This is a genomic window from Pseudonocardia benzenivorans CB1190 (genome assembly GCF_000196675.2).
GTDB classification, from domain to species: Bacteria; Actinomycetota; Actinomycetes; order Mycobacteriales; family Pseudonocardiaceae; genus Pseudonocardia; species Pseudonocardia benzenivorans.
Genome location: NC_015312.1, coordinates 4,572,204 through 4,628,788, shown reverse-complemented (window position 1 = coordinate 4,628,788; position 56,585 = coordinate 4,572,204). Strand labels below are relative to the sequence as shown.

53 protein-coding genes (2 of these 53 cut by a window edge) are annotated in these 56,585 nt (G+C 73.7%); 33 read left to right on the top strand and 20 right to left on the bottom strand.

The window, feature by feature from the left end:
• Positions 1-664: the 3' portion of an MFS transporter gene (locus PSED_RS21615; protein ID WP_013676375.1), read on the top strand. 563 nt of this gene lie to the left of the window's left edge; only the last 664 of its 1,227 coding nucleotides appear in the window; its start codon lies beyond the left edge, outside the window; its stop codon occupies positions 662-664.
• A gap of 19 nt (positions 665-683) precedes the next feature.
• On the opposite strand, the gene PSED_RS21610 is transcribed toward PSED_RS21615, so the two are convergent.
• The 3 genes from PSED_RS21610 to PSED_RS21600 all read right to left on the bottom strand — a co-directional run bounded on the left by PSED_RS21610 (position 684) and on the right by PSED_RS21600 (position 7,170).
• Positions 684-1,172, bottom strand: coding sequence for an HAD family hydrolase (locus tag PSED_RS21610; protein ID WP_013676374.1), 489 nt, complete (start codon positions 1,170-1,172; stop codon positions 684-686).
• 173 nt (positions 1,173-1,345) lie between these two features.
• Positions 1,346-6,457, bottom strand: a complete 5,112-nt coding sequence (locus tag PSED_RS21605; RefSeq protein WP_013676373.1) for a helix-hairpin-helix domain-containing protein — start codon at positions 6,455-6,457, stop codon at positions 1,346-1,348.
• Between the two features lie 110 nt (positions 6,458-6,567).
• On the bottom strand, positions 6,568-7,170 hold the full coding sequence (locus PSED_RS21600) for a TetR/AcrR family transcriptional regulator (protein ID WP_013676372.1): 603 nt from the start codon (positions 7,168-7,170) through the stop codon (positions 6,568-6,570).
• A 171-nt stretch (positions 7,171-7,341) separates the two neighbouring features.
• Here PSED_RS21600 and PSED_RS21595 point away from each other — a divergent pair, with 171 nt between their 5' ends.
• The 10 genes from PSED_RS21595 (at position 7,342) to PSED_RS21550 (ending at position 15,009) form a co-directional block, all read left to right on the top strand.
• On the top strand, positions 7,342-8,142 hold the full coding sequence (locus PSED_RS21595; RefSeq protein WP_013676371.1) for an alpha/beta hydrolase: 801 nt from the start codon (positions 7,342-7,344) through the stop codon (positions 8,140-8,142).
• Positions 8,143-8,286: 144 nt separating this feature from the next.
• The gene (locus PSED_RS21590; protein WP_013676370.1) at positions 8,287-8,820 is read left to right on the top strand and encodes a DUF421 domain-containing protein; all 534 of its coding nucleotides are present in this window, start codon (positions 8,287-8,289) and stop codon (positions 8,818-8,820) included.
• A gap of 75 nt (positions 8,821-8,895) precedes the next feature.
• On the top strand, positions 8,896-9,705 hold the full coding sequence (locus PSED_RS21585) for a 2-keto-4-pentenoate hydratase (protein WP_013676369.1): 810 nt from the start codon (positions 8,896-8,898) through the stop codon (positions 9,703-9,705).
• Complete coding sequence (locus PSED_RS21580) at positions 9,702-10,472, top strand: 2-keto-4-pentenoate hydratase (protein WP_013676368.1); 771 nt, start codon at positions 9,702-9,704, stop codon at positions 10,470-10,472. The genes PSED_RS21585 and PSED_RS21580 overlap by 4 nt, the downstream gene beginning before the upstream one ends.
• Before the next feature lie 12 nt (positions 10,473-10,484).
• Positions 10,485-10,700 carry a tautomerase family protein gene (locus PSED_RS21575; RefSeq protein ID WP_013676367.1) on the top strand — a complete coding sequence of 72 codons (216 nt, stop codon included), beginning with the start codon at positions 10,485-10,487 and terminating at the stop codon, positions 10,698-10,700.
• Positions 10,697-11,401, top strand: coding sequence for an alpha/beta fold hydrolase (locus tag PSED_RS21570; protein WP_013676366.1), 705 nt, complete (start codon positions 10,697-10,699; stop codon positions 11,399-11,401). Before PSED_RS21575 ends, PSED_RS21570 begins: the two co-directional genes overlap by 4 nt.
• A complete protein-coding gene (locus PSED_RS21565) occupies positions 11,398-11,910 on the top strand; it encodes an aromatic-ring-hydroxylating dioxygenase subunit beta (protein ID WP_013676365.1) in 513 nt (170 codons plus the stop codon). The genes PSED_RS21570 and PSED_RS21565 overlap by 4 nt, the downstream gene beginning before the upstream one ends.
• A gap of 10 nt (positions 11,911-11,920) precedes the next feature.
• Positions 11,921-12,904: an amidohydrolase family protein gene (locus PSED_RS21560; protein ID WP_013676364.1), complete on the top strand. Its 984-nt coding sequence runs from the start codon at positions 11,921-11,923 to the stop codon at positions 12,902-12,904.
• A 16-nt stretch (positions 12,905-12,920) separates the two neighbouring features.
• Complete coding sequence (locus PSED_RS21555; protein WP_013676363.1) at positions 12,921-14,210, top strand: aromatic ring-hydroxylating oxygenase subunit alpha; 1,290 nt, start codon at positions 12,921-12,923, stop codon at positions 14,208-14,210.
• A gap of 10 nt (positions 14,211-14,220) precedes the next feature.
• Positions 14,221-15,009, top strand: a complete 789-nt coding sequence (locus PSED_RS21550) for an IclR family transcriptional regulator (RefSeq protein WP_013676362.1) — start codon at positions 14,221-14,223, stop codon at positions 15,007-15,009.
• 15 nt (positions 15,010-15,024) lie between these two features.
• Here PSED_RS21550 and PSED_RS21545 read toward each other — a convergent pair whose 3' ends face one another.
• Positions 15,025-15,858 carry a 2-keto-4-pentenoate hydratase gene (locus tag PSED_RS21545; protein WP_013676361.1) on the bottom strand — a complete coding sequence of 278 codons (834 nt, stop codon included), beginning with the start codon at positions 15,856-15,858 and terminating at the stop codon, positions 15,025-15,027.
• A 133-nt stretch (positions 15,859-15,991) separates the two neighbouring features.
• Between PSED_RS21545 and PSED_RS21540 the strand changes: the two genes are divergently transcribed.
• The 5 genes from PSED_RS21540 (at position 15,992) to PSED_RS21520 (ending at position 21,472) form a co-directional block, all read left to right on the top strand.
• Positions 15,992-17,065, top strand: a complete 1,074-nt coding sequence (locus PSED_RS21540; protein ID WP_013676360.1) for a DODA-type extradiol aromatic ring-opening family dioxygenase — start codon at positions 15,992-15,994, stop codon at positions 17,063-17,065.
• Complete coding sequence (locus PSED_RS21535) at positions 17,062-18,066, top strand: NAD(P)/FAD-dependent oxidoreductase (RefSeq protein ID WP_013676359.1); 1,005 nt, start codon at positions 17,062-17,064, stop codon at positions 18,064-18,066. The genes PSED_RS21540 and PSED_RS21535 overlap by 4 nt, the downstream gene beginning before the upstream one ends.
• Positions 18,067-18,083: 17 nt before the next feature.
• Positions 18,084-18,425, top strand: a complete 342-nt coding sequence (fdxA, locus tag PSED_RS21530; protein WP_013676358.1) for a ferredoxin — start codon at positions 18,084-18,086, stop codon at positions 18,423-18,425.
• A gap of 59 nt (positions 18,426-18,484) precedes the next feature.
• Entirely contained in the window at positions 18,485-20,008 is a 1,524-nt protein-coding gene (locus PSED_RS21525; RefSeq protein WP_013676357.1) for an aldehyde dehydrogenase (NADP(+)), read from the top strand.
• Between the two features lie 147 nt (positions 20,009-20,155).
• Positions 20,156-21,472 carry an MFS transporter gene (locus PSED_RS21520; RefSeq protein WP_233899098.1) on the top strand — a complete coding sequence of 439 codons (1,317 nt, stop codon included), beginning with the start codon at positions 20,156-20,158 and terminating at the stop codon, positions 21,470-21,472.
• A 339-nt stretch (positions 21,473-21,811) separates the two neighbouring features.
• Here PSED_RS21520 and PSED_RS21515 read toward each other — a convergent pair whose 3' ends face one another.
• Genes PSED_RS21515 through PSED_RS21505 form a run of 3 tightly spaced genes read right to left on the bottom strand, consistent with a single transcriptional unit; the run spans position 21,812 to position 25,279 of the window.
• The gene (locus PSED_RS21515; RefSeq protein WP_013676355.1) at positions 21,812-23,299 is read right to left on the bottom strand and encodes a DUF2252 domain-containing protein; all 1,488 of its coding nucleotides are present in this window, start codon (positions 23,297-23,299) and stop codon (positions 21,812-21,814) included.
• Positions 23,300-23,333: 34 nt separating this feature from the next.
• On the bottom strand, positions 23,334-23,897 hold the full coding sequence (locus tag PSED_RS21510; RefSeq protein WP_013676354.1) for an HD domain-containing protein: 564 nt from the start codon (positions 23,895-23,897) through the stop codon (positions 23,334-23,336).
• Positions 23,897-25,279, bottom strand: a complete 1,383-nt coding sequence (locus PSED_RS21505) for a hypothetical protein (RefSeq protein ID WP_013676353.1) — start codon at positions 25,277-25,279, stop codon at positions 23,897-23,899. Before PSED_RS21505 ends, PSED_RS21510 begins: the two co-directional genes overlap by 1 nt.
• Before the next feature lie 152 nt (positions 25,280-25,431).
• On the opposite strand from PSED_RS21505, the gene PSED_RS21500 reads away from it, so the two are divergent.
• The 4 genes from PSED_RS21500 to PSED_RS21485 all read left to right on the top strand — a co-directional run bounded on the left by PSED_RS21500 (position 25,432) and on the right by PSED_RS21485 (position 28,313).
• Positions 25,432-25,962, top strand: coding sequence for a hypothetical protein (locus PSED_RS21500; protein ID WP_013676352.1), 531 nt, complete (start codon positions 25,432-25,434; stop codon positions 25,960-25,962).
• Between the two features lie 613 nt (positions 25,963-26,575).
• On the top strand, positions 26,576-27,250 hold the full coding sequence (locus PSED_RS21495) for an RNA polymerase sigma factor (protein WP_013676351.1): 675 nt from the start codon (positions 26,576-26,578) through the stop codon (positions 27,248-27,250).
• Positions 27,241-27,804, top strand: coding sequence for a hypothetical protein (locus PSED_RS21490; protein ID WP_013676350.1), 564 nt, complete (start codon positions 27,241-27,243; stop codon positions 27,802-27,804). The genes PSED_RS21495 and PSED_RS21490 overlap by 10 nt, the downstream gene beginning before the upstream one ends.
• Complete coding sequence (locus tag PSED_RS21485) at positions 27,801-28,313, top strand: hypothetical protein (protein WP_013676349.1); 513 nt, start codon at positions 27,801-27,803, stop codon at positions 28,311-28,313. Before PSED_RS21490 ends, PSED_RS21485 begins: the two co-directional genes overlap by 4 nt.
• A 2-nt stretch (positions 28,314-28,315) precedes the next feature.
• Here PSED_RS21485 and PSED_RS21480 read toward each other — a convergent pair whose 3' ends face one another.
• The 4 genes from PSED_RS21480 to PSED_RS21465 all read right to left on the bottom strand — a co-directional run bounded on the left by PSED_RS21480 (position 28,316) and on the right by PSED_RS21465 (position 30,277).
• Complete coding sequence (locus tag PSED_RS21480; RefSeq protein ID WP_013676348.1) at positions 28,316-28,480, bottom strand: hypothetical protein; 165 nt, start codon at positions 28,478-28,480, stop codon at positions 28,316-28,318.
• Complete coding sequence (locus PSED_RS21475) at positions 28,477-28,851, bottom strand: hypothetical protein (RefSeq protein ID WP_013676347.1); 375 nt, start codon at positions 28,849-28,851, stop codon at positions 28,477-28,479. Before PSED_RS21475 ends, PSED_RS21480 begins: the two co-directional genes overlap by 4 nt.
• 180 nt (positions 28,852-29,031) lie before the next feature.
• A complete protein-coding gene (locus PSED_RS21470; protein ID WP_143770564.1) occupies positions 29,032-29,547 on the bottom strand; it encodes a hypothetical protein in 516 nt (171 codons plus the stop codon).
• A 238-nt stretch (positions 29,548-29,785) separates the two neighbouring features.
• Positions 29,786-30,277: a potassium channel family protein gene (locus PSED_RS21465; RefSeq protein WP_013676345.1), complete on the bottom strand. Its 492-nt coding sequence runs from the start codon at positions 30,275-30,277 to the stop codon at positions 29,786-29,788.
• 224 nt (positions 30,278-30,501) lie between these two features.
• On the opposite strand from PSED_RS21465, the gene PSED_RS21460 reads away from it, so the two are divergent.
• A complete protein-coding gene (locus PSED_RS21460; protein WP_013676344.1) occupies positions 30,502-31,026 on the top strand; it encodes a DUF1269 domain-containing protein in 525 nt (174 codons plus the stop codon).
• 154 nt (positions 31,027-31,180) lie between these two features.
• Here PSED_RS21460 and PSED_RS21455 read toward each other — a convergent pair whose 3' ends face one another.
• The 4 genes from PSED_RS21455 to PSED_RS21440 all read right to left on the bottom strand — a co-directional run bounded on the left by PSED_RS21455 (position 31,181) and on the right by PSED_RS21440 (position 37,602).
• On the bottom strand, positions 31,181-32,065 hold the full coding sequence (locus PSED_RS21455; RefSeq protein ID WP_013673184.1) for an IS5 family transposase: 885 nt from the start codon (positions 32,063-32,065) through the stop codon (positions 31,181-31,183).
• A 77-nt stretch (positions 32,066-32,142) separates the two neighbouring features.
• Entirely contained in the window at positions 32,143-33,903 is a 1,761-nt protein-coding gene (locus PSED_RS21450) for a SulP family inorganic anion transporter (protein WP_013676343.1), read from the bottom strand.
• Positions 33,900-36,620 (bottom strand): cation-translocating P-type ATPase, encoded by a 2,721-nt coding sequence (locus tag PSED_RS21445; RefSeq protein ID WP_013676342.1) that lies wholly within the window; start codon positions 36,618-36,620, stop codon positions 33,900-33,902. Before PSED_RS21445 ends, PSED_RS21450 begins: the two co-directional genes overlap by 4 nt.
• Positions 36,621-36,633: 13 nt before the next feature.
• Positions 36,634-37,602, bottom strand: a complete 969-nt coding sequence (locus PSED_RS21440) for a polyphosphate kinase 2 family protein (RefSeq protein ID WP_013676341.1) — start codon at positions 37,600-37,602, stop codon at positions 36,634-36,636.
• A 153-nt stretch (positions 37,603-37,755) separates the two neighbouring features.
• Here PSED_RS21440 and PSED_RS21435 point away from each other — a divergent pair, with 153 nt between their 5' ends.
• From PSED_RS21435 to PSED_RS21415, 5 genes are read left to right on the top strand one after another with little or no spacing between them, the layout of a single operon-like run.
• A complete protein-coding gene (locus tag PSED_RS21435) occupies positions 37,756-38,595 on the top strand; it encodes a hypothetical protein (protein ID WP_013676340.1) in 840 nt (279 codons plus the stop codon).
• Positions 38,592-39,137 carry an RDD family protein gene (locus PSED_RS21430; protein WP_202946302.1) on the top strand — a complete coding sequence of 182 codons (546 nt, stop codon included), beginning with the start codon at positions 38,592-38,594 and terminating at the stop codon, positions 39,135-39,137. The genes PSED_RS21435 and PSED_RS21430 overlap by 4 nt, the downstream gene beginning before the upstream one ends.
• Positions 39,134-39,553: a DUF7144 family membrane protein gene (locus tag PSED_RS21425; RefSeq protein ID WP_013676338.1), complete on the top strand. Its 420-nt coding sequence runs from the start codon at positions 39,134-39,136 to the stop codon at positions 39,551-39,553. The genes PSED_RS21430 and PSED_RS21425 overlap by 4 nt, the downstream gene beginning before the upstream one ends.
• Before the next feature lie 5 nt (positions 39,554-39,558).
• Positions 39,559-40,938 carry a diacylglycerol/lipid kinase family protein gene (locus PSED_RS21420; protein WP_233899096.1) on the top strand — a complete coding sequence of 460 codons (1,380 nt, stop codon included), beginning with the start codon at positions 39,559-39,561 and terminating at the stop codon, positions 40,936-40,938.
• 57 nt (positions 40,939-40,995) lie between these two features.
• On the top strand, positions 40,996-42,213 hold the full coding sequence (locus PSED_RS21415; protein WP_013676336.1) for an AI-2E family transporter: 1,218 nt from the start codon (positions 40,996-40,998) through the stop codon (positions 42,211-42,213).
• Between the two features lie 83 nt (positions 42,214-42,296).
• On the opposite strand, the gene PSED_RS21410 is transcribed toward PSED_RS21415, so the two are convergent.
• Complete coding sequence (locus PSED_RS21410) at positions 42,297-42,566, bottom strand: DUF8691 family protein (RefSeq protein WP_013676335.1); 270 nt, start codon at positions 42,564-42,566, stop codon at positions 42,297-42,299.
• A gap of 160 nt (positions 42,567-42,726) precedes the next feature.
• Between PSED_RS21410 and PSED_RS21405 the strand changes: the two genes are divergently transcribed.
• The 5 genes from PSED_RS21405 to PSED_RS21385 all read left to right on the top strand — a co-directional run bounded on the left by PSED_RS21405 (position 42,727) and on the right by PSED_RS21385 (position 50,176).
• Positions 42,727-45,339, top strand: a complete 2,613-nt coding sequence (locus PSED_RS21405; protein ID WP_013676334.1) for a helix-turn-helix transcriptional regulator — start codon at positions 42,727-42,729, stop codon at positions 45,337-45,339.
• Between the two features lie 52 nt (positions 45,340-45,391).
• Positions 45,392-47,950, top strand: a complete 2,559-nt coding sequence (locus tag PSED_RS21400) for a winged helix-turn-helix domain-containing protein (protein WP_013676333.1) — start codon at positions 45,392-45,394, stop codon at positions 47,948-47,950.
• A 91-nt stretch (positions 47,951-48,041) separates the two neighbouring features.
• Entirely contained in the window at positions 48,042-48,266 is a 225-nt protein-coding gene (locus PSED_RS21395) for a DUF8691 family protein (RefSeq protein ID WP_013676332.1), read from the top strand.
• 19 nt (positions 48,267-48,285) lie between these two features.
• Entirely contained in the window at positions 48,286-48,591 is a 306-nt protein-coding gene (locus PSED_RS21390) for a DUF3040 domain-containing protein (protein WP_013676331.1), read from the top strand.
• Positions 48,592-48,823: 232 nt separating this feature from the next.
• A complete protein-coding gene (locus PSED_RS21385; protein ID WP_013676330.1) occupies positions 48,824-50,176 on the top strand; it encodes a M20/M25/M40 family metallo-hydrolase in 1,353 nt (450 codons plus the stop codon).
• Here the strand turns inward: PSED_RS21385 and PSED_RS21380 are convergent.
• From PSED_RS21380 to PSED_RS21365, 4 genes are read right to left on the bottom strand one after another with little or no spacing between them, the layout of a single operon-like run.
• Positions 50,152-50,592, bottom strand: coding sequence for an acyl-CoA thioesterase (locus PSED_RS21380; RefSeq protein WP_013676329.1), 441 nt, complete (start codon positions 50,590-50,592; stop codon positions 50,152-50,154). The two genes, PSED_RS21385 and PSED_RS21380, sit on opposite strands and share 25 nt — an antisense overlap.
• Positions 50,589-51,386: a maleate cis-trans isomerase family protein gene (locus PSED_RS21375; RefSeq protein WP_013676328.1), complete on the bottom strand. Its 798-nt coding sequence runs from the start codon at positions 51,384-51,386 to the stop codon at positions 50,589-50,591. The genes PSED_RS21380 and PSED_RS21375 overlap by 4 nt, the downstream gene beginning before the upstream one ends.
• On the bottom strand, positions 51,383-52,219 hold the full coding sequence (locus PSED_RS21370) for a fumarylacetoacetate hydrolase family protein (RefSeq protein WP_013676327.1): 837 nt from the start codon (positions 52,217-52,219) through the stop codon (positions 51,383-51,385). Before PSED_RS21370 ends, PSED_RS21375 begins: the two co-directional genes overlap by 4 nt.
• Positions 52,220-52,232: 13 nt before the next feature.
• A complete protein-coding gene (locus PSED_RS21365) occupies positions 52,233-53,345 on the bottom strand; it encodes a cupin domain-containing protein (RefSeq protein WP_013676326.1) in 1,113 nt (370 codons plus the stop codon).
• A gap of 103 nt (positions 53,346-53,448) precedes the next feature.
• Here PSED_RS21365 and PSED_RS21360 point away from each other — a divergent pair, with 103 nt between their 5' ends.
• Together PSED_RS21360 and PSED_RS21355 are read left to right on the top strand one after the other, a co-directional pair.
• Positions 53,449-55,695, top strand: a complete 2,247-nt coding sequence (locus PSED_RS21360) for an oxidoreductase (RefSeq protein WP_013676325.1) — start codon at positions 53,449-53,451, stop codon at positions 55,693-55,695.
• Between the two features lie 5 nt (positions 55,696-55,700).
• A protein-coding gene (locus PSED_RS21355; RefSeq protein WP_013676324.1) for a carbon-nitrogen hydrolase family protein crosses the window boundary here: on the top strand, positions 55,701-56,585 show its 5' portion. 123 nt of this gene lie beyond the right edge of the window; 885 of the gene's 1,008 nt are visible here — the first part of the coding sequence; the start codon lies at positions 55,701-55,703; the stop codon falls past the right edge of the window.

Sequence of the window (56,585 nt, the reverse complement as noted above, 5' to 3'; positions counted from 1 at the left end):
CGCCTACGCCGTCGTCGCATGGCTGCTGCTGCGCGACCGCCCGGACCGGCCGGTGGCCGCGGGCAGCGTGTGGAACCGGCTGCGCGCGACCCTCCGCCTGCCCGCGGCGCTGCAGCTGTCGTTCCTCTACGCCGTCGCCTTCGGCGGCTTCGTGGCGTTCAGCGTCTACCTGCCCACCTACCTGGTGAGCGCCTACGACCTCGACAAGGCCGACGCCGCCCTGCGCACCGCCGGCTTCGTCGTCCTCGCCGTCGCCATGCGCCCCGTCGGCGGGTGGCTCTCGGACCGGCTCGATCCCGTGCCCGTCCTGCTCGGGGCCTTCGGCGCCACGACGCTGCTCGCGCTCCTGGCCGCGTTCCGGTTCGGCCTCGTGCCCGTCGCGACCCTGGTGTTCCTCGCCATGGCGGCTGCGCTGGGCACCGGGACCGGGGCGGTCTTCGCGCTCGTCGCCCGGCTGGTGCCCGCCGAGCGGGTCGGTGCCGTGACCGGCGTCGTGGGCGCCGCGGGCGGACTCGGCGGCTTCTTCCCGCCGCTGGTGATGGGCCTGGTCTACGGGCTCACCGGGGACTACCTCGTCGGGTTCCTCCTGCTCGCGGCGACCGCCGCCACCGCGGCCGCGGTCACGGCGACAGCCGTCCGACGCCGGGCCGCCGCCACGACCTGACCGCCCGCCGCGCCGCCGGTCAGATGCCGCGGCGCAGCCGGGCGAGCTCCTCCAGCACCTCGGCGACGCCCTCGGTGTCCTCGACCGCGAACCCGGGGGCCTCGGCCTCCGGCCCGCCCTCCTCCAGGACCGTGATCCCCAGGTCGTCCGACCGCAGCTGCAGGGGCTTCCCGCCGTCGGCGCTGATCCTGAACACCGCGGTGGCGTCGACCTCGTCGCGCAGCCCGGCGACGGCCTCGGGCGCGACGTGGCGCAGCCCGCCCTTCGACCCGGACAGGAGCATGAGCTCGGCGACCTGTTCCGGGTCGCGCCGCGACACGACCGCCACCGTGGTCCTGGGCAGCGCGAGCAGGACGTTGAGCGCCTCGGAGGAGGGCTGCTCGGCGCGCGCGTTGTCGGGGTCGCCGAAATCGGGGGCCAGCGCCCCGTCGAAGTCGCAGGCGACGAGCAGCCGTGGGGTGGCGGCGACGCGGTCGAGCGCGCCCCACAGCTCGTCGAGGTCGTCCATCGACTCGTCCTCTCGTCCGGATCGCAGTGCGGTGCGGCCGGATCGTCGATCATCGGACGCGTCGCGTCCAGCATGTGTGCCAGGACGAGACGGTGTCCGCGCGGCCGGACCACCGATCGGGTGGGGAGTCGTGCCGCGTCGCGGCGATCGTGCCTGATATCCGGATCGACGGGTCAGCCCGCGCGCACCGACACGTGCACGTGGTCGTTCTCGTGCAGCACCCAGTCGAACCCGGTCTGCACCGCGAGCGCGGCGAGCCGGCCGAGCTTGGCCCGGTCCCGGTCGTCGACGGTGAGGTCGGCTGCCCGGCCCTCGTAGTGCAGGCTGCTGTGGGAGTGCTCGCCGTCGGGATCCCACGCCTCGGTGAGCCGCAGCCGTCGCCCCGGGAACGCCTGCGCGACGTGTGCCGCCAGGACCCCGACGAGCTCCGCGAGGCGCGGTGTCATCATCCGGTCGGCGCCGCTGCCCTCCTCGTCCTTGACGACGACGGTCGGGTCGTCGAGCCGGACGAGCGCGTCGAACTCGGGGGACCCGGCCGCCACGACGCCGGCCGCGGCGCCGCTCGCGTCGGCCTCCGTGCGGGCGGGCACGTGCTCGCCGAGGGGGACGTCGGCCGCGACGAGCACGGCGCCGTCGAAGTCCCAGATCTGGTCGACGAAGGGCGTGATCGACGAGGCCAGGTCCGCGAGCCGTTCCCCGATGCGCAGCGCCGCGCTCGGCCCGGCCGAGGACGCCTCGTCGAGGAGGCCGCCGAGATAGATCTGCAGCGTTCCCGCGCGCGGCACGAACCACCGCCACACCGGCGCGAACCCGGCGTCACTGAGGGCGAGGACGGCCTCGCGGGCGCCCCGATGCTGGGCGTGGCCCTCGCGGACGGTCTCGCCCTGCTCCCCGCTCGTGCCGTAGTAGGCCTCCTCGAGGAACGACAGCGCGTTGGCGAACAGCCAGGCGTCGAAACGCTCGTCGGTGACGTCCGCGTCGGGCTGCGCGTCGCGTAGCAGACCGGCCACCCACGTCACGATCTCGTAGAGGCCGACGGAGTACGCGCTCCAGTCGTCGAGGGCCGGGCCGATCCCGCCGGTCCGCTCGACGACGCCCGCGGCGATGCCGTGCGTGACGGTGCGGGTGAGGAAGTAGTGGTACCAGTCGGCCGGGTCGTCGTGCCCGAGCTCGTCGGGGTCGTAGATCAGGTAGAACCCGCTCGGTGCACCGCCGACCTCGTAGATGTCCGCGGGCAGTGCCCCGCGCTCGAGGGCGATCTCGAAGTCCTGGAACGTCGCGTTCGACTCGTCGTCGAAGACGCGGTAGCGGTAGGTGACCGCGGTGTCGTCACCACCGGTGCGGTCCCACGGCAACGCCATCGACTCGTAGCTGATCGAGGAGAGGCGGCGGCTCTGGGAACGCGTGTGGTTGTGGCACAACAGCAGCGCGAGGAACTCGGCCGCGGCGGCCGGCTCGGTCGACGCCGCGAGCCGGCGGGCCAGTTCCGCCACCATCGCCGCGTCGAGCGGCTCGGCGGTGCTGCGGTGGTGGTCGAGGTGGTCGGCCCGCAGCTGCTGGCCGAGGCTCTGGACCCGGCCCCGGGAGAAGAGCCGTCTGGCCCCCGGTGGGACCCGCTCGTCGTTCTCCCACTGGGAGAAGTAGGCGACGAGCATGCCCAGCGGCGGTGCCGTCAGCCGCTCGTCCGGGGTGGCGAACAGCCCCGGTCGGGAGGGCGGGTCGCTGGGCCGGTCGGGCCGCGGGGCCGGCCGGTCGCCGTCGGCCGACGGACCGGTCCCGGAGTCCTCGGCCGTCGTGGCGCCGCGCTTGCGGATCGAGACCGACTCGCCGCCCGGGCGGGTGACCGCGATCTCGGCATCCGGGCTGGTGACGGCGCTCCTGACGATGTCGCCGAACTCCTTCGTCGCGGTGACGCCGGGCTCCGCGGCGGTGGCGGGCAGGGCGGACTCCAGCGCCTTCTTCGTCAGCGCGGTGGCGGTGCCGGGGTCGATGAGCTGCTGGTCCTTGGCCTGCTGGATCTTCGACAGCGTCTTGTCGATGCCCTCCTTGGCCATGTAGACCTGCGCGGCCAGGTTCGTGAGGCCCGCCGCCTGGCCGCCGAAGTACTCCGCGGTCCCCATGGCCCGCTGCAGCGCGGCGAGGGAGTTCCGCTGGGTCTCCGAGAGCCCGGCCATGTCGCGGAACGTGTCCGCGTTGCCGAGCAGGGCGAGGAGCCCGGCGAGCCCCGCCGGGTCGGGCAGTGACGGCGCGTTCTGGACCGTCACCACGGGCGTCGGGAACTGCTGCGGGGTGAGGTCGGGCGGCTCGGCGCGCCGGGAGTCGGTCGAGACGGGCAGGATCGCGGTCGGGCTGTCGGGGATCGGCGACTCCTCCCAGCGCCAGAACCGGTCCTCCTCCTTCTTCTCGCAGCTGTTGCACCGGCCCATGACGGCCTCGGCGAAGACGCCTTTCGTCGGCACACTGACCCGGATCGGGTCGACGGCCTCGGGCTGGTAGAGGTCGAGCAGCGTCCGGGCCTCGCCGGTGACCGGGTCGACGAGCGCCTTCTCCAGCGCGGGATCGAGGACGAAGCCCGCCGCCACCGGCATCACGACGCAGTTGCCGACCACGCCGAGCACCCGGTTCTCCACGATCGAGGCGAGACTGCGCCCGCCGACGGAGGCCGGGCCCTTGATGCGGTCCAGCAGCAGGAACCGGCGTTCCGGCGTCATCGTCGTCCAGATGACCTTGTGATAGAACTCGATGTTGTCGTTGAGGTGTGCGAGCAGCCGCGCCGCGAGCTCCTGGTCCTCCCGCCGCGGGTTGCGCAGCTCCTCGGTGTTGAGCGGGGTGTGGACGACGACGTCGTCGATCCCCGACAGGTCGTTGCGGATCCGCTGGTCGCGGAACAGATGGTCCGACCGGTGCGCGGTGCGGTAGGAGAGGAACCCCGCGTCGACGAGCAGCCGTGAGTGCGACGGCAGGACCGTGGCGAGGGTCGGCACCGTCGCGGTGAAGTCGGTCTCGGGGAAGAGCGCGCTCAGGTCGGGGAAGGTCAGCGTCGTCACGGTGGACGCGACGCGCACGAACGCGATGTCGCGTCGGCGCAGCGCGCCGAGCGGGCCGGTCATGCGCGCGGTGACCGTCATGGGTACGCCGTTGCGGAAGTCCGACACCAGGGACAGGTCGAGCTTCAGGTCGCGTTCCTCGCCGTTGTCGAGGACGGCGGTCACTGCGATGTTGTCGACGATCGCCTCCGCGACCTGCTGGCCGACGGCGCGCGCGAACGCCTCGTCGCGGGCGTCGGTGCCGGCGAGGTAGCGCGCGTGGAACTCGGCGGGATCGGTCCACGGCAGGAGCGCGCGCATCCACCGCCAGCTGTCGGCGGCGTAGGCGCCGTCCGCGTCGTCAGCGGGCCTGGCGAGCTTCAGCACCAGCCGCAGCTCTCCGTCGACGTGGGTGAGCTGCTCGTCGGCGAAGATGCCGGTCGGCAGGTCGCTCCCGGCGTAGTCCGCGGCGATGCGTTCGAGAGCGGCGAAACCGCCGCGCAGGCGGCGGTCCAGCAGGTAGCGCGACAGCACCTCCTTCCAGCGGATCGCCTTGTCGGGGTCGAACAACGACATGGCGAACGGGACGAAGACGCACTCGGAGACGTCGACGAGGCGCTGGTCGATCCGGAAGTGCCGCAGCACCTCGAAGTACTCGATGGTCAGCGCGTGGCAGTGGTTGTAGTTGGCCACCGACTCCGCGGAGACCTCGAACCGCTCGCCCTGGGTCACCGACTGCACGACGGTGCTGCGCTGGCTGCGGACGGCGTTGGCCGACTGCACCGTCGCGTCACGGATGGACTGCATCGTGCTCGCGCTGGTCTTGCGGCTCGACCGCTGCCACGCGGACGCGTCCGCGTGGCCACCGCCGCCGCCCGCCCCCACGAGCGCGCCGATCGGCACCTCGATCGGCAGGATCGCGCCCACGCCCCCGCCGACACCCCAGCCCCAGACGTTCGACTCCGACCCACCCCGGCTGCGCTCGCCGACCGAGCCCTTCGCGATCTCGTTGACGTCGCGGTCGCGGCTGAGCGCGTTGTCGAGGCTCTCCTGGTAGTCCTGGCTCTGGACGTTCGCGGCGGACTCGCGGCGCTCCCAGTCGACCATGACGACCTGCTTCTTCTGGCCGGGGGCCAGCGGGAGGCTGTAGAGCAGGTCACCGAGCGAGTACCCGTCCGACGACCACTCGTGGCTCAGGTGCAGGACGTGCCCGAACGCGAGCGTGGTGGCCTGGTAGAGGGTGGGGGAGGCGTCCCAGTCGATCGCCGTGTCGGCGGTGAGGTCGACCCGCCCGGGGGCGGGCTTCTTGGTCGGCTTGAGCAGTCCCTTGATCTTCTGGGCGGCGTCGACGTGCAGGATCGGTTCGACGGACTCGCCGTCGATGCGTCCGCGCGTCGTGAGCACGTGCTCGAGGGCGCTGCGGGAGACCGACATCTTCTTGAGCACCGCGGCGTCGCCCGCGCCGGCATCCGCGCCCGGTGGGCGCCCCGCCGACCACAGCTGCCCGATGCCCTTCACGCCCTTGAGCAGCTCGTGCTCGAGGATCGGGCTGAGCCCGGCGACCTCGTCGAGCGTCACCGACGGGCTCTCGGCCAGGACGAGCGGCGTGATCTCCGGATCGGTGGTGCGGACCACCGTGAAGTAGGAGAACTCCTCGAGTACCTCGCCGCGGGCGCTGAAGGTCAGGTCCTCGCAGCCGCAGCCGGATGAGTACAGCGGGTCCTTCGCTGGTTCGACGACGAGGACGAGCCGTTCGGGGAGCAGCCCCGTCCCGGTCGCCGGGTCGGGATCGGCCAACCGGATCGGGACCCGGTGCACACCGTTCACGGTCACGGCCGCGTTGGCCGCGGTGAAGCCGGTGGTGGGCCGGAGGAACTGGAAGTAGCCGGCGCGTTCGGTCGTGACGCCGACCAGCGGGGTGAAGTCGCCGCTCGTGGGCGAGGGCGTCGTGGCGACGTAGACGACCACGGTGGCGCCCTCGACGGCGCGCCCGTTGGTCAGGTCGACGACCCGGCCCTGGACGAGGCTCCGTCCGGGCGGCAGCGCCGTCGTCGCGGCGCGGGGATCCGCGAAATGGACGTGTTCGGCGAGCGTGACCAGCTGGTCGACCGTGATGCCGGGCAGGGCCGCGAGATCGCGGACACCGGTCAGCGGAGCCGCGGCGCGGGCGGCCACGATCGCGTCGGCGAGCGCCTCGGTGATCCCCGGGATGCCCGCCAGCTCGGCGGCGTCGGCCCTGTTGACGTCGATCCTGTCCATCGCGACCCCACTCGCGTTCGACGACCGTGCGGACCAGGTGACTCGGGCGACCGACACGTTTCGTTACGGACCGGTCGAGGAGCGTGAACCCGCCGAAGGCGCCGATACCCCTAGTTCTGCAGGGCGCCTCCGACGATCGCCCGGCCGGCCTCGGCGAGCGTCGTGGACGGGTCGGCGTCACCGTCGAGGTAGCCCGCGACCATCGCGCCGTCGCGGAGCATGACCAGCTGCCGGGTGACACCGTCGGCGTCGGCGTCGGCGACGCCCAGCCGCGTCACCTGTTCCCGCACAGTGTCCGCGAACCAGTCGCGGTGCCGGTCGACGGCCTGCCGCACCGGGTGGTCGGGCCGGGGGTACTCCGCCGCGGCGTTGATGAACGGGCAGCCCCGGAAGTCCTCGGCACAGCCGAGGTCCTCGATGGCTCCGGCCAGGGCGGTGAGCGCGGCACACGCGTCGTCGGCGTGGGCCCGCAGGAGCGCGTCGATGCCGTCGCGCTCCAGCCGTGATCGTCCCTCGACGTAGGCGAGGACGAGGTCGTCCTTCGTCGGAAAGTGCCGGTAGAACGTGACCTTGCTGACCGCGGCCTCGCCGATGATCCGGTCGGCACTCACCGCGCGGATGCCCTCGCCGTAGAACAGGCGGTCGGCCGCCGCAAGGATCCGCGCTCTGACCGGTGACCCCGGCCTGGTCGAGGGGCTGTCGGCCCGGGTCACTGCTCTCGTCCTTCCTCTCGGCGCGGGCCGGTCCGATACCGCCGGACCCCGCGGCCGCTGATGTGAGGTGCTGCATGCGGCTCTCCCCGAAGGGTAGCTGCTAGCGTGCGGACGTACTAGTTCGTCTACATATGCTGTACTTCCGCCCGACAGAGCTCCGAGGAGCAGGCCATGTCCCGCACGCGCGTCGTCTTCGTCCACGGTCTGTGGATTCACTCGTCCTCCTGGTCGCCGTGGGTGGACCTGTTCCGCGAGGCGGGCTACGACCCGATCGCCCCGGGGTGGCCGGGCGACGGCGCCACCGTCGCGGAGACCCGGGCCAACCCGGAGCGGCTGGCCGGCAAGGGCATCGCCGAGGTCACCGACCACTACGCGGGGATCATCGCCGGACTCGAGCAGCCGCCGGTGGTGATCGGGCACTCCTTCGGCGGCCTGATCGCCCAGAAGCTGCTCGGCCAGGGGCTGGCCCGCGCGGCCGTCGCGATCGACCCCGGACAGATCAAGGGGGTCAAGCCGCTCCCGTTCGCACAGCTGCGGTCGGGCTTCCCCGTGCTCGGCAAGCCCGGGAACGCCAAGCGCGCGGTCTCGCTGACGGCCAAGCAGTTCCGGTACGGGTTCGGGAACGCGATCGACGCGGCGGAGTCCGATGCGCTCTACGAGCAGTTCACGATCCCCGGCCCGGGCCGGCCGCTCTTCGAGGCCGCCGCGGCGAACTTCCGGTCGTCGAGCCCGGCGAAGGTCGACGTCGCCAACGCGACCCGGGGCCCGCTGCTGTTCGTCTCCGGCGGCCGCGACCACACGGTCCCTGACGTCGTGACGCGGGCGGCATACAAGCTCTACGCGAAGTCGCCCGCGGTCACCGAGCTGCGGCAGTTCCCCGACCGCGGGCACTCGCTCGTTCTCGACCACGGCTGGCGTGAGGTCGCCGACGTCGTCCGTGAGTGGGTCGAGACGAAGGTCCCCGCCAGCTGACCGTGCGGCCGTGGCGGTCCACTCCCCGGACCGGGTGCGCGACCGGCGGACGACCCCTCGACACCATGAGCCCGGTCCCGCGCGCACCGGGATCGGCCGTGCAGTGCGTCCGAGCGGGTGCGGCGGCTCCTGCGGGAGAGTGCAGTGCCCGGTGAGCTGGGGATCGACCCGCTGGCGGCAGTACGGGTCGTCGTGGCGACGGTCGCGATGTACCTGTTGTTCGTCGCGCTGGTCCGGATCTCGGGCCAGCGCAGCCTCGTCGCGTTGTCGGGGTACGAGCTGGCCTGCGTGGCCGCGTCGGGCGCGGTGCTCGGCCGGACGACGCTGCTCGAGGTGCCGACCCTCGGCACCGGGGTCGTCGCGCTCACGACGCTGTTCGCCGTCCAGCGGCTGCTGGGTCGCTGCCGGCGCAGCCGTGCCGTCCGCCGCCTCCTCGACCGCGACCCCGTGCTGCTCATGGACGCCGGCGGGATGCGGCACGAGGCGATGCGCCGGGTCCGGGTGACCGAGGACGAGGTCCGCCAGCGGCTGCGGCTCGCCGGCATCGGGGACCCGCGGGAGGTCGGGTGGGTCGTCCTCGAGCGCAGCGGGCAGATCAGCGTCGTCCGGGCGTCGTCGGGACTCGACCCGGCGCTGCTCACGGACGTGCGCGCGCAGGCGCACGACCGGGCGGCCTGACACCCCGCGAGCCGACCGGTCCACTCGACGGACCGATCGCTACTTCGGAGCCCACACAGCTCCGACGCTGGGGCCATGTCACTCACCGAAGAGGATGTCCGGCAGCTGGCCGCCCAGCTGTGGGACGCGGAGCAGCGCTCGGTCCCGGTGGAGCCGATCAGCCGCCGGCACCCGGGCGCCGACGTCGACGACGCCTACCGGATCCAGCTCGAGGGCGTCCGGCTGCGCGTCGCGCAGGGCGACTCCGTGCGGGGTCACAAGGTCGGCCTGACCGCCCGGGTCATGCAGCAGCAGTTCGGTGTCGACCGCCCGGACTTCGGCCACCTGCTCGGGTCCATGTTCCACCCCGAGGGCGAGCCGCTGCCCGTCGACGCCCTGATCGCCCCGCGCGTCGAGCCGGAGCTGGCGTTCGTCCTGGACCAGCCGTTGCAGGGGCCCGGGGTGACCGTGGCCGACGTCCTCGCGGCGACCGCCTTCGTGCTCCCGGCCCTGGAGATCATCGACTCCCGGATCGAGGACTGGCAGATCGGGATCGTCGACACCGTCGCCGACAACGCGTCGTCGGCGCGGGTCGTGCTCGGCGGGGTCCGGACCCCGATCGCCGGGCTGGACCCGCGGCTGATCGGAGTGGTCCTGCGGCGCAACGGCGAGATCGTCGAGACCGGTGCGAGCGGGGCGGTGCTGGGCAACCCGGCCCAGGCCGTGGCCTGGCTCGCCAACACGATCGCGCCCGGCGGCGGGGTGCTCCGCGCCGGCGACCTGATCATGCCCGGCACCTGTACGCGTGCGGTGGACATGCGTCCCGGGGACACCGTGCGGGCCGACTTCGAGCACCTCGGCCACGTGGGCGTCACCTTCAGCTCGGCCGTGGGGAGTGCGGCATGACCGACGTCGCGACATGGGCCGCACGGCTCGACGACGCCGCCACCGGCACGGCGCCGATCGCCCCGCTGAGCGGCGACGGGCTGACCGACCTGGCCGTCGCCTACGAGGTGCAGGGCGGCGTGGTCGGGCTGCGGCTGGGCCGCGGCGAGCGGCTCGTCGGCGGCAAGCTCGGTCTCACGAGCAGGGCGAAGCAGATCGCCATGGGTGTGGACCGTCCGCTGTACGGGCTCGTCACCAGCGGCATGGCCCGCAACTCCGGCAGCCGGCTGTTGCTCGAGGAGCTGATCCACCCGCGCGTCGAGCCCGAGATCGCGTTCGTGCTGGGGGAGCCCCTGGAGGGCCCCGGCGTCACGGTCGCCGACGTGCTGGCCGCGACCCGCTACGTCTGCCCCGCGCTCGACGTGATCGACAGCCGGTACGAAGGGTTCAGGTTCACCCACCTCGACGCGATCGCCGACAACGCGTCCTCCGCCGTGTTCGCACTCGGGGACGACCTGGTCGAGCCCAGGGGCGACCTCGCACTGACCGGCTGCGTGCTCGAGGTCGACGGCCGGGTGGTGGAGTCCGCCGCCGGTGCCGCCGTGATGGGTCACCCGGCAGCGGCCGTCGCCTACATGGCCAACCAGCTCGTGGCCACCGACCGCCGCCTCGAGGCGGGCTGGGTCGTGCTCTCGGGCGGCCTCACCGCCCCCGTCCCCCTGCTGCCCGGCAGCACCGTCACCGCCACGCTCAGCGGGCTGGGCAGCGTCACCCTCGGCGCGGAGTAGAGGAGAACCCCCATGCCGTTCATCCAGGTCAACCTCGGTGCCGGCCGGACCCCGGAGCAGAAGGACGCGCTGATCCGGGCGGTGTCCGCCGCGGCCGCGGCGGCGATCTCGGTGCCGGAGGCGTCCGTGCGCGTCTGGCTCGTCGAGGTCCCGGCGACGGAGGTCCTCGTCGGCGGGCAGACCCTCGCCGAGAAGCAGGCCGCCGCCGTGCCGCAGGGCCGGCCATGACGCACTTCGTCCTCGTGCACGGCGCCTGGCACGGGCCGTGGTGCTGGGCGGACCAGGTCGAGGCGCTGCGCCGGCGCGGGCACGACGCCACCGCCGTCACCCTGCCGTCCGACGAGATCGGCGCCGGCGCGGCCGCGTACGCCGACGTGATCGCCCGCGCGGTCCGCGAGCCGGGCCGCGACGTCGTCGTGGGCCACTCGCTGGCCGGGCTCGCGATCCCGCTGGTGCCCGACCGGGTCCGGGTCGGCGCGCTGGTGTTCCTCGCCTCGCTGCTCCCGGACCCTGGCCGCTCGTGGCGCGACCAGCTCGGCGCCGGACGTCCCATGGCCGACTGGTTCCACGCCGAGGGGCTGCCGAAGCAGGGCCGCGACGACCAGGGACGGACCGTCTGGCCCGCCGACGTCGCGACCGAGCTCTTCTACCACGACTGCCCGCCGCAGGTCGCCGCCGCGGCCGCGGCGCGGCTGCGCCCGCAGTCGCCCACGCCCGTCGCCGAACCGACGCCGCTGACGGCCTTTCCGGACGTGCCGATGCACTACGTCGGCTGCCGGTCCGACCGGGCGGTCTCCGGCGCCTGGGCCGCGGAGACCGCCCGCGCGCGGCTCGGGACCGAGGTGACCTGGCTGGACGGCTCGCACAGCCCCTTCCTCGCCGACCCGGAGGGGCTGGCCGAGGTCCTGCTGACCCTGGAGGCCCGATGACCGCGTCGCTGACCCCGACCACGGCGGCCTTCCACCACGAGGTGGAACAGTTCCTCTACCGCGAGGCCGCGCTGCTCGACGAGTGGCGGCTCGACGACTGGTTCGCTCTCATGCACCCCGACGTCGAGTACCGCGTCCCCGCGCCCGGCTCCGACCATCTGGACCCGCGGCACACGCTGCAGGTGATCCACGACGACCACACGCGCCTCGGCGGGCGGGTCGCCCGGCTCAAGAGCAAGCACGCGCACGCGGAGAGCCCGCGCTCGCGCACCCGCCGGTTCGTGACCAACGTCCGGGTGCTGGACGGCCCGGTCGGCGACGCGGGGGAGGCCACCGTCGCGGCGAACTTCCACGTCATGCGCACCCGGCTCGGCAAGCTCGACCACTTCCTGGGGACCTACCGGTTCGTCCTGGTGCCCGACGGGGCGGGCTTCCTCGTCCGCGAGCGGGTCGCGACGCTCGACCACGGGATCGTCGAGGCGGGCGGAACCGTCTCGATCATCCTGTAGGGGCGTCGTCGTGCACGACCTGCACACCCACGTGGTGCCGCCCGCGACCCCGTTCCTCGACCGCCTCGTGACCGCCGACCCGCGGTGGGCCCGGCTCGAACCGGGACCCGACACCGGCGACGTGCTCGTGGCGGGGAAGATCTTCCGGACGGTCCGGCGGGTGGCGTGGGACCTCGACGCCCGCCGCGACGCCGCGCAGGCGGCCGGCGTGACCGGGCAGCTGCTGTCGGCGATGCCGGAGCTGTTCGCCCCCTGGGCGCCCCCGGCCGACGCCGTCGACTACGCGCGCGCCTTCAACGACTGGCTCGCCGGGGAGCTGCCGCGCCACGGCGGCTTCTACGCGGGACTCGGCGTCGTGCCGCTGCGTGACCCCGACGCGGCCGCGGCCCTGCTGGCCGACGTCGCCGGCGCGGGGCTCGTCGGCGTCGAGCTGCCTGCCGGCCCGCCGACGGCCGCCCTGCACACCGCCGCCTGGGCCGGGTTCCTCGACGAGGCCGAGCGGCTCGGGCTGTTGGTCTTCGTCCACGCCGTCGGTGGCCCGGGGGTGGCGGACTACCCGCACCCGATGGCCGCCAACGGGGTGCTGTTCCCGGCCAGCATCGGCACCGCGATCGGTGGGCTGATCGCGACCGGCGCGATCGCGGCCAGACCCCGCCTTCGGCTGCTCGCGAGCCACGGCGCCGGCTCGCTGGTCACCGAGCTGCCCCGGATCGACTTCCTGCGGGACACGACGCCCGCGCTGCGGGAGCTGATGCCGGAGTCGGCCGTCGAGTCCGCGCGCCGGCTCTGGTACGACCCGCTGCTGTTCGACGCCGCCCTGCTGCGGCTCCTCGTCGACGTCGTCGGCGCCGACCGCATCGTGCTGGGCACCGACCACCCGTTCATGCCCGTGGATCCCGTGTCCTTCCTCGACGACCCCCTGCTGCCGGCAGGCCTCGCCGCCGCCGTCCGCACGCACAACCCGGCCGCCCTGCTGGGCCTGCCGGCCTCCTAGCGAAGGAGCTGGAGACATGACCGAACTGCTCGAACCCGCCGCCACCACCCCCACCGCCGGGCTCGTCGACGACCGCCCCACCGACGGTTTCTTCCGGGTCAACCGGGCCGCCATGGTCGACGAGGCGGTGTTCGCCGAGGAGCAGCAGGCCGTCTTCGACCGGTGCTGGCTCTACGTCGGCCACACCTCGGAGATCGCCGCGCCCGGCGACTTCCGCACCCGCACCGTGGCCGGACGACCGTTGATCCTCTGGCGCGGGACCGACGGCGAGGTCCGGGTCTTCCTCAATGCCTGCCGGCACCGCGGCGCCCAGCTGTGCCGGGTCCCCGACGGCAACGCCCGCGGCATGTCGTGCTTCTACCACGCCTGGACCTACGCCAACGACGGTCGGCTCACCGGGCTGCCCGACGCCGACGGGTACGGGCCGGGGTTCGACCGGTCCCGGTTCGGCCTGAGCTCCCCGCCCCGCGTGGCCGTGTACCGCGACTTCGTGTTCTGCTGCTTCGACCCCGACGCCGTCGACCTGCCCACCTATCTCGGTGAGGCGCGCGAGTACCTCGACCTGGTGGCCGACCAGTCCCCGGAGATGGAGGTGGTCGACGGGATGCACGAGTACTCGATGGAGGCGAACTGGAAGCTCTTCGTCGAGAACAGCCTCGACGGCTACCACCTGATCCCGTTGCACCGCACCTACTTCGACTACCTCAAGTCGACCGAGGACTCCTACCTCGATCCGCGCAGGCCCACCGAGGCCCGCGATCTCGGTGACGGACATGCGGTGATCACCGTCGAGGGACCGTGGGCACGGCCGGTGGCGCGCTGGACCCCGTCGATGGGCGAGGAGAACCACGCCTATGTCGAGGCACGGAGGACCGAGCTGGAGGAACGGTTCGACACGGACCGCGCCCGGCGGATCGCGACGACGGACCGCAACCTGCTCGTCTTCCCGAACCTGGTCATCAACGACATCATGGGCGTCGTGATCCGCACCATCACCCCGACCTCCGCGGGTCGCACCGTCATCGCGCAGTGGACGCTCGCGACGAAGGGCGAGCCGGAGTCGGTGCGCGCGCGCAGGCTGGACTCCTACGTCACCTTCCAGGGCCCGGGTGGGCTGGCGACGCCGGACGACATGGAGGCCTGCGAGTCCTGCCAGGAAGGCTTCGCCGCCGCGGCGGAGTCACCGTGGTCGGACATCTCGCGGGGGATCCACAAGGAGGCGACGGGCGAGCCGTTCACCGCGGCCGACGAGATCCAGCAGCGTGCGTTCTGGCGTCGCTGGCGGGACCTGCTCGGCTCGCGCTGAGCGGCGTCGCATGCGCATCAGCGCCGACGAGGCGGGGGAGCAGCGGTCGGTGGGCGACCGGCTGCTCCTCATCCTCGACGCGGTCGCCGAGTCCCCCGGCGAGGTCGGGCTCAGCGAGCTCGCCCGCCGGACCGGTCTGAAGAAGGCCACGGTGCACCGGCCCGCCACGGACCTCGTGGCGCATCGGATGCTGGAGCGCGGCGGCTACGGCTACCGGCTGGGGCTGCACCTGTTCGAGCTCGGCCAGCACGTGCCGGCCTCACGGCGGCTGCGGGCCACGGCGCTGCCGTTCATGTCCGACCTGCTCATCGCGACCGGGGAGATCGTGCAGCTCGGGGTGCTCGACGGCACCGAGATCATCTACATCGAGAAGCTCACCGGGCGGCACAGCGTCCCTGCGCCGTCGGCGGTCGGGGCGCGGCTGCCCGCGTACTGCACGGGGCTCGGGAAGGCGATACTCGCCTTCAGCGACGAGAGTGCCGTGGACCGGGTGGTCAGCGGGCCGATGCCCGCGCGGACGAGCACCACCATCACCGACCCCGCCCGGTTCCGCCGCGAGCTCGACCGGATCCGCGAGACCGGTCTGGCCTACGACCGCGAGGAGGGGACCCGGGGGATCGTCTGCGTGGCGGCGGCGATCGTCGTCGAGAGCTACGTGGGCCGCGACGGGCACCGCGCCGTCGCGGGGCTCTCGGTCACCGGCCCGGCCCAGCGCCTGCAGCCGGTGCGGCTGGAGGCGGCGGTCCGCACCGCCGCACTCGCGATCAGCCGCGGTCTCGGCCACCCCCTGGGCCGCTGACCGGGCCGCGGGCGATCAGCGGCCGGCCGTCGGCGCACCGAGCCCGGCGTCGGGCTCGCCCGCCGGCCGGCGCACCGAGACGGTGGTGCGCCCCCCGAACCGCGCCGACAGGACCCGTCCGGCCCGCAGCGGCGTGGCGGCGGTGAGCCCGCCGGTGATCACCAGCTCGCCCGCCTGCAGGTGGCGGCCGCGCGCCGCGAGCTCCGCGGCCAGCCACGCGACCGCGTGCAGCGGGTGCCCGCTCGCGGCGGCCGACACGGCGGTGGCCAGCTGGACGTCGTCCTCGGAGAGCTCGACCGGCACCCGATGGCAGCGGAGGGGGTCGACGTCCAGGGCGGGCCCGAGGACGACCCCGGCCGCCGACGAGCCGTCCGCGGTGTTCTGCTCGGCGGAGAACCGGTAGTCCCACCAGATCGAGTCGACGATCTCCAGACAGGCGCGGACCTCGGCGACCGCGTCCGCGACCTCGGTGATCAGCAACCCGGGCCCGGACAGATCCCGGCCCAGGACGATGCCGATCTCGGGCTCGACGCGCGGGTGCAGGAACCCTGCCGCGGTGGCCCCGTCGTGGCGCACCATGTCGTCGAGCAACGGGCCGTGGTTGGGGACGGACACACCCATCTGCCGGCGCATCACCGCCGAGGTGTAGCCGAGCTTCCACCCGACGTGGCAGCGGCCCTCGTCGAGCCGCAGCGCCGTCAGCCGGTCCTGCACCGCGTACGCGTCGTCCAGCGAGAGCGCAGCGGTCTCGGCGGTCGCGTCGAGCAGGGCGTGTCCGGCTCGCGCGCGGTGCAGGACGTGGGCGAGCCGCGCGGTGTCGGGCGCCTGGGTCTCGATCAGGTCGGTCACGGCTCCGATCGTCCGGCGCGGTGGTCCGCTGCGGTAACCCGCCGGTCCACTGGCCGGTCCGAGTCGTGGTCGCGGCCGCCCGGGCTTCCGAGACTCGACGGCACAACCCGCTCGACGACGAGGAGGAGCACCCATGGCCGAGATCCTGGGACTCGGGGTCACGCACTACCCACCCCTGAGCGGCACGGACGACAACCTGACCAGGGTCTTCCGCGGCGCGCTGGCCGATCCGCGGCTGCCCGCCGAGCTGCGCGACCCGGCGTCGTGGCCGGAGCGGGCCCGCCGGGAGTGGGCGGACGACGAGGGTGTCGCGGCGGGCAAGGCCCATCGGGCGGCGCTGCTGGAGGGCTTCCGTCGCACCCGTGCGGCGCTCGACGAGTTCCGCCCCGACGTCGTGCTGATCTGGGGCGACGATCAGTACGAGAACTTCCGCGAGGACCTCGTGCCGCCGTACGCCGTGCTGGCCTACGAGGACAAGGTCGTCCATCCGTGGCGGCACGCCGACGAGTCCTCGAACATGAAGGGCAAGCCGAACGTCTGGGGCGAGGGCGAGGACACCGCGCGCACCATCCGCGGCCACCGGCCGTTCGCCAGGCACCTCGTCGAGGGACTCATGAACTGCGGCGTCGACGTGCCCTACGCCTACGAGCCGCTGCACCACCCGGGCTTCGCCCACGCGTTCCTCAACACCGTGCTCTACCTGGACTACGACCGCCAGGGGTTCGACTACCCCGTGGTCGCCTTCCCGCTGAACTGCTACGGCCGCAAGGTGATCAGCTACCAGGGCAACATCTCCCCGCTCGGCGTCGAGCGCGAGCTCGACCCCCCGTCGCCGAGCCCGTCGCGGATCATGGACGTCGGCGCGGCCGTCGCCCGGATCTGCGCCGACAGCCCGTACCGGGTGGCGCTCGTCGCGAGCTCGAGCTGGTCGCACAGCTTCCTGGTCGACTCGACGTTCCGGCTGTTCCCGGACTCGGCGGCCGACGAGCGCATGTACGACGCGCTGGTGACCGGCGACCACTCCGTCTGGGAGCACACGACCCTCGAGGACGCCGAGAAGGCGGGCCAGCAGGAGCTGCTGAACTGGTGGGCGCTGGTCGGGGCGATGCGTGAGCTGGGTGTCGCGCCCAGCTGGACGACGTTCGCCGCGTCGAACATCTTCGTGTCCAACAAGGTCTTCGCGATCTACGACGGTGCGGCCCGGTGAGCGCCGCAGCGGTGGCCGACGTCGCGGTGATCGGCGCGGGACCCACCGGGCTGTTCGCCGCGTTCTACGCCGGGATGCGCGGGCTGTCGGTCGCGCTGGTCGACGCCCTGCCCGAACCGGGCGGCCAGATCTCGGCGCTCTACCCCGAGCAGGTCATCCGTGACGTCGCCGGGTTCCCCGCGGTCAAGGGGCGGGACCTGGTGCGCTCGCTCGTCGAGCAGGTCCGGCCGTTCCGCACCGAGATGCTGCTCGGCCGGCAGGCCGTCCGGCTCGACGACCGCCACGACGGACGCTTCGAGATCGGGTTCGCCGACGGCGGCGCGCTGGAGGCGGGCGCCGTCGTGGTGACGGCGGGGATCGGGACCTTCGCACCCCGCACGCTGCCGTGCGGTGAGGACTTCCTCGGTCGTGGCCTGACCTACTTCGTCCACGACCCCGCCGAGCTCGCCGGCCGGCGCGTGCTCGTCGTCGGGGGCGGGGACTCGGCCCTCGACTGGGCCGACGCCCTGCAGCACTCGGCCCAGGTCACGCTGGTGCACCGCCGCGACAGCTTCCGCGCGCACCGGCACACCGTCGACCAGGTGCTCGCCGGACCGGCCCGCGTGCACACCGAGACGGTCGTCGAGCAGCTGCGCGGGGACACGCGGGTGAGCGGAGCCGTCCTGCGCAACATCGCCACCGGGCGGCTCACCGAGGTCGGGTGCGACAGCGTGGTCGCCGCGCTGGGCTTCGTCGCCAACCCGGGCCCGCTGCTCGGCTGGGGCTTCGACGTCGCCGACCGCAAGATCGTCGTCGACACCGCGATGCGGACGTCGCGGCCCGGCGTCTTCGCCGCGGGCGACGTCTGCACCTATCCCGGGCGGGTTCCGCTGATCGCGGTCGGCTTCGGCGAGGCGGCCACGGCCGTCAACCACGCCGCGGTCCGCCTCGACCCCACCGCCTCGACCTTCCCCGGCCACTCGACGGACGCCCTCGTCGCCGAGGCCGGCGTACTCATCTGAGCGAGAGGGGCACCGTCATGACCTACGTCGTCACCGACGCCTGCGTCGACGTCCTCGACCGGTCCTGCCTCGAGGAATGTCCGGTCGACTGCATCTACGAAGGCGATCGGAAGATGTACATCAACCCGGTCGAGTGCATCGACTGCGGGGCGTGCGAGCAGGCCTGCCCGACCGCGGCGGCCGTCGCCGACCGCATGATCGCGGGCACCGACGCCGCCTGGAACACCACGGACAACGCGTCGTTCTTCGACGTCGTCCTGGCCGGCCGCGACGCGCCGCTCGGCACCCCGGGTGGCGCCACGCACCTCGGCCCGGTCGGCGTGGACACCGAGACCGTCGCCGCGCTGCCACCGCGCTGACCGAAGCGCCGACCGTCCCTGCGCCGACCGTCCCTGCGCCGATCTCCTGGAGGACTCCCGTGACCACCACCGAACACCGTCCCGTCACCGGCACCGATCCCCGCACCGGGCTCGACCTGCCCCCGGAGGTGGTCGAGAGCACCGACGACCACGTTCACGACGTGGTCGGGGCCGCCGCCGACGCGGCACCGGCCCTCGCCGCACTGGACCGGGCCGGACGGGCCCGCGTGCTCGTCGCGCTCGCCGACGCGCTGGAGGCCGCCCGCGCGCCGATCGTCGAGATCGCCGACACCGAGACCGCGCTGGGCGACACCCGGCTGAACGGTGAGCTGACCCGCACGGCCTTCCAGCTCCGGTTCTTCGCCGACGTCGTGACCGACGGCGGCTACCTCGAGGCCACGATCGACCACGCCGGTCCGACGCCGATGGGGCCGCGCCCGGACCTGCGCCGGATGCTCGTCCCGATCGGCCCCGTCGCCGTCTTCGGTGCCAGCAACTTCCCGCTCGCGTTCTCCGTGCCGGGAGGGGACACCGCGTCGGCGCTGGCCGCCGGCAACCCGGTCGTGGTGAAGGGCCACGGGTCGCACCCGGGCACCTCGCGACTCGTGCACGAGGTCCTGACCGGGGCGCTGCAGGCCGCGGGGCTGCGGCGCGGGACGCTCGGCCTGGTGTTCGGGCGCCGGGCCGGGCAGGAGCTCGTCGCGCACCCGGCGATCCGGGCCGTCGGCTTCACCGGATCGCTCTCCGGTGGGCGGGCCCTGCTCGACATCATCGACGCCCGCCCGGAGCCCATCCCGTTCTACGGCGAGCTCTCCAGCCTGAACGCCCTGGTCGTGACCGAGGCGGCCGCGCGCGAACGGGCCGGCGAGATCGGCGCGGGTCTCGTCGGTTCGGTCACGGGGTCGGCGGGCCAGCTCTGCACCAAGCCGGGCTTCGTCCTCGTCCCGGACGGGCAGGCGGGTGACGCCGTCGTGGCCGCGGCGGCTGCCGCTCTCGGCGGCGCGAGCGTCGTCCCGCTGCTCAACGAACGCATCCACCGGTCCTACGTCGACGACACCGCGCGGCTCGCGTGCGCCCCCGGCGTCAGGGCCGTCGCCGCGGGTGACCCGGCCGACGCGGGGTTCACGGTGGCGCCGCTGCTCGTCACCGCCCGGGCGGACGACCTCCCCGATGAGGCGTTCGCCGAGTACTTCGGGCCGGCCGCCGTCGTCGTCCGCTACGCCGGGCCCGCGGAGCTGACGGCCGTCCTGCGCCGGCTCCCCGCGTCGCTCACCGCGACCGTGCACACCGGTGCCGGAGAGCCGGTCCTCGAACTGGTCGGCGTCCTCGCCGGGACCGCCGGCCGCCTCGTCTTCAACGGCTACCCGACGGGTGTCGCCGTGAGCTGGGCGCAACACCACGGTGGGCCGTGGCCGGCGACGAACAGCCTGCACACCTCCGTCGGGGCGACCGCGATCCGCCGGTTCCTGCGGCCGCTGACCTGGCAGGACGCTCCGGCCGACGTGCTCCCGGACGAGCTGCGCGACGTCCCGGCCGCCGGCGTGCCCCGCCGGGTCGACGGGAGCCTGGTGCTGCCCGGCTGACCGGCTCAGACGGCGGTCCACTGCACGGACCGGACCGCCCCGCCGATCTTCGATCCGCCCGATGCTCACGCGGCCGAATCCGGCACACCCCCCGAGAGACCCAAAGGTGCGTCCATGAATATTCGCGACGTGATCGACAGATCGCCCATGACGAGGTTCCAGGTCATGGTCGTGGCGCTGTGCCTGGTGATGAACGTCGTCGAGGGCTTCGACATCCTCGTGATGGCCTTCGCCGCCTCCGGGGTGGCCGCCGAGTGGCACCTCACCGCATCGCAGGTCGGGCTGCTGCTGAGCAGCGGCCCGATCGGCATGGCGCTCGGTTCCGCCCTGGTCGCGCCGCTGGCGGACCGGATCGGCCGGCGCCCGCTGACGCTGGCCTGCCTGGCCGTGGCCACGGTCGGGATGTTCCTGTCCGCGCTCACGACGGGCGGCGTCCAGCTCGGCCTCTGCCGGGTGCTCACCGGGATCGGCGTCGGCGGTGTGATCGCCGGCCTCCCGGTGATCATCGCGGAGTACTCCAGCAGGCGCGGCCGCGGGACCTCGACGGCGTTCTTCGCGGTCGGGCTCCCGCTCGGCGGTGTGGTCGGCGGCACGATCGCCGCGCTGGTCACCGCCGGGTACGGGTGGCGGGCGACGTTCCTGCTCGGCGCCGTGCTCAGCCTGGTCACCGTCTCGGCCATGGCCGCGGTGCTGCCCGAGTCGATCGACTACCTCGCCGCCCGCCGCCCGGCCGGGGCGCTCGCCAGGATGAACACGATCCTCGCCCGGATGCGCATCGCGCCGCTGGACGCGCTGCCGGCGCCCGTCGACCGGGCCGCGACCGGGGTCGGGCGCAACGTGCTCCGCGGGCGCAACGGGATCCGCAGCGTCCTGCTCTGGGTGGCGTTCTTCTGCCTGTTCGCCGCGACCTACTTCGCCGGGAGCTGGACCCCGCGGCTGCTGGAGCAGAGCGGACTGTCCGCGCAGCAGGGGATCAGCGGCGGGATCCTGCTCAACGCCGGCGGCGTCGTCGGAGTGCTGATCGTCGCCGCCCTCGCCCTGCGGGTCGCGGTGACCAAGCTGGCCGTGGCCGCCCTCCTGCTGGGCGCGATCGCGTTCGGGCTGATGACGATGGCGCTCGGCAGCCTCGGCGCGACGATGGCCGCCGCCGTGCTCGTCGGGCTCCTGGTGAATGCCAACGGCGCGCTGCTGTACGCCGTCGCGCCGAGCCTGTACCCCGTGTCCGTGCGGGCGACGGCCGTGGGCTGGGCGCTCGCCGTCGGACGGGTCGGCGCGATCGTTGCCCCGCTCGTCGCCGGGGCCCTCGTCGACGCCGGGTGGTCCGGCCGCGGGCTCTTCGGGCTGTTCGCGGTGCCACTGGCCGTCGCGGCGGCCGCCGTCGCGGGCGTGACCCGGCTCGGCGCGCGGCGCGACGCGACGCCCGAGCTCGACCAGCAGCACCTGCCGCCGGCCGTCTCGGCCTGAGCCGGCTCTGCGGCCGCCGGCGCGCGGCCCGGCCGGCGCGGGGGACCGACCCCGGCCGGCCGGTCGTGGTGGTGTCGACCGGACCCCCGGCCCGCTGTCGCGCGCAGCCTCAGGGTCGTCGGTGCGGCCGGCGGGAGCGGTGCGGTTGCGACCGGCTGATCGGGCGCAACCTCAGGGTCGTGGTCGGGCGTTCGGACGACGGTGAGGTTGCGGCCGGCTGATCGGGCGCAACCTGAGGGTCGTCGTTGCGGCCGGCAGGAGCGGTGAGGTTGCGCTCGGGGTGTGGTCCGCGGGTGTGCTGCAGGTCCACGGGTCCGCCGGGACACACCCGGCAGCGGCTCAGACGGCGGCCCGGGGTTGCGGCCGGGTCCTGCGTCTCGACCCGGTCTCGCGGCGGGCCGGGGCACCCTCGGTGACCGGTTGCTCAGGCGCGGAGGCGGCGTCCGGCGAGGCCGAGCGGCCCAGGTCGCGCACGAGCGCGGCGTGGTCGCGCTCGGTCTGGTCGGCGTAGGCGGCCGCGAACTCGGTGACGGCCTCGTCGAAGGCCGAGCCGGTGCCGAGGTACGCGGCGATCGCGATCCGGTCGCCCGAGCGGGCGTGCGCCCTGGCCAGCGACCACGCGCACAGGTCGCCGTAGAACTGCAACCCTTCCGGGCGCATGCGGTCGAGGTCGAGCGAGCCCTTCATGTCCCGCAGCTGGCGCAGGTAGTAGTCGCGGACGCGCCCGTCGACGCCCGGCGCCTGCATCCAGCCGAGCAGCACGTCGCTGACCGCCTGCATCAACCGCTGGCCCTCGACGACGCGCCTGCCGTGGTGCGCGGTCGGCACCGGCCCGACGAACTCCTCGAGTACCGACGGCCCGGCCTCCTTCACCTGCAGGAACAAGGGGTCGGCGGAATCCCCGCGGCCGAGCAGCAGCACCATCCAGCACCGTGTCCCGACGCTGCCGATGCCGACGACCTTGCGGGCGAAGTCGATCGGCCGGTAGGCGTCGAACAGCACCCTGCGGTCCGGGGCGAGCGACTCGCGATAGCCCGCCAGCAGCGCGTGCAGCTGTGCCTCCATGCCGACCGCGACGTCGGTGCCCACGAGGTCGCGGACGGGCACGATGAGCGGCGGGGCGCTGATGATGCGGGTACCCGCGTCGTCGGTCTCGGCGAACCGCTCCAGCGCACCGAGGTTGTCGCGCTTGCGTGTCTTCGCGAAGAAGCGGTCCGCCTCGTCCCTGCCCGCCCGCGGCAGCCTGCGGTTCAGCTGCTCAATCACACCGGCTGTGTCGACGTGGGCGTACCAGACGTCGAGGATCGTCATCTCCGCGAACTCGAGCATCGCCGTGCGGTACCGCGCGACGGTGGACCGCACGATCCGGCGTCGCCTACGGGCGGGGAACCCGTTGTCGCGGGCGGCGACCTCCACGCTCGCGGCCAGCCGTTTCACGTCCCACTCCCACGGTCCGGGGGCGGTCTCGTCGAAGTCGTTGAGGTCGAACACCAGGCGACGCTCGGGGGAGGCGAAGAGCCCGAAATTGGCGAGGTGGGCGTCGCCGCAGAGCTGCACCCGCAGCCCCGTCGACGGCCCGCGGGCGAGATCCGCGGCCATCGGCCCGGCGGCACCGCGCAGGAAGGTGAACGGGCTGACGGCCATCCGCTCGTAGCGGAGCGGGAGCAGCTCGGGGACCCGGTCGGCGTCGTCGGCGCGCAGGCGCGCGATCGGGTCGGGCCGGTCGGGCCCGAGGTCCAGTGTCGCGTGGGACGACCGTGGCACCTGGCGGCGCAGCGCCCGGCCCTGCGCCCGCGAGTCCGCCCTGCTCGCCGCAACCTCACCCATGCGAGCACCCTGCGGCGTCACCGCGGCGGGCGGCTCATCCGCCGCAGGTGACTGCGGACCGCAGCCACTCCTCGGCGCGTCGCCAGGCGTCCCGGCGGGCAGGCAGGCCGAGGTCGAGTGCCGCGAGCGCCACCGGGTCGTTCGCACGCCGCAGCCGCACCTCGGCCATGCGGGCCTCGAAGGACACGGGCCTGCCGGTGGGATCGGTGGACATGTCGGCGTACCAGAGCAGGTCGTGGACGATCGAGCACTCGTCGGCGAAGTCGGCCAGCTGGTCGGCCAGCCCGAGAAGGCCGGCCTTGACGGCCGCGGCGGAGTGGAACGCGACGAGGGCGGCGACCCGGTCCGGGAACCCGAGCGAGCGCGCGTGCCGGGCCCCGTCGAGGGGATGGAACCCGGTCCGGACGACCGAAGGGGCGTACCCGATGTCGTGCAGCCACGCGGCGGCGACGAGGGTCTCGTCGTCGCCGGGCGGCAGACCGGCGGCGAGCACCCGGGCGTGACCCGCGACGCCGCGCGTGTGGGCCCAGCGCCGGGGCAGCGTCACTGCCAGTGCCGCGCGGGCCGCGGTCTGCGCAGCCCGCGCGACGTCGTCCATCAGCTCGGCCCGCCGTCGAGGCCCGGCGAACCGGGCGAGCCGTCTGCGTCGGCCGTGACCAGCGACCGCGGCTGGTCGAGCAGCTCGACCACACCGAGCAGCACCACGAGCACGAGGGCGACGGTGAGGACGGTCCAGCCCGACGGCCGGTCCCACAGCACCACGACGAGTGCCGCCAGCACGACGAGGACGGTCCGGAGCAGGACGCGGTGGTCGTGGACCCACGGCCCGACCGGTCCGGCGGCGAGCCGGCGCGCGAACCCGCCCCGGCGCAACGCCCCGACGCCGCGGGAGAGCGCGCCGCGCAGACGCACGGCCGTGTTCGACGGGCCGGTGACCCACGCCGCCAGTGCGACGACGAGCCCGACGACGAACAGCGTCCGCAGTGCGGCGCGGACGAAGCGCACCACGATGTCGTACGTCGAACCGACGGCCGCGGCGGACTGCTCCGCCACCGAGCCCACCACGATCCCGCGGACCGCGAGCAGGGCACCCGCCACCACCAGCATGATCCCCATGACCGCGAGCCCGACGACAAGCGTCGCGCGCCGTCGTCGGCGGGCGAGCAGGACGCCGCCCACGAGCAGCGCGAGGGTGACCCACGGCAGCCAGGTCGCCGTGACGTCGAGCAACGAGTAGAGCGTCTGCGCCCGGATGAGGGTGCTCGCCGGGAACAGCGCGATCGTCGGGTGGATCTCGGGGATCTTCCCGGCGAGCTCGAACCCCGAGGCCACGAGCTGCTGCTTCGCCGCGTCGATGAACGGGGCGAGGTCGAGGACGGTCTCGCCGCCCTGCACGACCAGCGCCGAGGACTGCCCGGCGAGCGCGGCCGCGATCTGCTGGTGGGTGATCGTGAGTGCCCGCTCCCCGGCCGCCACGAAGGCAGGGCTGCTGACCAGCTCGTGCACCTTGCTGCCGACGAAGTTCCGGGTGCCGTCGGCCAGCGGGCCGGTGAGGCCGTGCAGGCGGTCGACGATCGGGGCGGGCAGGCCCTGTGCGGCCAGCGCGTCGACGGCCTCGTTCGCGAGACCCTGCACGTTCACCTGGGCGAAGATCTCCGCGGTCACCCGGTCGGCGACGGTGGACTGCACCGCGGGATCCTCGAGGACCGGCCCGACCGTGGCCACGAAGCGGTCGGTCTCGGAGAGCTGGTTGTGCGTCCAGACCGCGAACACCGACACCGGGACCAGCAACAGACCCAGGACGAGCAGGACGGCCGAGCCGACCGAGGCCCACCGGATCCGGCGCCGGGCCGGGGGTTGCGGGGGCGGTGCGGACCGCAGGTCGGCGACCTCGGTGCGCAACCGTTCCAGCTCGGCGCGCTCGTCCGTGGTCAGCGCAGCGGCGACGCCACTGCTGTCGGGGCTGTCGACGACGGACATCGTGGCTGCTCCTCCCGGCCGCATGAGCGGCCCACCTTCCGCCCCCGGGCCCCGCGAGGCATCACCTCGTGAGGGCGAGGTGGCCCGGGCGGCCCGCGCGCACAGTCGGCGGCGGACCCGCAACCCCGGGCCCGAGACGAAGGAGGACGACCATGACGATCGGTCCGGTGCAACTGCTCGTGCTCGGTTTCGACCATCCGAACTTCCAGGGGCGGATTCGCGCCGAGCTGGAACGGCTCCGCGACGACGACATGATCCGGGTGATCGACTTCCTGGGCGTCTACAAGGCGGTCGGCGGCGAGGTGCAGGTGCTCAAGGAGACCCAGCTCGACGAGGCCGAGCGGGCCGAGTTCGGGGCGGTGGTGGGTGCCCTGATCGGGATCGGCGCAGGTCTGAGCCCCGAGGAGGGGGCGGCGCTGGGCGCCGAGGTGATGACCGCCGAGGACGACGACACCCTCGACGAGGAGGCCTGGGACGCGATCGCGGAGATCCCCGAGGGGTCCGCCGCCGCGCTGGTGCTGCTCGAGCACCGGTGGGCGATCCCGCTGCGCGAGGCGCTCGCCGACGCCGGAGGAGTCCGGCTCGCGTCGGAGTTCGTGAGCCCGCTGGACCTGGTCGAGGTCGGCCTGGTCGCAGCCCAGGAAGCCGAGGCGCTCGTGGCCCGGTCCGCGGACGCCGTCTGAGCAGGACCGAGGAAGGGAGAGACCGATGTTGGGTCGAAACCGCAGGATCGCGCGACGCACGGGACGGCGGACCGGCCGCCGGGTCGCCCGCCGGGTGATGCGCCGTCGCTGAGCGGGACGTGGAACGTCGCCGCGGTGCGCTGTGGGTCGGCGGGGCGGCGCTCGACGAGAGTGTGTCCTACATCACAATTGCGTGATGTCCGGGTGCGGGTGGTGTCCCAGTAGTTGCCGGCCTCGGGGGGCCGGGCGAGGTCGGGCCGTCGGCTACCGCGACGACGGTCAGGCCTCGACTCGGGTGGGTGGCAGACCGTCGTGCCCCGGTGAGCTGCCACCCACCCTCGGTCCCGGCGGCCGTGATGATCCGTGCCTTGCGGTGTCCTACCGGTGAGCCTCTTTCGCCACGTCGGGCACCCCTGGGCGACGAGGACACACCGGAGCGAAGTCGACGTCGCAGGAGGACGCGAGCATGAGTGGCGCTGACGCCAGACCGACGGACATCGTCGGGGACACCCCTGACGACCGGCCGCTCGGGCCGGCCTGACGCGCGGATGACACGATCATGTGATGGCTGTCGGTGCGATCTCGGCCTTCGGGCCGCGTCCGTCGCGGTGACATGGAGGTAGAGGTCCAGGCGCCGGGCGGGCCCGCCGGGGCGCCCACACACGCCGGGCACGCGCGGTCCGTCACCGGGAACGCGACGCAGGAGGATCGCCCGGCGGCCCCGGACGCGACGGCGGCGCTGCCGGACGACCAGACGTTGGTCGTGCGGGCCCGTGAGGGCGACCTCGGCGCCTTCGAGATGCTCGTCCGCCGCTACCAACGGCCGATCTACCAGCTCGCGTTCCGGATGCTGCGTGATGCCGGCGAGGCCGAGGACGTCACCCAGGAGGTGTTCCTCACCAGCTGGCGCCGGCTGCCGGAGCTACGTGAGGCCGGGGCGTTCGGCGGGTGGATGTACCGGTCGGCGACCAACCGCTGCCTGAACCTGCTGCGACGACGTCGGCCCGTCGCGCCGCTCGCCGCCGACACCGAGCCCGGCCATCCTCCGGACACGAGCCCGCTGTCCGATCCGGAGCGCGCGCTCGGGATGGCCGAGGGGCTGCAGGTGCTGACCGCGGCCCTCGACGAGCTCACGCCGGAGCAGCGCGCGGTGTGGCTGCTGTTCGAGGTCCACGGTCGGTCCTACGCAGAGATCGCCCAGGTGCTCGATGTCAGTCCGCAGGCGGTGCGAGGACGGCTCGCCCGGGCCCGCGCCCAGCTGGTGGAGAGGATGTCGTCGTGGCGATGAACGCCCAGAGCGGCGGCCAGCAGCTGCCGTGCGGCCGGTACGTCGAGGACATCGCCGTCCACCTGGACCACGGCGGGTCCGACGCGCACTCCCGGACCTGCGAACACTGCCTGGTGGCCCGCGAGAGCCTGGGCCGCCTCGCGGTGGCCACGCAACTGCTGCGGGACGATCCCGCCGCGCCGCCACCCAACCTGCTCGACCGGATAATGTCCGCGGTCCGCGCCGAGTTCCGGAGCTCCGACGCGCTGCCGCTGCCGACGCCCTCGGGGCCCTCGCAGGTGGCTCACGCCGCTGTCGCAGCGGTGCTCCGCTACGCGGCCGACGGGGTCACCGGCGTCTGGTCACGCCACTGCCGGATCACCCCCGTCACCGCGAACGGCCCCGAGGTCCGGGTGGAGATGTCGTTGTCGGTGCGGGTCGACGGGCCACCGATCGCGGAGGTCGTCGCCGAGGTGCGTCGGCGGCTGGTGGCTGCGCTGTCCGGGCAGGTCGGTCTCGTCGCCACGGTCGTCGACGTCGTCGTCGCGGACGTCTGGTCGCAGGAGGATGCATGATCGGCCCGGCCGACGACCGTCCCGAGCACCTCGGACCGGCGCCGTCACAGGCGGGCGCGGCGCGGCGATCCCCGGCCGATCAGGAGGGTGCGCCCGCCGACATGCCGGCCCGGCCCGCCGGGAACGACCCGTCGGACGGCGGGGACTCGTGGAGCCGTCGGATGATCGAGGACGTGCGCACCGCGGCGGACGTCGCGACCGCCGCGCGGTCCGTTCCGGGGGTCCGGCGGCTCCAGCCCGGGCTGCGCGGCCTGGTCACCCAGGTCACCGCCGACGCGTGGCGTCGGCTCACCAGCCGGGCGTTCCCGGACTTCGCCGGGGTCGAGACCCGCCGCAGGGGTGACGCCCTGCACGTCGAGATCACGATCGTCACCGACTCGCGGTACCAGGCGGCATCGGTGGCCGACGAGGTGCACCGCGCTGCGCTGCAGACGCTGTCGCCGGCCGGCCGGACGGAGATCACCGTCAAGGTCAGCGAGATCGCGATCGTCGAGCCCGGCACGGCCTAGGCTCACGGCTGCCCGCGGGGAGGTGCCGTCGCGGGCTCGGCACGGCCGCCGCCGGAGGGGCCAGGACCGTCGGCGCTGTCGGTGCCGGCCGCTGCGGTGTCGCCGACGTGTGCGTCGTGCCAGCGGAACTCCTCGGCCAGCTGCGCGTAGATCGGGGTGTCACTCATCGCGTGCCGCGTCGCCCGACGGCCGGTCGACCCGGGCCGCGCGACGGCGACCCGGGTGGCAGGCGATCGGTTGCCGGTCGGGCACGTCGGGCGTCGTGAGCCGTCGGCCACTCCGGCCCACGCGCCGGTCCCGGGGCCTCGGGCTCGCCGGACAGTCCGCGTTCGCGCAGGCTGTCGCAGATCTCCGCGGCGAGCCGCTCGGCCAGGTCCCGAACGGCGTCGCGGCCGTACAACCCGGCCAGCCACACGGTCACCTCGCGCGCCGCCCGCTCGGCACGAGGTCGGTCGTCGGGATGGTCGAGAAAGGCCGCGACGATGTCGGACACCGCCAGGTCGAGAGCCCGCCCGTAGTCGGCAAGACCGTCCGCCATCCGCCCGTCACTCCTCGCCCCGTACCGCCGCGGACCCGCCGCGACCCGCGCCGGACCTGTCTCCCGGCCGACGACCCTGCATCCGTGTCGATCCACGTCAGGAATGACACCGTCGGCCGGGAATCGTCACGGTCGCGCGACGAGTACGTCCTCCGGCCCGTGTCACTCTCGGACTCACAGTCAGTGCAGGAGCAGCTTGAGCAGGATGAGGACGGCGCCGAGCGCGGCGCTGCCCGCGGCCCATCCGATCGCCCCGGCCCGTGTCGCGCCGGCGCGGCGCCCCGCGATGTGCCCGAGGCCGCCCAGCAGCAGCGTGGCCACGATCAGGGCCACGAGCACGCTGGTGCTGACGTCCTTCGTGATCAGGCCGACGACGACGAGGACGACGAGCGGGGTGTAGGCCGCCTCCAGCATCGGCCGGCCGTGGCGCAGGATCTCGCGGACCCGGACGGAGCCGCGCACCCCGTTGGCGGCCGCGCCGAGCAGCGCGGAGTACTGGTCGGCCGCCCAGTAGACGGCGACCGTCACCAGCACGGTGATCACGACGGCCGGCAACGTCCCGTGCAGGCCGGCCCCGACCATCGCCGCGGCGCCGACGATGCTGCCGTGGATCGCGTGCGCCAGCTCCTCCGCGTCCGCCCAGCCGCGGAGCCTCCCGCCGAGCAGGCGCGTCCAGCGGTCCCCGGGGCCGTCCACCGTCCCACGGTCCCGGGCGCCGCCGCCGGGCCACACCACCCGCTCGGGGTGAGGCGTGCGGTGGTGCTCGCGCGCGACGGTCTCGATCGCGGGGGCGGCCCCGCGGTCGGGTCGAACCGTGGGTGGGGCGGAGGGTGTGATGGCGCTGGTCGCAGTGCTGGTGCCGGTGCTGGTGATCGTGGTGGCGATGGCGCTCGAGCGGCTGGAGGAGCGGTTGCTGGGCCGGCGCGGCGTCCCGTCACCGGTCGGGACCGGAGCCCGTGCGTCGTCGCTCGGCGACGTCGACGGCGCCGAGGAGGAGCTTCGCGACCACACCGACGGCCAGCAGGCCGACGGCCATCTGGGTCATCGTGAGGATCCTCGTGGCCCCGGTGGTGGGGGCGATGTCGCCGAAGCCGACCGTGGTGAACACGGTCATCGTGTAGTAGAGCGCACCCGTGCGGTCCAGTGGCTGGGTGAAGCACGCCGGGGCGTTCTCCGACATCACCGCGTACGTCGCGGCGTAGAGCAGCAGCAGGAACGGCAGCCCGACCGCCACGGTCGCCGCCGCCCGCAGCCGCGGGGTGTCCGAGGTCATGATCGCGCGCACCTGCCAGGCCAGGGCCAGCCCCAGGCCCACGAGGCCGACGGCCAGCCAGAAGATGACCGTGCCGTCGAGCTTGCCGTCCAGGGGGGCGCGGTAGTAGACGACCAGCAGGAACGCCGCGACGACGGCAGACGCGATCGTCACGGTAACGACCTGCCGGCGGCTCGGCGCCGGTGACGTCTCGGTCACGACGCGCCCGCGCGTTCGACAGCCATCGCCCCTCCCCGGTCGTGCGCTCCGCAGCGTGGCCGGGCGCGGCCCGGTTGTGCTCACCCCTGAGGGGCGAACGCCACTCGTCCGGATCGGGTGATGTCGGCGCGGCCCGTACGACGCACGGTTCGGGGACCGACGAGACAACAGGAGCGGGAATGGCGACGTTGACGGTGTGGAAGTTCGACACGGCAGGCGGCGCCCGAGGTGCGCTCAGCGTTCTGGAGAGGTTGCAGAAGGAGGAGCTCATCCAGATCGTCGACGCGGCCGTGGTGACGTGGCCGGAGGGCAGGCGCAAGCCCAAGACCGAGCAGCTGCGCAACCTCACCGGGGCAGGGGCGCTCGGCGGCAGCTTCTGGGGTCTGCTGTTCGGGTTGTTGTTCTTCATCCCGTTGCTGGGCATGGCGATCGGGGCCGCGATGGGGGCGTTGAGCGGGTCGCTGGCCGACGTCGGGATCGACGACGGCTTCATCAAGCGGGTCCGTGACGAGATCACCGAGGGCACGTCGGCGCTGTTCGTGATGTCGGACAACGCCGTGGCCGACCGGGTCCTGGGCGAGTTCCGCGGCAGCGGCGCCCACCTGGTGTCGACGAACCTGTCCGCGGAGCAGGAGGCCCGGCTGCGCGAGGTCTTCGAGGAGCCGGCCGAAGAGGCGAACGAGGAGGCCTCGACGAAGGCGTGACCCCCGGGGGGTGACCGGTGGAGCCGGTCCCGGGACGACGATCCCGGGGCCGGCTCTCCTGTGTCGCGGGTCCGACGCGCGCGGCGGACAGGAACCCGGGTGACGTCGTCGGGTCGCCGGTCCCGGCTCAGAGAGTGTTGTAGAACCTCGGTGGTCAGTCTTTGAGGTCTTCTGCTAGTCGGCGGGCGGCTTCCTTCTCAATGTCACTGCGGGGAGCGGGGAGTTCCTCACCGGCGAGGCGGGCGGCCATCAGCCGGATCATCGCGAACTTGATCATCGCCTCGGCGTGGGCGGTCTTGCGTTCGTAGTCCCGGGCCAACCGTCTACACCTCGTCAACCAGCCGAAGGTTCTCTCGACCACCCACCGGCGGGGCAGCACCTGGAACCCTTTCACGTCGGCGTTACGCGGCACCGCGACCACCTCCAGCCCCTCACTGCGCCGGGCCCAACCGACCAGGCCCGCGTCCACCGAGTTGACATAACCGCCGTCGACCCACACCAACCCGAGCAGCGGGAACCGGGCCCGGGCACCGGACAGCATCAACCGGGCCCCGGCCCGGTCCTGCACCGACGCCGAGTGCACCACCACGTGCAGCACCAGGCCCAGGGTGTCGACCAGCAGGTGGCGCTTGCGGCCCCGGACGCGTTTACCGGCGTCGTAGCCGATCTGTTCACCGCCCTCGCTGGACCTCGCCGACTGGGAGTCCAGCACCGCCGCCGAGGGCTGCGGGTCACGCCCGTCGGCGATGCGGACCCGCTCACGCAGCACCTCGTGGACCCGGTCCCAGGTGCCGTCGCGGGTCCAGGCCCGAAACCACTGGTAGGCGATGCTCCACGGGGCCAGATCGTGCGGGACCAGCCGCCAGGCGCACCCGCTGACCAGCACATAAGAGATCGTGTCGATGATCAACCGGCGGGAGTGCACGTATGGGCGTCCGCCCAACACCGCCGCCGGGCGGGGCAGCAACGGCTCGATCAACACCCACTGGGCGTCGGTCACCGAGGAGTCATACGCCGGTTTGCAGGTACAGACACACACCCGACCGGATGATCAACAGGTCCGGGCGACTACTACGGCCGCCACGCCGAGTGATCACCAGGTTTCACAACACTCTCTCAGCCGTCGGTCCGGTCCTCGGCCGGGCCGACCGCCCGGTCCGGGGACCGCCAGCTCGCACCCGTCAGGTCACGGAACGCGGCCACGGCGGCGTCGATCGTCGGGAAGAGGTGCGTCGCGTCGACCGCCCCGGTCAGGCCCGCGCGCTCCACGGTGCGCCGCACCGGATCCTTGAGCTCGGCGAACACCAGCCGGCGACCCCTCCGCTCGAACGCGGCGGTGAGCTCGCGCAGCATCTCGGCGGCGGTCGTGTCGACGTCGGTGACGGGCTCGGCGGCGATGACGACCCAGCGCACGTCCGGGTCGACGTGGACGAGCTCGTCGATCCACTCCCGGAACGTGCGGGCGTTGGCGAAGAACAGCGGGGCGTCGAACCGCAGGAGCAGACATCCGGGCAGCCGCTCGGCGTGTGGGTGGCTGTGCACGTCGTGGAACCCCGGGAGGCCGGGCGCCCGGCCCAGGACGGTCCGGTAGGGCCACCACGCCCGGCGGAAGACGTTCGCCGCCGACAGCGCGACCGTGACCGCCATGCCCGGCAGCACCCCGAGCAGCACGACACCGATGGCGGCCGTCATCGACAGCACGAACTCGGCGCGGCGGACCCGGAACAGCCGCCGCGTGGCGGGCAGGTCGGTGAGGGAGAGCGAGGCGGCGATCACGACCGCGGCCAGGGTCGGCTGGGGGAGGTCGCGCAGCAGCCCCGGCACGAACAGCAGGATCAGCGTGATCGCCGCGGCGCCGACCAGCCCGGTGAGCTGGGTCCGCGCCCCGGCCTGGGCGGCGACCGCGGTGCGCGAGCCGCTCGTGCTGACCGGGAACCCGCCGAACAGGCCCGCGCCGACGTTCGCCGCGCCGATCGCGGTCATCTCGCGGCCGCCGTCGATCGTGCGGCCCTCGCGGGCCGCGAACGACGAGGCGGTCGAGATCGTGTCGGTCAGCGAGACCACCGCGATGCCCAGGGCACCGGGCACGAGCAGCAGGAGGTCGGAGAGCCGCACGTCGGGCAGGCTCAGCGGCGGGAACCCCTGCGGTAGCGGGCCGACGACGTCGACCCCGCGCGCGGCCAGCCCCAGCAGGGCGGTCGCCCCGATCGAGAGCACGACGACCACCAGCACGGCCGGCAGTTTCGGTAGGTACCGCTGCAGGACCACGATGAGCACCAGGCCGAGTGCACCGATGGCGAGCGCCGCGGGCACCGTCGAGCCGAGGCCGGTGACGAACCCCGCCACGTCGCCGAAGAAGCCCTCGGCGTCCACCGAGAAGCCGAAGAGCTTGGGCAGCTGCCCGACCATGATGGTGAGGGCCAGCCCGTTCAGGTAGCCGATCATCGCGGGGCGGGAGATCAGGTCGGCGACGAAGCCGAGCCCGGTGAGGCCCGCGATGATCATGACTGCGCCGGTGATCAGGGCGAGCGCCGACGCCAGCGCGATCGCCCGCGCCGGGTCCCCGTCCGCACCCGCCAGCGGCAGGATGGTGGCCGCGATGAGCGGCCCGAGCGAGGAGTCGGGGCCGAGCACGAGGACCCGGGACGGGCCGAAGACGGCGTAGCCGACCAGGCAGAGGATCGACGTGTAGAGCCCGGTGATCGCCGGCAGCCCCGCCAGCTCGGCGTAGGCCATGCCCTGGGGCACCAGCAGCGCCGTCAGGACGAGGCCCGCGGTGACGTCCCGCCCCAGCCACCGCGCGCGGTAGCCGAGCAGGCTCGCGAGGCCCGGGGCGACCGCCGCCACCCGGCGGTGCTCCGGGGCCGGCTCGTTCACCGGACGTGGTGGGTCGTGCGCCGGGCGATCGCCTTGCCCAGCTCCCAGCACACCAGCAGGGCGAGAGCGGGCAGGCAGGCCCAGCCGAACTGGCTCAGCGAGATGTCGACGGTGCCCAGCAGGCGGTGGAACACGTCCATCTGCGTCACCAGCACGGCGAGGGCGAACTCGGCGAGGATCGTCCAGTTCAGGTTGCGGCTGTCGAAGGTCGCCGTGGTCAGCACCGTGCCGGTCGCGTCCCGGCACTCCACGGCCGCGACGATCAGGCACAGCGCGAACGAGGTGAACGCGACCGAGCGGCCGACCTCGACGTCGCCGAACAGCGCGGGTCCCGCGGCGATCAGCCCGAGCAGGCCCACGCTCACGAGCAGGCCGGTCAGCCCGACGGTGACGACGAGATCGCGGGTGAGCACCGACTGCCCGCGGGGCCGCGGGCGCTTGCGCATGAGCCCCGGCGTCTCCCGGTCGAAGCCCAGCGCGATGCCGAAGGCGGCGTTGACGAAGAAGTGGATCCACAGCACCTGGGCCGGGGTGAACGGTTCGCCGCCCGCCAGGTTGAGCAGGCTCGCGCCGAGGAACGTGAGCACGAAGATCACGAGCAGGATCAGCACGAAGCGGATGTACTTGGTGAGGTTGTCGAAGATCTTGCGGCCCTGCTCGACGGCGAACACGATCGTCGCGAAGTTGTCGTCCGACAGCACCATCCGGCCGGCGTTCTTGGCGACCTCGGTCCCCGACCCCATGGCGATGCCGATGTCGGCGGCCTTGATCGCGGGCGCGTCGTTGACGCCGTCGCCGGTCATGGCGACGACGTCACCCTTGCGCTTGAGCGTGTCGACGAGCAGGACCTTGTGCTCCGGGGCGACCCGCCCGACCACGCCGATCGCGTCGATGCGGCGCAGCCGTTCCTCCTCGGACAGGGCCGCGAAGTCCGCCCCGAGCACGGCCTCGCCCGGGATCCCGAGCTGCTCGGCGATGGCCGCCCCGGTGGTGACGTCGTCCCCGGTGACCATCCGGACGCGGATGTGCGCCGCCTGCGCCGCGGCCACCGCGTCGCGGGACTCGGCCCGGGGCGGGTCGACCATGCCGACCAGGCTCGTCAACCGCAGCCCGACGACCAGCGACAACAGGTCGCCGTTCGGGTCGAACACCTCGGGGGCGAGGTCCCGGACCGCCGCGGCCATCACGCGCCTGCCGTCGTGCTCCATCCGCTCCATGTGGGCGGTCATCCGCTCGACGTCCAGCGGTGCCGGGCCCGTCGGCGTCAGCGCGTCGGAGGCCCGCGCGACGACGGCGGGGGCTGCGCCCTTCACGAAGCACCGGATCACCGGGCGTCCGTCCTCGGCGGTGGCGGAGTGGAAGGTGGCCATGAGCTTGTAGACGGGGTCGAACGGCAGCGTGGCGAGCCGCGGGAACCGGTCGCGGCTGGCGTCGACGTCGAGCCCCGCCTTGTGCCCCAACACGAGCAGGGCGCCCTCGGTCGGGTCGCCCACGACCTTCCCGTCGACGAGCTTGGCGTCGCTCGCCAGCAGGTAGGGCAGCACCGCGTCGATGATCGACGGTGCGGCGCCCGCGGTGTGGTGCACCCGCCCCTCGAGCTCGTACCCGGTCCCGGAGACCGTGTAGCGGTCGGTCGGGGTGACGACCTCGACGGCGGTCATCTGGTTCATCGTCAGCGTGCCGGTCTTGTCGGAGTTGATGGCCGAGGTGAACGCGAGCGTCTCGACCGACGGCAGCTCCTTGACGATGGCGTTGCGCTTGGCGAGGTCGACACCCCCGAGGGAGAGGATCATCTGGGTGACGGTGGGGAGCGCCTCGGGGATCGCCGCGATCGCGAGCGCGACGGCACTGACGAACAACACGTCCCAGGCCTCGCCCCGGCTGCGGCCGAGCACGAACATCACCAGCATCGTGAGTCCCGCTGCGCCCGCGATCCACAGCGTCAGCCGGTCGAGCTCCCGGGTCAGCGGCGTCTTCTCCACCGCCGTGCGCGACAGCATCGCCGAGATCCGCCCGACCTCGGTGTCGCCGCCGGTCGCGGTGACCAGCAGGATGCCGCTGCCGTGGGTCACCGGCGTGTTCATGAACGCCATGTTCCGCTGGTCGGCCGGCCCGAGCGGACGATCGTCGGTGTCGCTCAACGGCTCCGCGTGCTTGCCGACGGGGGTGCTCTCGCCGGTCAGTGCCGACTCGTCGATCTGCAGCGCGGCTGCCTGGACGAGCCGCCCGTCGGCGGGGACCTGGTCGCCCGCGGAGACCAGCACGACGTCGCCGACGACGACCTCCTCGGCCGGGACCGCGCGGTCGCTGCCGTCGCGGCGCACCCGCGCGGTCGTCAGCATCAGCGACTTGAGCGCGTTCATCGCGCTCATGGCCTTGCCCTTCTGCCGCAGCCCGATCACCGCGTTGAGGATCGTCAGCACGACCAGCAGCACCGCGGTGCCCCACTCGGCGACGACCGCCGAGACGACGGCCGCCGCGAGCAGGATCACCTGCATGTAGCTGCGGTACTCGTCGAGGAAGCGCCGCCAACCCGGTTCGGGCTCCTCCTGCGGCAGCGCATTGGGACCGTGGTCGCGCAGCCGCTCGGCCGCCGTCGCCGCCGACAGACCGACGCCGGGGTGGACCCCGAGCAGTTGCGCCACCTCGTTCTTCGGCAGGGCGGTCCAGCGACGGGCCGGAACCGGGGCGTCCTGGGTCCTCTGGTCGGTCTGCATCGCCTCCGCCTCCCTAGACCGTCGCCGCCCGGTGGTGGTGCCCGGCCCGCTTCCCGTGGTTCCGGCTCCCGTTGCCGGCTTCGGGACCCTGGGTGGCGAGCTCGGTGCGTGCCTCCGCCAGTCGTTGCAGTGCCGCGGCGTCGACGGTGGGGAACTGCGGGTCGATCTCGATGAGGGTGTGGACGAGGATCGCCGCGGTGCAGATCCGGGCGAACCACTTCCGGTCGGCGGGCACGACGTACCAGGGCGCCCACGGCGTGCTCGTCTCGGACAGCATCTCGTTGAACGCGTGCTGGTAGTCCTTCCAGCGCCGACGTTCCTTCACGTCGGCGGCGGAGAACTTCCAGTTGCGGTCCGGCACGTCGATCCGCTTGAGGAAACGCTGCCGCTGCTCCTCGTAGGAGAGGTTGAGGAACACCTTGACGACCCGGAAGCCGTTGTCGACGAGGTAGCGCTCCCAGTCGTTGATCTCCCGGTAGCGCCGGTGCCAGATCTTCTTGCGGCTCTCCGCGGGCAGCTTCTGCCGGTCGAGCAGTTCCGGGTGCACCCGCACGACGAGAACCTCCTCGTAGTGCGACCGGTTGAAGATCCCGATGTCGCCGCGGGCGGGCAGCCGCGCGGCGTAGCGCCACAGGTAGTCGTGGTCGAGCTCCTCGGCCGAGGGGACCTTGAACCCCGCGACGTGCACGCCCTGCGGGTTCACCCCGCTCATGACGTGCCGGATCGTCCCGTCCTTGCCGCCGGCGTCGAGAGCCTGCAGGCACATCAACACCCCGTAGGTGTCCTGGGCGGCCAGCCGCGCCTGGTAGTCGGCGAGCATGGCGATGCCGGTCTGCAGCAGCTCGCGGCCCTCCTTCTTGCGACGGACGGTCTTCGAGCGCTGCCGCGGGTCGAAGTCCCGGTCCAGGCGCACCGACCGCCCTGGCCGCACCCGCAGCGGTTCGATGAACTCGGAGATTCGCCGGGTGCGCTCGTCCGCCATGTCGTTCCTCCTCCGGGTCGACCGCGCCCGTGATCGATCGCCTGCCGGGGGGAGCGTCGGCGGTCGGTGTCGGGGGCGCCTCACCTGTCAGGGATGAGGTCCACCGCCACGTGCTGGCGCAGCCTGGTCGTCCGACCCGGACAGGAGGCCACGGTGGACTCGACGACGGAGCGCCTGCTGCTCGGCGTGGGCGGCGGCGCGGCGCGGCTGGTGTGGCGTGCGGGCCGGCCGTTGCGGTTCGCGACGACGACCCTCGCGAACGGCGCGGTCGCGACGGTCACCTTCGTCGCGCCCCGGACCACCGCGGCGCTCGTCCGGCGGGGCCGGCGCGACCGGGTGCTGCTGGCCCGCTGGTGGAACGACCTGTTCCGGCTGGTCGTCGGGCAGGTGGTCGACGCGCTGCTGAGGGCCGTCGACCTGACCTCGCTCGTCCGCGAGCACGTGGAGATCGACGCGCTCGCGGCGGGTCTCGACGTCGACGCCGTGGTGGCGCGGGTGGACCTGGACGCCGTGGTGGCGCGGCTGGATCTCGACGCCGTCGTGCGTCGGCTCGACCTGGACGCCGTCGTGCGTCGGCTCGACCTCGACGCGGTCATCGCCGGGGTGGACCTCGACGCGGCCGTCGCGGGTGTCGACCTGGAGCGGGTCGTCGAGCGGATCGACGTCGACCGGATCGTCGGGCAGGTCGACGTCGACGCCGTGGTCTCGCGGGTGGATCTCGACCGGGTGCTGGCGTCGCTCGACGTCGACCAGGTCGCCGCCCGGCTGGACGTCGAGGCGGTGCTCGCCCGCGTCGACCTCGTCGGGATCGCCCGGGAGGTGATGGACGCCCTGGACCTCCCCGAGATCATCCGGTCGTCCACCGGCGCGCTGACCTCCGACACCGTGCGCGCGGTGCGCACGGAGGCGATGGCCGCGGACGGCGCCGTCTCGGGGGCCGTCGACCGGCTGCTGCGCCGCGGTGGGGCCGCGCGACGTCCCGCCGTGCCGTGACCGGCCGTCGGGGCAGCGCGGACGTCATGCCGGAGGCCGTCGCGGGGATCGTGTCCCGCACCCTCGCCGCGGTCGTCGACCTGCTCGTCGTCCTGGTGCTGATGGGCGCCGCCTTCCTCGCGGTCGCGGGCGTGCGCTTCCTCGTCTCGCCGATCGCCTTCCGCTGGCCGAGCCCGAGCTGGACGCAGTCGGTGACCGTGAGCGGGCTGCTCGCCGTCGGCTACCTGACCGTCGGCTGGGCGATCGCCGGCCGCAGCTACGGCGGGGCCGTCCTCGGGCTGCGCGTCCGGTCGGCGCGCGGGGCGCAGCCGGGATGGGTGCGCGCCGGGCTGCGGGCCGTGCTCTGCGTGGTGTTCCCGCTGGGCCTGGCCTGGGCGGTGGTGAGCCGGCGCCGCCGCTCCCTGCAGGACCTCGCCGTCGGCACCGTCGTCGTCTACGACTGGGAGCCCCGGGACGGGCAGGTATCACCCCCTGGGGGTGTCCCGGGCGGTGCCGAACCCGTTCATCGTCGCCTTACCCGAGTCGAGGAGGAGCCACCATGACCACCCGGGCCGAGGACAGTTACACGTCGACCATGCCCGCCGAGAGCTCGACCCGCAGGGGTCTCGTGCTCTTCGCAGGCGTCATGATGATCGTCGCCGGCGCGTACCACGCGCTCAGCGGCATCTCCGCGATCCTGCGCGACCAGGTCTACGTCACCACCCCCAACTACGTGTTCGAGTTCGATCTCACCGGGTGGGGCTGGACCCACCTGATCCTCGGCGCGATCATGATCGTCGTCGGTGTCGCCGTGGTGAAGGACGTGACCTGGGGGGCGATGGTCGGCATCGCGCTGGCCGTGCTGAGCCTGGTGGCGAACTTCCTGTTCCTGCCGCACTACCCGCTGTGGTCGATCCTGATCATCGCGGTCGACGTGACGATCATCTACGCCCTCGCCACCCGTCTGCGCAACGGCTGATCGTCGTGACGACTGGCGTTCCGCAGGGGCTGGGCGCAGCGCCGGGTCGGTCGTCGTCACCGTCGACGACCCGGCGGCTCGCCGCGGCCGGAGCACTGCTCGCGGTGGCCGCCGCGGTCGTGCTGGCCGTCATCGGGCTGCTGAGCGACCCGCTGCGGCTCGTCGCCACCGTCGTGCTGATCGGGATCGCCGTGGCCGTCGGGTGGGCGGCACTGGTCCACCGCGGCGTCATCCGTGTCGTCGCGATCGTCGTCGCGGTGCTCTGCATCGTCGGTGTCGTCCTGTTGTTCGGGTTCGGCGATCCGCTGCGCACGGTCTCGGTGTTCGTGCTGGTCGGGCTGGCGCTCGCCGCGACGCGCGTCGCGATGGGCCACGACCTCGCCCCGGTGCCGGCCGACCTGCACCGGGTCGGCCCGGCCCGGCACGGCGTGCTGCTGATCAACCCACGGTCCGGGGACGGGAAGGCCGAGCGGTGCGGCCTGGAGAGGCACGCGACGACGTGCGGCGTCAGGTCGGTCGTCCTCGCACCGGGCGAGGACGTGCAGGAGCTCGCCGAGCGAGCCATCGCCGACGGCGCCGACGTGATCGGGATGGCGGGCGGCGACGGGTCGCAGGCCCTCGTCGCGGACGTGGCGCGCCGTCACGACGTGCCGTTCGTCGTGGTGCCGGCGGGGACCCGCAACCACTTCGCCCTCGATCTGGGGCTCGACCGGGACGACGTGCCCGGCGCGCTCGCGGCCTTCGGTCCTGCCGTGGAGCGACGGGTCGACGTCGCCGAGATCGGGGACCGCCTGTTCGTCAACAACGCCTCGCTCGGGGTGTACGCCTCGATCGTGCAGTCGGCGGGCTACCGGGAGGCCAAGGTCGCGACGGCGGCGCGGCTGGCCCCCGACCTGCTCGGCGCGCGGCGGCGGCGGGTCGGCCTGCGCTTCCGCGGTGCGGACGGGAAGCAGGCCGCCCCGGTCGACGTCATGCTGGTCTCCAACGGTGCGTACCGGATGGAGGGGCTCACGGGTGCGGGCACGCGCCCGCGCCTGGACAGCGGCGAGCTGGGCGTGGTGACGGTGGCCGTCGAGTCGGCGTTCGACGCCACCCGGATGCTCGCCGCGGGCGCGGCGGGGCTGCTGCACCGCTTCCACGGCTACCGGCAGTGGAGCACCCCGGAGCTCGTGGTGGACTCCGACGAACCGGAGCTGGAGGTCGGCGTCGACGGGGAGGCCTTGCGGCTGCCCGTCCCGCTGCGCTTCCGGGCGCTCCCGGGGGCGCTGCGCGTTCGGCTCCCCACGACCGCGACCGCGGCACCTGCGGCGTTGGGTCCGGCCGGGCCGGCGGAGGCGGTGGCGGGGCTCGTCAGGGTCCTTGGTGGCCGGTCACCGAGAAGGTGAGCTGGGTCACCCCGTGCGGGTGATTTGCGCTACCGGGGCGGGTGCCAGCGTCGTCGGGTGACCACCTCCGAGGACTCGCTGGCCTCGCCCCCCACCCCGTCGGCCGAGACCGACGGGCGGTCGCTGGGCAGCGGCGTGGTGCTGCCCCGCGGCCTCGTGGTGCTCCTCGGGGTGGCGGCGATCGTGATCGCCGCTGCCGGCGCGCGGTCGATCGCGTGGCTCATCGGCCCGGTGTTCCTCGCCCTGGTGCTGGTGATCGCGCTCGCGCCGGTGCACGGCAGGCTGCGCAACCGGGGCTGGCCCGGGTGGGCCGCGACGCTGGTGCTCGCCCTGTCCGTCTACGCGGTCGTCGTGTCCATCGCGCTCGGCATCATCGTCTCCATCGGGCAGCTGGCGACGACGCTGCCGCAGTATGCGGCGCAGAGCCGCGACCTCGTCTCGTCGGCGTCCTCGACGCTCACCCGGTTCGGGGTGAGCCCGGAGGAGCTGCGCAAGGTGGTCGACTCGCTCGACCTCGGCAAGCTCGTGCAGGTCGTCGGCTCGGTGCTCGCCGACGTGGCGGGGCTGGCGAGCAACCTGATCTTCCTGTTGACGTTGCTGCTGTTCCTGACGATCGAGAACGTCACCGTCCCCAAGCGGGTCGGCCGGATCGCGGTCGACCGGCCCCTCGTCGCCGGGGCGCTGCGCTCGTTCGCCCACAACACCCGGCAGTACCTGCTGGTGTCCACGGTGTTCGGGCTCATCGTCGCCGCGCTCGACACCATCGCCCTGTTCGTGATGGGCATCCCGCTGGCGGTCACCTGGGGGGTGCTGGCGTTCGTCACCAACTACATCCCGAACGTCGGGTTCATCATCGGACTCGTGCCGCCCGCGCTGCTGGCCCTGCTCACCGGCGGGCCGGGGCTGATGGTGGCCGTGATCGCCGTCTACGGCGTGCTCAACTTCGTGATCCAGTCGCTGCTGCAGCCGCGGTTCGTGGGCGACGCCGTCGGGCTGTCGGTCACCGTGACGTTCCTGTCGCTCGTGTTCTGGGCCTGGCTGCTCGGACCGCTGGGCGCGGTGCTGGCCATCCCGCTGACGTTGCTCGCGAAGGCCTTGCTGATCGACATCGACCCGCGCGCGACGTGGGCGGACGCGTTGATCAGCCACGAGGACGTCGAGAAGGAGAAGCGCCGGCCGCACCGGGAGGGACGGGGCGCGGGGGTGAGCGGCCGGTGGCACCGCAGGCACCGACCCGAGGGCGGCCCGACCGACGACGAGGCGGTCCAGGCGTGAACCGGAGCAGCGCGGCCCGGCCGACCGTCGTGCCCGCGACCGCTGCTCCGCACCGGCCGGCCCGGTTCAGCCCGGGGAGCGCCTCACTCGTCGGTCGCCCGTCGTGCGGCCGGGGGCGGTGTGGCCGGACGCTCCGCGGCGGAACCCCTGTCGTCGACCGGTTCGGCCCACTGCAGCCGCAGGCCGTGCGTCCTGAACAGGACCATGATGGCGTGCAGGTGCGACTCGTCGATCACCTCGCCGCGCAGGATCAGCCCCGGCGGCACCTCTTCGACCTGCAGGTCGCCGAACTCGTCCAGGGCCGGCTCGGATATCCGGCCGTCCACCCGGAACTCGTACATCGTCGGGGACATCGCCACCTCCGGGCCGACTCTCGCTGCCTGCGCCCCGTCATACTCCGCGGTCCGCGCGCGCCGTCCTCCCCCCAACGGGATGACCGCGTCAAGGGCCATCAGGCGGTGGTGCCGGAAAAGTGTCGCTGGAAACATTCGGTACCTGCCAGGGAGGTGAGTCGTGAGCGACGCATTCCCACCCTCACCGGTTCCGCCGCCGTTGCCGCGTGAGCTCGTGCCGAGGCCCGCCCTGCGGGCCGCGCTCGACGAGGGCGCCGGCCGCGCGGTCACGCTCGTCTGTGCCCCCGCCGGGTTCGGCAAGTCGGTCGCCGTGGCCGACTGGGTGCGACGCGGCGACACGACACCCTCGGTCTGGCTCTCGCTGACCGAGGAACACGACGACCCGGTGCGCCTCTGGACGGCGGTCCTCACCGCGGTGCGTGCGCGCGGCGCGGACCCCGCGGCTGCTCCCTCGGACGGCCGGGCACCCGGGATCGCGGGACTCGGCGACGTGCTCGCCGAGTTCGCCACGCTGCCCGGGCCCCTGCGGCTCGTCCTCGACGACGCCCACCACCTGCGCGGGCGCACGTGCGCCGAGCAACTGCGGGAGTTCGTCCGCGCCCACGGGCCCGCGGTCCAGCTGGTCGTCGTGAGCCGGCTGGACCCACCACTGCCGCTGGCCCGGATGCGGCTGGCCGGCGAGCTGTGCGAGCTGCGCGCGGACCGCCTGCGTTTCGGCGAGCGGGAGACCGCGACGCTCCTGCGCCGGTGCGGCCTCGAACTGACGGCGGAACAGGCGTCGAGGCTGCACGAACGGACCGGCGGCTGGGTCGCCGGGCTGCGACTGGCCGCGTGCTCGATGCGCCAGGAGCGCGACCCCGACCGGTTCCTCGCCGACTTCTCCGGCGACGACCACGCCGTCGCGGACTACCTGGTCGGGGAGGTGCTGGCCGGGATCAGCGAGGACCGTCGCGAGGTGCTGCGGCGGGTCAGCATCGCCGATCCGGTCCCGGCGGGGCTCGCGGTCGAGCTCTGCGACCGCGACGACGCCGCCGACGTCCTGGACGAGCTCGGGCACGAGCTCGGCCTGGTCAACGTCGACCCGGACCGGGCCGACTACCACGTCCAGGAGCTCCTGCGTTCGCACCTCGAGGCCGACCTCGCCCGCCGGGACGGGGCGTCGACGGCCGACCTGCACCGCCGCGCGGCACTGTGGTGGGACGGCCACGGCCGGCCCGCCGAGGCACTGCGGCACGCAGGGAAGGCGGGCGATCCCACCTTCGCCGGCGGCATGCTCGAACGCCGCGGCGCCCGCCTCGTCGCGATCGGTGACCGCGCCGCGCTGCGTGACGCACTCCGCGCGGCCGGGACGACGGCCGAGGCGAGGACGTGGGCCGCGGCGCTGTCCGCGCAGGAGAACCTCGTGCGCGGCGACATGAACGCGGTGGCCGCGGACGTCAGACGGGCCCGCCGGGACGGGCGTCCCGCGGCCGGTTCCGAGCTGGCGGTGCTCCTGACGGCGACCAGCCGGCTCGCGGGGCTGTCCGGTTCGGTGCCGGCCACCCCCGAACCGCTGCCCGACGACCCGTCGCTCGCGGCCCTCGCACTGGCCGGCCGGGGCGCCGTCGAGGTCTTCGCGGGCGCCCCGGGCCCCGGCCGGTCGAACCTGGCGACGGCACTGGACACCGCTCGGCGCCGGCACCTGCCGCTGCTGGAGGCACAGTGCCTCGCGCTGCTCGGGGTGGCCGCCTGGAACGTCGGCGACCTCCGTGAGGCCGCCGCGAGGTCCGACGGCGCGCTGCGAGCGCTCACCCGCGAGGGCTGGGAGCACTCGGGGCTGTGGGTCACCGCGTCGTCGATCGCCGCGCTGACCGCGGTGGAGCGCGGGCGTCCCGACGTCGCCCTCGTCCTCCTCGAGGGCGCGGCGGGTCCCGACCCCGATTCGCTCGACCCCGCGGTGCGCGTCGCGCTCGGCCTCGCCCGGGGTGCTGCGCTGTTCGACTCCGGGGAGCGCGCGGCGGGGGTGCTCGAACTGCAGCGTGCCCGCTCGGACGGTGTCGGGCAGCCACTGCCGCCCGCCCTCGCGACGACGGCGGCACTGATCGAGAACCGCATCGCGCTCCGGATGGGCTACACGCGCGCGGCGGCCGCGGCCGAGGGGCGCATCGAGGGGCTGACCGGCGCCCGGGGCGAGCGGCTGCTGATGCGCGCGTGGGCCGAGTGCGAGACCGGTGAGTACCGCAAGGCGTACCGCTGTGCGCACGCGGCACTCGACCCGGCCTCCCGGTCCGTCCGACGGTCGACCCTGGTCGAGGCGTGGCTGGTCCTCGCGGACGTCGCGCTGCACGACGGCGATCGGCCGGGCGCGCGGTGCGCGCTGCGCAGCGCGCTGGACCGGGCGGCGGCCATGGACCTGGCCCGGCCGTTCGTCATGGCGCCGTCGGCGGTGCGCGCCCTGCTCGTCGACGAGCTCATGGGGGACGGCGACCGCGGCCGGTTCGCGGCCCGCGTGCTGTCCGTGCCCACCGGCGGGCCCCGCGGCGTCGCGCCGACGCTCACGGCCCGCGAGGAGGACGTGCTCGCGCTGCTGCCGTCGCTGCTCAACCTCGACGAGATCGCCGCGGCCCTCTCGGTCTCGGTCAACACCGTCAAGAGCCACGTCCGGTCGATCTACGACAAGCTGGGGGTCTGTTCGCGCCGCCGGGCGGTGCTCGCCGCGCACGAGCGTGGCCTGCTGGGCCGGCGTCCGTCGGCGACCCGGACCGGGACACCGCATCTCACGGTCAACGGCTGAGTTCTGCCCGCGCAGCCGCACCGGGTCGGGGTGCGGCGGGAAGGGGGAGGCGATGCACGTCCCGGGGAGCACGATCGCGCTGCCGGAGCTGCCTGCGGCGTCGGTGCCCCGGCCCGACCTCGTCGACCTCCTGGACCGGGCCGAGCCGGGACAGCTCGTGCTGGTGGTCGCACCGCCGGGTTACGGCAAGACCGTCGTGCTGACCGAGTGGATGCGGGCCCGCCACGCCCCGCGCGTCGCGTGGGTCTCCCTCGACGCGACGTTCGACGCCGACCGGTTCCGCTCGGCGCTGACCGCCGCCCTGGCCGCCGTGCCGGGTCTGCCTCAGGGTCTGTTGCGCAACGCCGCCGGGGCGGCGGGCCACCGGCCTGGGGCGGACGTCGTCGACGAGCTCCTGGCCGCGCTCGACGACGTCCGGCCCGCGGTCCCGGTCGTACTCGACGACGTGCACGAGCTGACCGATCCCGGGGCGCTGCGCGACCTCGGCCGGCTCGTGCTCACCGGGGCCGCAGGGCTCCGGCTGGTCCTCGCCAGCAGGCACGACCCGCCGCTCCCGCTGCCCAGGCTGCGGGCGGCGGGCCGGACGCACGAGCTACGGGCCGAACACCTGCGGTTCACCCTCGCGGAGACGACGTCGCTGATGCGGGTGTCCGGCCTGGACCTGACGCCGGGCCAGATCGCCGCGCTGCACTCGCGTACCGCCGGGTGGGCCGCCGGGCTGCGGTTCGCCGCCGTCGCACTGCAGTCCACGGAGGACCGTCAGGGTTTCATCGAGCAGTTCTCCGGCAGCGAGCACTCGACGGCGGACTACCTCACCGGTGAGGTGATGGCGAGCCTCCCGGTGCCGTCCCGGGACCTCCTGCGGGTGGAGTCGGTCTGCGGCCTCCTGCCGACGGGGCTGGCCTCGGCGCTGTCGGGACGACCGGACGCCGGCCGGGTGCTCGGCGAGCTGGCCGACGACACCGGACTGGTGGAGCGGCTGGACCCGTCCACCTTCCGGATCCACCCGCTGCTGCGCACGTACCTGGGAGCAGAGCTGGAACGGCATCTTCCCGCGCGGTACCGGCACTCGCACGTCACCGCGGCATGGTGGTGGCTGGCCGCGGGCGACCCCGTCCATGCGCTGCGTCACGCCGAGCGGGCCGAGGATCCCGAGCTGCTCCGCAGCCTGTTGCCGTCGATGGGCCTGCGGCTCGTCGCGACCGGCGAGCTCGCCGCGCTGCGCACGCTGATCGACGGCGCGCGTGACGCCGGCGGGCCGGTCGACGCGTGGGCACCGCTGCTGGAGGCCTACCTCGAGTTCGCTCTCGGCGCGGGCACCGACCGGACGGCCCTCGCCGCCCTGGAGCAGGCGGACCGGGTGTGGCCGGCCGCGCCCCAGCCGCCGCCGGCCCAGCTGCGGGGATCGATCGAGCTGCTCCTCACCGGCCACACCGAGACCCGTGCGCCGGTTCCGTCGGTCGCCGAGACACCGGAGCAGGCGCTGCTGGAGAGGCTGAGCCGGGCGACGGTCGAGGTCAGCGAGCCGGCACTCGACCCCGCCCGGGTGCGAACGGGGCTGGAGGAGCTGGTCCTGCTCGCGCGCGAGCACGGGTTCGGCTGGTTCGAGGAGTGGGCCTGGACCCTGCTGACGGTGGTCGAGCTCGCCGCGGGCCGCTACCGGGACATGGCCGGTGCGGCCCGATCGGCCATCACCGCGGCGGCGATGCTGGGCCGCCAGGTCAGCGCGATGCCGGCGTCGGTCGCGGTGATCGCCTACGCCGACCTGCTCGCCGGGGACCCCGCGGCGGCACGGCAGCGGGTGGCGGCCGCCGTCGCCGAGGAGCCGCGCGGGGAGCCCGAGCGGGTCCTTCGCGTGCTGCACTCGGTCGCCGGGCACGATCTCGGGGAGACGGCGATCGGCCTGGCGCGGTGCCGGTCCGCCCTGTTCGAGCTGACGGCGCCGGCCGCGGTGCTGGCCTCCCTCGCCGTCCTCGAGCACGAGGTGGAGCTCTCCCACGCCGGTGCGACGAACGCGGCCCGCACCACCGAATGGCTGCAGGAGCGGGTGGGGAACGTCGCCGAGGTCCTGCTCATGGACGCCAGAGCCCACCAGGCCGCCGGACGGCACGACGCCGCGCGGACCACGGCCGAGGCGATCGTCGCCGGCGTCGTGCCGCATCTCGTCGCCCACACACCGGTCGACGCACACCTCGTGCTCAGCGAGTGCGCGCTGCGCGACGGCGAGCTCGAGCGGGGTCGTGCCGAGCTCGTCGCCGCGCTGCGCGGTGCCGCGAAGCTCGACGTCGTACGGCCGCCCGCGGTGATCACCGGACCGGTCGGGGACCTCGTCGAGTCCGTCAGCGCGGAGGTCTCGGACCCGCCGTGGCACGAGCGGCTCGTCGCCGCCCGCGCGATGGTGCACGGACGCGTCCGCGCGGCACTGAGCGAGCGCGAGCTCGCCGTCCTCGCGCTGCTGCCGTCGTTGCTCAGCGCCGCCGAGATCGCCGACGAGCTGACCGTCTCGGTCAACACCGTGAAGACCCACATCCGGTCGATCTACACCAAGCTCGGTGTGGGACATCGGCGCGACGCCGTCGTGCAGGCGCGGGAGCTGGACCTGCTGCCCTGACCCGTGCTGTTCACCTCCTGAGGATGACGTGCCGGGAGGCGGGCCGGGCCACCGTGACGACGGTCGGAGCAGCGAGGCACGGAGGCCGTCGATGGAGCTGGATACCAACGACCCGCCGGAAGGTCACTACGAGATCCGGATCATCGGCCGGCTCTCGGACCGCGCTCGCGCCGCGTTCCCGGGAATGGAGGTGCGTGAGGTGCCCGCCGAGACGATCATCTCCGGCGACCTGGCCGACGACGGTGGCGTGCAGGACGTGCTGCGCCTCATCCAGTCCCTCGGCCTGCAGGTCGTGTCGGTCCGCAGGGCCGGCTGAGCGCGGAGGGGCCGGCGCGATGACGAACCAGGACGATCAGCGCAGGCTGGAAGCCATCGAGCAGCACATGTTCGCGGACGACCCGGAGTTCGTCCGCCAGTTCCGGCGTCGGTGCGACGCGGTGGGCCGGAGCGGTCGGACCGGGTCCGGCCGTGCCGGGAGGGCGCGGTGGCAGGTGTGGGCGGCCGCGACGTTCGGCCTCCTCGTGTTCGTCGTCGGGATCGTGACCTCCGCGCCCGGGCTCGCGCTGGTCGGAGCGCTCTTCCTCGTGGCCTCGATCTGGGTGGGGCGGGTGGTCCGCGCGCGGCGCGGCCGTCGCGAATGACGCCCGGCCCCCGGCCGCCCCCACTCGTTCGCAACCTCACTGCTCTTGTCCGGCGCGCGGCCGACCCTGAGGTTGCGCGCGGCAGAACGCACGCAACGGCCCCGCTTCCCGCGAGGGCCGGTGCAGCAGTGGGGTTTCGCGCTCGCGCGGTTTGCGGCCCGGTCGAGGGTATATCGTGCGGAGCCGAACGAAAAGGGCTGCGACCCCTGCCCGACGCCGTGGAGGCTGAGCGATGACGGACCTCGGGGACCGGGTGACGGCGCTGCTGCCGCGGGCGCGGACCGAGCTGGCCGAGCTGGTCGCGATCCGGTCGGTCGCGGGCGCAGACAGCGGGCTCGCGGACGAGTGCCTGCGTGCGGGGGAGTGGGTGGCCTCGGCGTTCCGGGCCGAGGGGTTCGCCGACGCCCACCTGGTCCCGACGGCGGACGGCAGCGCGGCGGTCGTCGGCACCCGGCCCTGTGCCGACCCGGACGCACCGACGGTGCTGCTCCATGCGCACTACGACGTGCAGCCGCCGTCGGACGGGGACGCGTGGCGGACCCCGCCGTTCACCCTGACCGAGGTCGGCGGACGCTGGTACGGGCGCGGTGCGGCCGACGGCAAGGGCAACATCCTCATGCACCTCACCGCGCTGCGGGCGCTCGGCGAGGAGGTGCCGGTGCACCTGAAGCTGGTGGTCGAGGGCTCGGCGGAACAGGGCACGGGCGGTCTCGAGGCCTTCGTCCCCGAGCATGCCGACCTCCTACGGGCCGATGCGGTCCTCGTGTGCGACACGGGCGACGCCGCCGTCGGGAAGCCCGCGCTCACCGTCAGCCTGCCGAGCATGGTGAACGCGGTGCTCACCGTCGAGGCGCTCGAGCGCGACCTGCACCCGGGGACGTTCGGCGGCGCCGCACCCGACGCACTCGCCGCCCTCGTCGCCATGCTCGCCTCGGTGCGCGACGAGCGCGGCACCACCACGGTCCGCGACCTGCCTGACGATCAGGTGTCGTCCGGGGCGCCGTACCCGCCGGAACGGTTGCGGTCCGACGCAGCTCCCGTGCGCGGCGTGGACCTGGTGGGGGACGGGACGATCGCGGACATGCTCTGGGCCCGTCGTGCCCTCACCGTGCTCGGCATCGACGGCCCGCCGGTCCCCGGGGCGGCCGCCGCGATCGTGCCGCGGGCGCGGGCCCGGCTGAACCTGCGCATCCCCCCGGGAGTCACGCCCCTGCAGGCGCAGCGGGCCCTCGTGGCCCACCTGCACGAGGTGGCCCCGTGGCGCGTGCGCATCGAGATCGAGACGGAGGCGGTCGGCGAGCCGTTCCGGGCGAGGACGGACGGCCCGACCCACCGCGCGATGCTCGAGGCGATGCGCGAGGCGTACGGGCGTACGCCGGAGCGGCTGGGCCGGGGCGGGCCGATCCCGCTGTGCACCGTCCTCGCCGACACCTACCCCGATGCGGAGATCCTGCTCGTCGGTGTGGAGGGGCCGCGCTCGCACGTCCACGCGCCCGACGAGAGCGTGCATCCGGGCGAGCTCCGCGACATGGCGCTGGTCGAGGCGTCGTTCCTGCGCGGCTACGGCGCGTCGGCGAGTGGCTGAGCGGACCCGTCGGCCCGGCCGGCGGCCAGCGCCGACCGCACCCGCGGCGGCCACGGGGTGGCCGTGGGGGAGTCCGGTGTCGCGTGCACGACGGTCGTCGACCCCGTCGCGGCGACCGTCGATCCGGCGCGGACCGCGAAGTCGTAGCGCATCGACGTGGTGCCGACGTGCCCGACGGTCAGGTCGATCTCGACGCGGTCGCCGAACCACAGCCGGGCGCGGAAGTCGGCCTCGAAGCGCACCCGAGGGATGCGGCCGAACAGGTCAGCCAGGCCGAGCCGCCCGAGCAGCTCGGCCTCGGCCGCCTCGACCCAGCGCAGCACGACGCCGTTGTAGTAGTGCCCCGACGCGTCGGTGTCGGACCACTCGACGGTCCGGCCGATCGTGACGGTCGGCCGGGTCGCCGCCGCGGTCACGCCGACACCGTCGGGTGGGGGTCGGACCGCGCGTAGTCGCCCCCGAGCAGCGCGCCACCGATGGGCGCGACCGCGGGCAGGTCGAGCGCGCGCAGCATCCGGTGCGTCGTCGCGACGGCCGCGGACAGCACGGGTTTGCCCAGCACGTCCTGGACCTCGTCGATCACGCCGAGCGAGGGCATCTGCACGCACGCGGACAGCACGACGGCGTCGGCGTCCGGCCGGTCGAGCTCCTTCGCGTAGGCGATCAGGTTCCGCGGGTCGAGCGCGGCGACGTCGAGGTTGCCGGGCACGCACAGCGCCCGGTGGTCGAGCACGGTGACGCCCTCGGCCTCGATGTAACCGACGACGGTGCGGGTCAGCTCCGGCAGGTACGGCGCGATGAGCACGATCCGTTTCGCGTCGAGCACCCGCAGCCCGTCGACGAGCGCGCCCGCGCTGGTCACGACGGGTGCGGGTCCGCCGTTGTCCACGGTCCGCCGGTGCAGCCGGCGCTCCGACTCCCGGTGGTAGCCGGGCCCCATGCTCATGATCGCGACGAGGCAGGCGTAGCCGAGGACGTCGACGCGGGCGTCGGAGAGCTCGACGGCGCAGCGGTCGGACTCGCCGTCCATCGCGGCCAGCTCGTCGGCGGTCACGCGGGTCATGCGCATCCGGCTGGAGTGGAACGTGAACCGCTCCGGCGCCACCGTCTCACGCGCCCGCAGCAGCGCCGGGATCTCGGTCTCCATCGTCACGTTCGAGCTGGGGACGATCTGGCCGATCCGGAACGGGCGGGTCGTCGGGCCCGTCATCGCGCATCGACCACCGGGTTGCGCAGCGTCCCGATGCCCTCGACGGTCGCCTCGACGACGTCGCCGGGGCGCAGGAACTGCGGCGGGTTCTGGGCGGCGCCGACGCCCTGCGGCGAGCCGGTCGCGATGACGTCGCCGGGTTCGAGGGTCATGCCCGAGGAGATGTCGGTGATCAGCTCGGCGACGGTGAACAGCATGTGGGCGGTGTTGCCCTTCTGCTTCACCTCGCCGTTGACCTTCAGGCCCAGCGCGAGCGTCTGCGGGTCGGGCACCTCGTCGGCGGTGCGGACGGCGGGGCCGAACGGCGCGTAGGAGTCCTGGCCCTTGGAGAAGAACCACTGCCCGGAGCGGCGCTGGTCGCGCGCGGAGATGTCGTTGACGATCGAGTACCCGAACACGTGGGCGAGCGCGTCCTCGCGGGACACCTTGCGCGCGGTCCGCCCGATGACGACGGCCAGCTCGCACTCCCAGTCGAGCTGCTCGGTGAGGTCGCCGTCGTGCAGGATCGGCTCGCCCGGGCCGACGACGGCGGTCGCCGGCTTTCCGAACAGCACCGGCCGCGTCGGCAGCTCCTTGTGGGTGTCGAGGGCGCGGGCCGACTCGTCGACGTGCTCGACGTAGTTGAGCCCGACGCCGACGATCTTGCCGGGCCGGAACGGGGCGTGCAGTCGCACCGCGTCGCGGGGGACGCGGGGCCCGTCGAGAGCCGGGAGATCGGCGCCGAAGAGCGCAGGGATTCCCGTGACGCGCGCGGACAGGTCCACGACCTCGCCGCCGTCGAGGGCGCCGGGCCGGGCCGGCCCACCGTCGACGGAGAAGGTGACCAGGAGCATCGGAGGATCCCTTTCAGACGGCCTGGTGGCCGTCGTTGTCGGCGTAGGCCTCTTCGCGGTAGAAGCCCAGCGAGCGCATCACCGGGAAGTCGGTGAAGGAGAACAGGCACGCGTCGTCGGAGGTGCTGGCATTGGCGTGCTCGTGCCAGGACCACGACGGGATGGCGAAGATGTCGCCCTCGGTCCAGTCGTACCGGACCCCGTCGATGACGGTGTGCCCCGAGCCCTTGGCGGCGGTGTAGATCTGCGAGCCGACCTGGCGGTGGGCCATCGTGCGCTCGCCGGGACGCAGCATCTGCATGTGCGCGCTCATCGTCGGCATGACGGAACCGCCGGTCAGCGGGTTGGAGTACTCCATGATGATGCCGTCGTAGGGCGAGCCGTCGGAGGCCTTCGCCGCGTTCTGCAGCGCCTCGTAGGTGGGCTCCCACGGGTAGGCGGTCAGCGGTGAGTACGGCTTGTCCCACGGGTCGCCGACCGGGCGCAGCTGACCGGCGCCGTAGGTGAGCACCGAGGAGTTCGTGACGCCGTCCTGCTTCTGGTAGACGTCCGGGTGCACCTCGTAGAACGGCGCGTCCAGCGCGTTGACCAGCGGGATGTCGAGACCGTCCTGCCAGATCACGGCGCCGTCGGCCTCCAGGCCCTCGTTGCCGTGCTCGTGCCAGGTCCAGTTCGGGGTGATCGCGAAGTCGCGCGGGCCGACCTTGAGCTTCTGCCCGTCGACGATCGTCCACGCGCCCTGGCCCTCGAGCACGAACCGCAGCGCGGACGCCTGGTGGCGGTGCGCGGTCATCGACTCGCCGGGCGCCATGACCTGCAGGCCGGTGTAGAGCAGTCCGCAGGTGGCCGCGATGTCGCGCAGGTCGGGGTTGTAGAGCGCGACGACCCGCCGGCCGGCGTCGTCGCCGCTGACCAGGCCGAGCGCCTCCAGCACGAGCGGACGCAGGTCGGCGTAGCGCCACAGCATGGGGCGCGAGCGCGGCCTGGGGTACCAGGGCTCGATCTTGTTGGCGATCGTCCACAGCGCACCGGCCTCGAGGTCCTCGAGCCGCCGGTAGTAGGCCTCCAGCTCCGCGGTGTCGCGCACCCGGGCGCGCCCGAGGACGTCGTCACTCAGGTCGGTCATCACGCCTCCTCGTCTCTCGTCGCCCGACCAACATAGCGTCTTTTCGACGGCAGCAACAGATGCTAATGTTCTGCTCACTCAACCAGCGTCAGGAGTGAGGAATATGAGGATCGCCGTCGTGGGTGGAGGTCCGGGCGGCCTCTATCTCGCCGCGCTGGCGAAGCAGCTCGACCCGGGGCGCGAGGTCGTCGTCTTCGAGCGCAACGCGGTCGACGACACGTTCGGCTTCGGCGTCGTGTTCTCCGACGAGACGCTCGACGGGCTCGAGCAGGCCGACCCGGTGCTGTTCGCGGCGGTCTCGGCCCGGTTCGCGCGGTGGTCCGACATCGACGTCGTGCACCGCGGCGAGACGGTCACCTCGGGTGGTCACGGGTTCTCCGCGATCAACCGGCGCGTGCTGCTGGAGCTGCTCGCCGGCCGCTGCGCCGACGTGGGGGTCGACCTGCGGTTCCGCACCGTCGCCCCGCCCGTCGAGGCGCTGCGCGCGGAGTACGACCTGGTCGTCGCCGCCGACGGGGCGCGCTCCGCGATCCGCACCGCGCAGGCCGACGTGTTCGGCCCCGACCTCGACGTCCGCAGCGCCCGTTACATGTGGCTCGGCACCGACCGGGTGCTCGACGCGTTCACCTTCGTCGCCAAGCAGACCCCGCACGGCACCCTGATGGTCCACGCGTACCCGTTCTCCGAGCACCGGTCGACGTTCATCGTCGAGACCGCCGAGAGCACCTGGCGCGCACTGGGTTTCGACGCGGTCGACGCCGACGCGCTGCCGCCGGGCGCCAACGACGAGGCGAGCATCGCCGCGCTCGCCGAGATGTTCCGCGAGGAGCTGGGCGGTGCCGCGCTCGTCGCGAACAACTCGAGATGGCTGCGGTTCACCACCGTGCGCAACCGCCGCTGGCACGACGGCAACCTCGTCCTGCTCGGCGACGCCGCGCACACCGCGCACTTCTCCATCGGCTCGGGCACGAAGCTCGCGATGGAGGACGCCCTCGCCCTGGCCGCATCGCTGCGCCGGCACGCCGACGTCGCGACAGCGCTCGCGGCCTACGAGGCCGAGCGCCGGCCCGTGGTCGAGTCGACGCAGCGGGCGGCGCAGGCGAGCCTGGAGTGGTTCGAGGACGTCGACCACGTGACCGGGCTCGACCCGCAGCAGTTCGCGTTCAACCTGCTCACCCGCAGCCGCCGCGTCACGTTCGACAACCTCGCGGTCCGCGACCCCGACTACGCCGCCCGCGTGCGCACCCACTTCGCGCCCGGCGCGCCGCCGCTGTTCCAGCCGTTCACGCTCCGGAACCTGGTGCTGCGCAACAGGATCGTCGCCGCACCCGTCACCGTCGACGCAGCCCGCGACGGGGTGCCGGGCGACGCCGAGATGCTCCTGCTGTCCGCCGCCGCCGTCGGGGGAGCGGGGCTGGTGCTCACCGGCGGCACCGCCGTCGCGCCCGATGGTCGTGCCTGCGCGGGGAGCAGTGGCCTCTGGTCCGAGCCGCACGTCGCGGCCTGGCGCGCGATCACCGACCGTATCCACGCGACGTCCGCCGCCCGTGTCGGCGTCCAGCTCACCCACGCGGGCCGGCGCGGCGTCGCGCCCGTCGCGCCGACGCCGGTCCCGTACGTTCCCGGCGACCCCGAGCCGGGGCCGGTCGACGAGGAGGCCGTCGTCGCCGCGTTCGCCGACGCCGCCCGCCGCGCCGCCGACGCCGGGTTCGACGTGCTCGAGCTGCACGCCGGCCACGGCCACCTGCTCTCGACGTACCTGTCGCCGCTCACGAACCTCGGCGACGTCGCTCACCGGCTGCGGTTCCCGCTGCGCGTCCTCGACGCCGTCCGCGCCGCCTGGGACGGCCCGCTGCTCGTGCGCGTCTCCGCGGCCGACCACGCGCCCGGCGGGCAGCCGATCGGCGACGCCGTCGAGATCGGTCGCGCGCTCGCCGCGCACGGCGCCGACGCCGTCGACGTCTCGTCGGGCGAGGTCGTGGCCCACGAGCGGCCGAACTACGGCCGCAGCTACCAGACCCCGCTGGCCGAGCGGATCCGCCACGACGCCGACGTCCCCGTCGTCGCGGTCGGCGGCATCTCCACCGCCGACGACGCCAACTCGATCGTCCTGGCCGGCCGCGCCGACCTCGTCGCCATCGGCCGCGCGATGCTGCACGACCCCGCGTGGGCCCTGCACGCCGCCGTCGCGCTGGGCTGGGACGAGGTCGAATGGCCCGCCCACCTGCGCGCCGGGGCCGCCCCGCCGCCGACCGCCCGGCGTGTCCCGCCGCGGCTCACGCTCACCGATCCCGAGCCCGTGCCGGTCCACCGGCGCTGGCGTCCGCTGCTCACCTCCGCGAAGGGCTGACCGCCATGCTGGAGCTGCCGCGTTTCACCGCCGCCGCCGTCCAGGCCGCACCCGTCTACCTCGACGCGGCGGCCACCGTCGCGAAGGCCGCCGACCTCGTCGCGGAGGCGGCGGGCCGCGGCGCGACGCTCGTCGCGTTCCCGGAGGCCTTCGTCCCGGGCTACCCGTACTGGAACTGGACCATGAACCCGGTGCAGGGCTCGCCGTGGTTCGAGCGGTTGTACCGCAACGCGATCGACGTCCCGGGGCCGGAGGTCGACACCCTGTGCGCGGCGGCCCGCCGGCACGGCGTCACCGTCGTCGTCGGGGTGAACGAGCGCGGCGCGCACAGCATGGGCGTCATCTACAACACGATGCTCACGATCTCCCACACCGGCGAGCTGATCGGCGTGCACCGCAAGCTGGTGCCGACGTGGGCCGAGAAGCTGACCTGGACCGGCGGCGACGGCAGCTCGCTGGTCGTGCACGACACCCCGGTCGGGCGCCTCGGCGTGCTGGCCTGCGGAGAGAACACCAACACCCTGGCCCGGTTCGCCCTGCTGGCCCAGGGTGAGCAGGTGCACGTCGCGTCCTACATCGCGCTGCCGGCCGCCCCCGAGGACTACGACATGGCCGACGCCATCGCCATCCGCACCGCCGCGCACGCGTTCGAGGGCAAGGTCTTCTCGGTGGTGTCGACGTCGGTCGTCTCCGACGAGATCGTCGACGCCGTCGCGGGCGACGACGAGGCCGTCCGCAAACAGCTGTCGCGCCCGCGCAACGCCCTGTCGGGCATCTTCGGCCCCGACGGGCGTCCGGTCGTCGAGCCGCTCGTCGACGACGAGGGCATCGTCTACGCCGAGATCGACCTGGCGCGCAGCATCCAGGCCAAGCAGATGCACGACATCATC

Bases quoted from the DNA above. Each gene is read 5' to 3' on its own strand.
- PSED_RS21495 (WP_013676351.1), top strand. From the start codon at position 26,576: ATGGAGGTAGAGGTCCAGGCGCCGGGCGGGCCCGCCGGGGCGCCCACA.
- PSED_RS21550 (WP_013676362.1), top strand. From the start codon at position 14,221: ATGCGCATCAGCGCCGACGAGGCGGGGGAGCAGCGGTCGGTGGGCGAC.
- PSED_RS21480 (WP_013676348.1), bottom strand. From the start codon at position 28,480: ATGAGTGACACCCCGATCTACGCGCAGCTGGCCGAGGAGTTCCGCTGG.
- PSED_RS21410 (WP_013676335.1), bottom strand. From the start codon at position 42,566: ATGTCCCCGACGATGTACGAGTTCCGGGTGGACGGCCGGATATCCGAG.
- PSED_RS21520 (WP_233899098.1), top strand. From the start codon at position 20,156: ATGACGAGGTTCCAGGTCATGGTCGTGGCGCTGTGCCTGGTGATGAAC.
- PSED_RS21595 (WP_013676371.1), top strand. From the start codon at position 7,342: ATGTCCCGCACGCGCGTCGTCTTCGTCCACGGTCTGTGGATTCACTCG.
- PSED_RS21510 (WP_013676354.1), bottom strand. From the start codon at position 23,897: ATGGACGACGTCGCGCGGGCTGCGCAGACCGCGGCCCGCGCGGCACTG.
- PSED_RS21570 (WP_013676366.1), top strand. From the start codon at position 10,697: ATGACGCACTTCGTCCTCGTGCACGGCGCCTGGCACGGGCCGTGGTGC.
- PSED_RS21515 (WP_013676355.1), bottom strand. From the start codon at position 23,299: ATGGGTGAGGTTGCGGCGAGCAGGGCGGACTCGCGGGCGCAGGGCCGG.
- fdxA (WP_013676358.1), top strand. From the start codon at position 18,084: ATGACCTACGTCGTCACCGACGCCTGCGTCGACGTCCTCGACCGGTCC.
- PSED_RS21375 (WP_013676328.1), bottom strand. From the start codon at position 51,386: ATGACGGGCCCGACGACCCGCCCGTTCCGGATCGGCCAGATCGTCCCC.
- PSED_RS21585 (WP_013676369.1), top strand. From the start codon at position 8,896: ATGTCACTCACCGAAGAGGATGTCCGGCAGCTGGCCGCCCAGCTGTGG.
- PSED_RS21575 (WP_013676367.1), top strand. From the start codon at position 10,485: ATGCCGTTCATCCAGGTCAACCTCGGTGCCGGCCGGACCCCGGAGCAG.
- PSED_RS21605 (WP_013676373.1), bottom strand. From the start codon at position 6,457: ATGGACAGGATCGACGTCAACAGGGCCGACGCCGCCGAGCTGGCGGGC.
- PSED_RS21475 (WP_013676347.1), bottom strand. From the start codon at position 28,851: ATGGCGGACGGTCTTGCCGACTACGGGCGGGCTCTCGACCTGGCGGTG.
- PSED_RS21555 (WP_013676363.1), top strand. From the start codon at position 12,921: ATGACCGAACTGCTCGAACCCGCCGCCACCACCCCCACCGCCGGGCTC.
- PSED_RS21390 (WP_013676331.1), top strand. From the start codon at position 48,286: ATGACGAACCAGGACGATCAGCGCAGGCTGGAAGCCATCGAGCAGCAC.
- PSED_RS21395 (WP_013676332.1), top strand. From the start codon at position 48,042: ATGGAGCTGGATACCAACGACCCGCCGGAAGGTCACTACGAGATCCGG.
- PSED_RS21360 (WP_013676325.1), top strand. From the start codon at position 53,449: ATGAGGATCGCCGTCGTGGGTGGAGGTCCGGGCGGCCTCTATCTCGCC.
- PSED_RS21540 (WP_013676360.1), top strand. From the start codon at position 15,992: ATGGCCGAGATCCTGGGACTCGGGGTCACGCACTACCCACCCCTGAGC.
- PSED_RS21445 (WP_013676342.1), bottom strand. From the start codon at position 36,620: ATGCAGACCGACCAGAGGACCCAGGACGCCCCGGTTCCGGCCCGTCGC.
- PSED_RS21580 (WP_013676368.1), top strand. From the start codon at position 9,702: ATGACCGACGTCGCGACATGGGCCGCACGGCTCGACGACGCCGCCACC.
- PSED_RS21440 (WP_013676341.1), bottom strand. From the start codon at position 37,602: ATGGCGGACGAGCGCACCCGGCGAATCTCCGAGTTCATCGAACCGCTG.
- PSED_RS21370 (WP_013676327.1), bottom strand. From the start codon at position 52,219: ATGCTCCTGGTCACCTTCTCCGTCGACGGTGGGCCGGCCCGGCCCGGC.
- PSED_RS21385 (WP_013676330.1), top strand. From the start codon at position 48,824: ATGACGGACCTCGGGGACCGGGTGACGGCGCTGCTGCCGCGGGCGCGG.
- PSED_RS21425 (WP_013676338.1), top strand. From the start codon at position 39,134: ATGACCACCCGGGCCGAGGACAGTTACACGTCGACCATGCCCGCCGAG.
- PSED_RS21365 (WP_013676326.1), bottom strand. From the start codon at position 53,345: ATGACCGACCTGAGTGACGACGTCCTCGGGCGCGCCCGGGTGCGCGAC.
- PSED_RS21505 (WP_013676353.1), bottom strand. From the start codon at position 25,279: ATGTCCGTCGTCGACAGCCCCGACAGCAGTGGCGTCGCCGCTGCGCTG.
- PSED_RS21565 (WP_013676365.1), top strand. From the start codon at position 11,398: ATGACCGCGTCGCTGACCCCGACCACGGCGGCCTTCCACCACGAGGTG.
- PSED_RS21485 (WP_013676349.1), top strand. From the start codon at position 27,801: ATGATCGGCCCGGCCGACGACCGTCCCGAGCACCTCGGACCGGCGCCG.
- PSED_RS21400 (WP_013676333.1), top strand. From the start codon at position 45,392: ATGCACGTCCCGGGGAGCACGATCGCGCTGCCGGAGCTGCCTGCGGCG.
- PSED_RS21500 (WP_013676352.1), top strand. From the start codon at position 25,432: ATGACGATCGGTCCGGTGCAACTGCTCGTGCTCGGTTTCGACCATCCG.
- PSED_RS21460 (WP_013676344.1), top strand. From the start codon at position 30,502: ATGGCGACGTTGACGGTGTGGAAGTTCGACACGGCAGGCGGCGCCCGA.
- PSED_RS21610 (WP_013676374.1), bottom strand. From the start codon at position 1,172: ATGGACGACCTCGACGAGCTGTGGGGCGCGCTCGACCGCGTCGCCGCC.